Annotated in this window: 49 protein-coding genes, 2 tRNA genes and 1 other RNA gene (2 of these 52 running past the window's edge); 20 read left to right on the top strand and 32 right to left on the bottom strand. The window is 68.2% G+C overall.

The features are described from left to right. Window positions 1-1,052, bottom strand: the start of a protein-coding gene (locus LQ566_RS11325) for a DNA polymerase III subunit gamma and tau (RefSeq protein WP_231091807.1). 1,888 nt of this gene lie to the left of the window's left edge; the window shows 1,052 of its 2,940 coding nt (coding positions 1-1,052); its start codon is at window positions 1,050-1,052; its stop codon lies beyond the left edge, outside the window. A gap of 167 nt (window positions 1,053-1,219) precedes the next feature. Next, entirely contained in the window at window positions 1,220-1,861 is a 642-nt protein-coding gene (locus LQ566_RS11320) for a hypothetical protein (protein ID WP_231091806.1), read from the bottom strand. Here LQ566_RS11320 and LQ566_RS11315 point away from each other — a divergent pair. After that, window positions 1,860-2,816 (top strand): sunset domain-containing protein, encoded by a 957-nt coding sequence (locus LQ566_RS11315; RefSeq protein ID WP_231091805.1) that lies wholly within the window; start codon window positions 1,860-1,862, stop codon window positions 2,814-2,816. The two genes, LQ566_RS11320 and LQ566_RS11315, sit on opposite strands and share 2 nt — an antisense overlap. A gap of 58 nt (window positions 2,817-2,874) precedes the next feature. On the opposite strand, the gene LQ566_RS11310 is transcribed toward LQ566_RS11315, so the two are convergent. From LQ566_RS11310 to ffs, 5 genes are all read right to left on the bottom strand, one after another. Then, on the bottom strand, window positions 2,875-5,352 hold the full coding sequence (locus LQ566_RS11310; protein WP_231091804.1) for a glycoside hydrolase family 65 protein: 2,478 nt from the start codon (window positions 5,350-5,352) through the stop codon (window positions 2,875-2,877). Window positions 5,353-5,401: 49 nt separating this feature from the next. Beyond that, entirely contained in the window at window positions 5,402-6,142 is a 741-nt protein-coding gene (locus tag LQ566_RS11305) for an HAD family hydrolase (protein WP_231091803.1), read from the bottom strand. Between the two features lie 105 nt (window positions 6,143-6,247). Then, complete coding sequence (locus LQ566_RS11300; RefSeq protein WP_231091802.1) at window positions 6,248-7,471, bottom strand: acetate/propionate family kinase; 1,224 nt, start codon at window positions 7,469-7,471, stop codon at window positions 6,248-6,250. 1 nt (window position 7,472) lies between these two features. Next, window positions 7,473-9,596 carry a phosphate acetyltransferase gene (gene pta / locus LQ566_RS11295; protein ID WP_231091801.1) on the bottom strand — a complete coding sequence of 708 codons (2,124 nt, stop codon included), beginning with the start codon at window positions 9,594-9,596 and terminating at the stop codon, window positions 7,473-7,475. 162 nt (window positions 9,597-9,758) lie between these two features. Then, an RNA gene (gene ffs, locus LQ566_RS11290) (signal recognition particle sRNA small type) lies at window positions 9,759-9,855 on the bottom strand. 130 nt (window positions 9,856-9,985) lie between these two features. Here ffs and LQ566_RS11285 point away from each other — a divergent pair. The 4 genes from LQ566_RS11285 to LQ566_RS11270 all read left to right on the top strand — a co-directional run bounded on the left by LQ566_RS11285 (window position 9,986) and on the right by LQ566_RS11270 (window position 14,642). Further along, window positions 9,986-11,005, top strand: coding sequence for an AAA family ATPase (locus tag LQ566_RS11285; protein ID WP_231091800.1), 1,020 nt, complete (start codon window positions 9,986-9,988; stop codon window positions 11,003-11,005). Between the two features lies 1 nt (window position 11,006). Further along, window positions 11,007-12,218 carry a DUF58 domain-containing protein gene (locus LQ566_RS11280; RefSeq protein ID WP_231091799.1) on the top strand — a complete coding sequence of 404 codons (1,212 nt, stop codon included), beginning with the start codon at window positions 11,007-11,009 and terminating at the stop codon, window positions 12,216-12,218. Continuing rightward, entirely contained in the window at window positions 12,205-14,481 is a 2,277-nt protein-coding gene (locus LQ566_RS11275; RefSeq protein WP_231091798.1) for a transglutaminase TgpA family protein, read from the top strand. Before LQ566_RS11280 ends, LQ566_RS11275 begins: the two co-directional genes overlap by 14 nt. Window positions 14,482-14,555: 74 nt before the next feature. Next, window positions 14,556-14,642 (top strand) — tRNA-Ser (locus LQ566_RS11270). 78 nt (window positions 14,643-14,720) lie between these two features. Here the strand turns inward: LQ566_RS11270 and LQ566_RS11265 are convergent. From LQ566_RS11265 to LQ566_RS11245, 5 genes are all read right to left on the bottom strand, one after another. Next, the gene (locus tag LQ566_RS11265) at window positions 14,721-16,061 is read right to left on the bottom strand and encodes an LssY C-terminal domain-containing protein (protein ID WP_231091797.1); all 1,341 of its coding nucleotides are present in this window, start codon (window positions 16,059-16,061) and stop codon (window positions 14,721-14,723) included. A gap of 6 nt (window positions 16,062-16,067) precedes the next feature. Next, on the bottom strand, window positions 16,068-16,466 hold the full coding sequence (locus tag LQ566_RS11260) for a YccF domain-containing protein (RefSeq protein WP_231091796.1): 399 nt from the start codon (window positions 16,464-16,466) through the stop codon (window positions 16,068-16,070). Window positions 16,467-16,500: 34 nt separating this feature from the next. After that, window positions 16,501-18,141: an acyl-CoA dehydrogenase family protein gene (locus tag LQ566_RS11255; protein WP_231091795.1), complete on the bottom strand. Its 1,641-nt coding sequence runs from the start codon at window positions 18,139-18,141 to the stop codon at window positions 16,501-16,503. An 85-nt stretch (window positions 18,142-18,226) separates the two neighbouring features. Continuing rightward, entirely contained in the window at window positions 18,227-18,688 is a 462-nt protein-coding gene (locus LQ566_RS11250; RefSeq protein ID WP_231091794.1) for an HIT family protein, read from the bottom strand. A 106-nt stretch (window positions 18,689-18,794) separates the two neighbouring features. After that, the gene (locus tag LQ566_RS11245) at window positions 18,795-19,415 is read right to left on the bottom strand and encodes a nucleotidyltransferase domain-containing protein (protein ID WP_231091793.1); all 621 of its coding nucleotides are present in this window, start codon (window positions 19,413-19,415) and stop codon (window positions 18,795-18,797) included. 320 nt (window positions 19,416-19,735) lie between these two features. Here LQ566_RS11245 and LQ566_RS11240 point away from each other — a divergent pair, with 320 nt between their 5' ends. Further along, entirely contained in the window at window positions 19,736-21,451 is a 1,716-nt protein-coding gene (locus LQ566_RS11240; RefSeq protein ID WP_231091792.1) for an HNH endonuclease signature motif containing protein, read from the top strand. A 108-nt stretch (window positions 21,452-21,559) separates the two neighbouring features. Beyond that, complete coding sequence (locus LQ566_RS11235; RefSeq protein ID WP_231091791.1) at window positions 21,560-21,958, top strand: SdpI family protein; 399 nt, start codon at window positions 21,560-21,562, stop codon at window positions 21,956-21,958. A 336-nt stretch (window positions 21,959-22,294) separates the two neighbouring features. On the opposite strand, the gene LQ566_RS11230 is transcribed toward LQ566_RS11235, so the two are convergent. Further along, window positions 22,295-23,047 carry a phosphotransferase gene (locus tag LQ566_RS11230; protein ID WP_231091790.1) on the bottom strand — a complete coding sequence of 251 codons (753 nt, stop codon included), beginning with the start codon at window positions 23,045-23,047 and terminating at the stop codon, window positions 22,295-22,297. Further along, window positions 23,040-23,711, bottom strand: a complete 672-nt coding sequence (locus tag LQ566_RS11225; protein WP_231091789.1) for an NADPH-dependent F420 reductase — start codon at window positions 23,709-23,711, stop codon at window positions 23,040-23,042. Before LQ566_RS11225 ends, LQ566_RS11230 begins: the two co-directional genes overlap by 8 nt. 51 nt (window positions 23,712-23,762) lie before the next feature. Between LQ566_RS11225 and LQ566_RS11220 the strand changes: the two genes are divergently transcribed. The 5 genes from LQ566_RS11220 to cydC all read left to right on the top strand — a co-directional run bounded on the left by LQ566_RS11220 (window position 23,763) and on the right by cydC (window position 30,799). Continuing rightward, window positions 23,763-24,398, top strand: coding sequence for an ArsR family transcriptional regulator (locus LQ566_RS11220; protein WP_231091788.1), 636 nt, complete (start codon window positions 23,763-23,765; stop codon window positions 24,396-24,398). A gap of 176 nt (window positions 24,399-24,574) precedes the next feature. Continuing rightward, window positions 24,575-25,984 (top strand): cytochrome ubiquinol oxidase subunit I, encoded by a 1,410-nt coding sequence (locus LQ566_RS11215; RefSeq protein WP_231091787.1) that lies wholly within the window; start codon window positions 24,575-24,577, stop codon window positions 25,982-25,984. A gap of 9 nt (window positions 25,985-25,993) precedes the next feature. Continuing rightward, window positions 25,994-27,004 (top strand): cytochrome d ubiquinol oxidase subunit II, encoded by a 1,011-nt coding sequence (gene cydB / locus LQ566_RS11210; protein ID WP_231091786.1) that lies wholly within the window; start codon window positions 25,994-25,996, stop codon window positions 27,002-27,004. A 13-nt stretch (window positions 27,005-27,017) separates the two neighbouring features. Continuing rightward, the gene (gene cydD / locus LQ566_RS11205) at window positions 27,018-28,769 is read left to right on the top strand and encodes a thiol reductant ABC exporter subunit CydD (RefSeq protein WP_231091785.1); all 1,752 of its coding nucleotides are present in this window, start codon (window positions 27,018-27,020) and stop codon (window positions 28,767-28,769) included. A gap of 356 nt (window positions 28,770-29,125) precedes the next feature. Further along, entirely contained in the window at window positions 29,126-30,799 is a 1,674-nt protein-coding gene (cydC, locus tag LQ566_RS11200) for a thiol reductant ABC exporter subunit CydC (RefSeq protein ID WP_231091784.1), read from the top strand. An 85-nt stretch (window positions 30,800-30,884) separates the two neighbouring features. On the opposite strand, the gene LQ566_RS11195 is transcribed toward cydC, so the two are convergent. After that, window positions 30,885-31,490 carry a GNAT family N-acetyltransferase gene (locus LQ566_RS11195; protein ID WP_231091783.1) on the bottom strand — a complete coding sequence of 202 codons (606 nt, stop codon included), beginning with the start codon at window positions 31,488-31,490 and terminating at the stop codon, window positions 30,885-30,887. Between the two features lie 107 nt (window positions 31,491-31,597). Next, window positions 31,598-32,827 (bottom strand): multidrug effflux MFS transporter, encoded by a 1,230-nt coding sequence (locus tag LQ566_RS11190; protein WP_231091886.1) that lies wholly within the window; start codon window positions 32,825-32,827, stop codon window positions 31,598-31,600. 462 nt (window positions 32,828-33,289) lie between these two features. On the opposite strand from LQ566_RS11190, the gene LQ566_RS11185 reads away from it, so the two are divergent. Next, on the top strand, window positions 33,290-33,874 hold the full coding sequence (locus LQ566_RS11185; protein WP_231091885.1) for a nitroreductase family protein: 585 nt from the start codon (window positions 33,290-33,292) through the stop codon (window positions 33,872-33,874). An 89-nt stretch (window positions 33,875-33,963) separates the two neighbouring features. On the opposite strand, the gene LQ566_RS11180 is transcribed toward LQ566_RS11185, so the two are convergent. The 3 genes from LQ566_RS11180 to LQ566_RS11170 form a co-directional block, all read right to left on the bottom strand. After that, window positions 33,964-34,935 (bottom strand): carbohydrate ABC transporter permease, encoded by a 972-nt coding sequence (locus tag LQ566_RS11180; protein WP_231091782.1) that lies wholly within the window; start codon window positions 34,933-34,935, stop codon window positions 33,964-33,966. Next, a complete protein-coding gene (locus LQ566_RS11175) occupies window positions 34,935-36,257 on the bottom strand; it encodes a carbohydrate ABC transporter permease (RefSeq protein ID WP_231091781.1) in 1,323 nt (440 codons plus the stop codon). Before LQ566_RS11175 ends, LQ566_RS11180 begins: the two co-directional genes overlap by 1 nt. 105 nt (window positions 36,258-36,362) lie before the next feature. Further along, on the bottom strand, window positions 36,363-37,709 hold the full coding sequence (locus tag LQ566_RS11170; protein WP_231091780.1) for an ABC transporter substrate-binding protein: 1,347 nt from the start codon (window positions 37,707-37,709) through the stop codon (window positions 36,363-36,365). A gap of 288 nt (window positions 37,710-37,997) precedes the next feature. Here LQ566_RS11170 and LQ566_RS11165 point away from each other — a divergent pair, with 288 nt between their 5' ends. After that, window positions 37,998-39,008, top strand: coding sequence for a LacI family DNA-binding transcriptional regulator (locus LQ566_RS11165; protein WP_231091779.1), 1,011 nt, complete (start codon window positions 37,998-38,000; stop codon window positions 39,006-39,008). Window positions 39,009-39,142: 134 nt separating this feature from the next. On the opposite strand, the gene rplL is transcribed toward LQ566_RS11165, so the two are convergent. The 6 genes from rplL to LQ566_RS11135 form a co-directional block, all read right to left on the bottom strand. Then, the gene (gene rplL, locus LQ566_RS11160; RefSeq protein WP_231091778.1) at window positions 39,143-39,526 is read right to left on the bottom strand and encodes a 50S ribosomal protein L7/L12; all 384 of its coding nucleotides are present in this window, start codon (window positions 39,524-39,526) and stop codon (window positions 39,143-39,145) included. 51 nt (window positions 39,527-39,577) lie between these two features. After that, window positions 39,578-40,066 carry a 50S ribosomal protein L10 gene (gene rplJ / locus LQ566_RS11155; RefSeq protein WP_231091777.1) on the bottom strand — a complete coding sequence of 163 codons (489 nt, stop codon included), beginning with the start codon at window positions 40,064-40,066 and terminating at the stop codon, window positions 39,578-39,580. Window positions 40,067-40,364: 298 nt separating this feature from the next. Continuing rightward, complete coding sequence (locus LQ566_RS11150; protein WP_231091776.1) at window positions 40,365-41,372, bottom strand: sugar phosphate isomerase/epimerase family protein; 1,008 nt, start codon at window positions 41,370-41,372, stop codon at window positions 40,365-40,367. Continuing rightward, entirely contained in the window at window positions 41,365-42,483 is a 1,119-nt protein-coding gene (locus LQ566_RS11145) for a Gfo/Idh/MocA family protein (protein ID WP_231091775.1), read from the bottom strand. Before LQ566_RS11145 ends, LQ566_RS11150 begins: the two co-directional genes overlap by 8 nt. Before the next feature lie 9 nt (window positions 42,484-42,492). Further along, window positions 42,493-43,614 carry a Gfo/Idh/MocA family protein gene (locus tag LQ566_RS11140; RefSeq protein ID WP_231091774.1) on the bottom strand — a complete coding sequence of 374 codons (1,122 nt, stop codon included), beginning with the start codon at window positions 43,612-43,614 and terminating at the stop codon, window positions 42,493-42,495. Continuing rightward, a complete protein-coding gene (locus tag LQ566_RS11135) occupies window positions 43,611-44,423 on the bottom strand; it encodes a sugar phosphate isomerase/epimerase family protein (RefSeq protein ID WP_231091773.1) in 813 nt (270 codons plus the stop codon). Before LQ566_RS11135 ends, LQ566_RS11140 begins: the two co-directional genes overlap by 4 nt. 102 nt (window positions 44,424-44,525) lie before the next feature. On the opposite strand from LQ566_RS11135, the gene LQ566_RS11130 reads away from it, so the two are divergent. The 4 genes from LQ566_RS11130 (at window position 44,526) to LQ566_RS11115 (ending at window position 48,297) form a co-directional block, all read left to right on the top strand. After that, complete coding sequence (locus LQ566_RS11130; RefSeq protein WP_231091772.1) at window positions 44,526-45,119, top strand: TetR family transcriptional regulator; 594 nt, start codon at window positions 44,526-44,528, stop codon at window positions 45,117-45,119. Window positions 45,120-45,193: 74 nt separating this feature from the next. Beyond that, window positions 45,194-45,871: a YqaJ viral recombinase family protein gene (locus LQ566_RS11125; RefSeq protein ID WP_231091771.1), complete on the top strand. Its 678-nt coding sequence runs from the start codon at window positions 45,194-45,196 to the stop codon at window positions 45,869-45,871. Between the two features lie 200 nt (window positions 45,872-46,071). Further along, window positions 46,072-47,799 (top strand): MDR family MFS transporter, encoded by a 1,728-nt coding sequence (locus LQ566_RS11120; RefSeq protein ID WP_231091770.1) that lies wholly within the window; start codon window positions 46,072-46,074, stop codon window positions 47,797-47,799. A 9-nt stretch (window positions 47,800-47,808) separates the two neighbouring features. Next, entirely contained in the window at window positions 47,809-48,297 is a 489-nt protein-coding gene (locus LQ566_RS11115; RefSeq protein ID WP_231091769.1) for a MarR family winged helix-turn-helix transcriptional regulator, read from the top strand. 62 nt (window positions 48,298-48,359) lie between these two features. Here the strand turns inward: LQ566_RS11115 and LQ566_RS11110 are convergent, their stop codons facing one another. Further along, a complete protein-coding gene (locus tag LQ566_RS11110; RefSeq protein WP_231091768.1) occupies window positions 48,360-50,069 on the bottom strand; it encodes an AMP-binding protein in 1,710 nt (569 codons plus the stop codon). Window positions 50,070-50,128: 59 nt separating this feature from the next. Beyond that, entirely contained in the window at window positions 50,129-51,052 is a 924-nt protein-coding gene (locus LQ566_RS11105; protein WP_231091767.1) for a LysR family transcriptional regulator ArgP, read from the bottom strand. Window positions 51,053-51,122: 70 nt separating this feature from the next. Here LQ566_RS11105 and LQ566_RS11100 point away from each other — a divergent pair, with 70 nt between their 5' ends. After that, the gene (locus LQ566_RS11100; RefSeq protein ID WP_231091766.1) at window positions 51,123-51,791 is read left to right on the top strand and encodes a LysE/ArgO family amino acid transporter; all 669 of its coding nucleotides are present in this window, start codon (window positions 51,123-51,125) and stop codon (window positions 51,789-51,791) included. Between the two features lie 500 nt (window positions 51,792-52,291). On the opposite strand, the gene rplA is transcribed toward LQ566_RS11100, so the two are convergent. From rplA to LQ566_RS11075, 5 genes are all read right to left on the bottom strand, one after another. Beyond that, window positions 52,292-52,978, bottom strand: coding sequence for a 50S ribosomal protein L1 (gene rplA / locus LQ566_RS11095; RefSeq protein ID WP_231091765.1), 687 nt, complete (start codon window positions 52,976-52,978; stop codon window positions 52,292-52,294). A gap of 13 nt (window positions 52,979-52,991) precedes the next feature. Continuing rightward, window positions 52,992-53,423: a 50S ribosomal protein L11 gene (gene rplK, locus LQ566_RS11090; RefSeq protein WP_231091764.1), complete on the bottom strand. Its 432-nt coding sequence runs from the start codon at window positions 53,421-53,423 to the stop codon at window positions 52,992-52,994. Window positions 53,424-53,772: 349 nt separating this feature from the next. Next, window positions 53,773-54,837, bottom strand: coding sequence for a transcription termination/antitermination protein NusG (gene nusG / locus LQ566_RS11085; protein ID WP_231091763.1), 1,065 nt, complete (start codon window positions 54,835-54,837; stop codon window positions 53,773-53,775). A gap of 64 nt (window positions 54,838-54,901) precedes the next feature. Then, on the bottom strand, window positions 54,902-55,165 hold the full coding sequence (secE, locus tag LQ566_RS11080) for a preprotein translocase subunit SecE (RefSeq protein WP_231091762.1): 264 nt from the start codon (window positions 55,163-55,165) through the stop codon (window positions 54,902-54,904). A gap of 37 nt (window positions 55,166-55,202) precedes the next feature. Continuing rightward, window positions 55,203-55,275: transfer RNA gene (locus LQ566_RS11075), tRNA-Trp, on the bottom strand. Window positions 55,276-55,570: 295 nt separating this feature from the next. On the opposite strand from LQ566_RS11075, the gene LQ566_RS11070 reads away from it, so the two are divergent. Further along, window positions 55,571-57,333, top strand: partial view of an HSP90 family protein gene (locus tag LQ566_RS11070; RefSeq protein WP_231091761.1) — the 5' portion only. It continues 37 nt past the right edge of the window; 1,763 of the gene's 1,800 nt are visible here — the first part of the coding sequence; it begins with the start codon at window positions 55,571-55,573; its stop codon lies beyond the right edge, outside the window.

Here is a 57,333-nt window from a genome sequence, read left to right as displayed (position 1 = left end):
GGCGAGGTGGCGCCGGTCATGTCATCCAGCGCTGCGGAGACGAGGTCTGCCGTTCGCGACAGGCGGGCTCCGCCGGTGGCGGCCGCCTGCCGGGCCATGTGCTCCAGTTCGTCCGCGGGCACCCCGCGAAGCACGGCGGTGGCTCCGGCACCCGCCGCCGCGATGATGATGAGGTCGCGGAGTCGCTCCAGGAGATCATCCACGAAACGGCGCGGGTCCTGGCCGGTCTGGACCACGCGGTCCACCGCGGCGAAGGCTGCTGCGGCGTCGTCTGCGGCGAAGGCGTCAACCACGGCATCTAGCAGCTCGCTGTGCGTGTATCCGAGAAGGGCGACGGCCCGCTCATAGGACACGTTGTCGTTCTCGGATCCTGCGATGAGCTGGTCGAGCAACGACAGGGTGTCCCGTGGTGATCCGCCGCCGGCACGGACCACCAGCGGCAGCACACCGGGCTCCACGGACACGCCCTCTTGCGCGCACAGGGTGCCGACGTAGTCGAGCATCGCCGCCGGGGGCACCAGGCGGAACGGATAGTGGTGCGTGCGGGAGCGGATGGTGCCGAGCACCTTCTCCGGTTCCGTGGTGGCGAAGATGAACTTCACATGGGGCGGAGGCTCCTCCACCAGCTTCAGCATGGCGTTGAAGCCCTGCTGCGTGACCATGTGCGCCTCATCGAGGATGAAGATCTTGAAGCGGTCGCGGGCGGGAGCGAACACGGCACGCTCGCGCAGGTCACGCGCGTCGTCGACGCCGTTGTGGCTGGCCGCGTCGATCTCGACCACGTCGAGGGATCCGCCGCCGCTCCGGGACAGTTCCACGCAGCTGTCGCACGTTCCGCACGGGGTGTCCGTGGGACCGGCCGCACAGTTGAGGCAGCGCGCAAGAATGCGCGCTGACGTGGTCTTTCCGCACCCACGCGGGCCCGAGAACAGGTAGGCGTGCCCGATACGATCGGCGCGCAGTGCAGTCATCAGCGGATCGGTGACCTGCGACTGCCCGATCATCTCGGCGAACGTCTCCGGACGGTAGCGGCGGTAGAGGGCTGTGGTCACCCCTCCAGCCTACGGGAGGGCACCGACATTGAGTTCGGCGGGCCGACCTGCACCGCTCGCCTGCATGACGCACATTATGAGAGGCTTCTCACAAAATGAGCGGCACCCCGGAGCGCCGCCACCCCACCGGCGATCGAAAGCAGCCCGACAACCGTGCGTCGTCCTTCTCACCTCCCCCAGGCCTCCGTGGTCGCCGCCCTCGTGGTGGCTGCCCTCTTGTCCCCCGCTCCCGCCGCGTTGGCCGCCCCAGTGCCGGACTCGGCTCCGTCGTCCGCCCCGGGCCCGCAGCCCACGGACGAACCGCGCTCGCTCGTGAGCGCGACGTCTGCGCCGTCGATTCCGGAAAGCGTGCCGCCGGCACCTCCGCGCGCCGGGTCGCCGATTCCGGTGCCCACCCCCACACCCACACCTGAGACAGCCACAACGACCGCCACATCCACACCATCGCCGACCCTCACAGCCTCGCCGACCCCGACAGCCTCGCCGACCCCCACACCCGGTAGGCTCTCCCCCGCCATCGAGCCGACCGCCGCCGCGGCTCCGGCACCGATACCCACCACCACGACCCCGCGCATCACGGGATCGGCCGTCGCCGGCACGACGCTGACGGCGAGCGCGACCGGGTGGAGCACCGGCACCCGCTTCGCGTTCCAGTGGCTGGCGGATGGCGCCGAGCTGACGGGAGCGACATCCGCCACCCTCCCGCTGACCGCCACCCACAGCGGGAAGGCGATATCCGTGCGGGTGACGGGGTCGCTCGCCGGGCACACCCCGGTCACCCGGGTGTCCGCCTCGACGCTGCGGGTCATGTCTGCGGCCGTTCCCACGATCGGCGGCACGGCCGCCGTCGGATCCGCCGTCACAGCCCGGGTCGGCGGATGGACCGGCGGCACCTCCTTCAGCTATCAGTGGAAGGCGGATGGCAGGCCCATCGCCGGGGCGACATCGGCGAAGTTCACCGCCACCAGCTCCGAAGCGGGCAAGCGACTGACCGTCACGGTGACCGGCACCAAGCCCGGGCACGCGACGGCGTCTCTGTCGTCATCAGCCACCGCGAAGCTGCCCACGACCGCGAGCGCGAAGGTCGCGGGCACGGCCGTGGTCGGTGCGGCCCTGACCGCAAGCACGGGAGCGTGGACGAAGGGGACCTCCCTGCGGTATCAGTGGCAGGCCGATGGCACCGCGATCCCGGGAGCGACGGGGACGACGCTCACACTGGCGGCGGGACATACGGGCAAACGGATCACGGTCGCCATCACCGGCGCACTGACCGGCTACACGACGGTGACCACGGTCTCCGCCGCGACCCTCCGGGTGGCCGCTGCACCGGCGCCGACCATCAGCGGCCGCGCCACCGTCGCACAGACTCTGACGGCGCGTACCGGTGGGTGGGCCGGCGGAACGACGTTCACCTATCAGTGGTACGCCAACGGCTCGAAGATCGCCGGGGCCACCGGCTCCACGTATCGCATTCCCGAGAGCGCCTACGGCAAGAAGATCACCGTCTCCGTGACCGGCTCGCAGGCGGGCTTTCCCACGCTCACCCGGTCTTCCACACCCACCGCCGCGGTGAACTACCCCGGCCGCTTCACGCCGCCGAAGGGCGCGACCTCATGCCCTTCATGGGCCCCGATCAAGGGCAACGCTGACTCCGGGATCTACCACATGCCCGGCGGACGCTACTACAACGCCACCAAGCCAGAGGACTGCTTCCGCACCGAGGCCGATGCCGTACGAGCGGGCTATCGCAAGTCGCGGGCCTGAGCGCGATACGGCCAGGGGCGGACCGGGTCTCCCCGTCCGCCCCTGGCCGTATCTCCGCTTACTCCGCGGCGACGTCGATGGTTCCGGTCGGGGGGATGCTCGCCGTGATGTAGCTGCCGTCCTCGCGGCGCCCGCGCGCGACGTCGCTCACCGTCGGACGGCCCTCCAACACCGGCCCCTGGTCGGCCAGCGCCACGACGGCGTCGGCCCCCGGCGCTGCGGAGTGCGCAGCCCCGCGGACGGTGAAGTCCACCGCGTCGCCGGATTCGACGCTCACTCGCAGTTCGGTCGCCGTGACCGACACGCGAAGCTGTGATCCGTGCCACTCCAGCGGGAAGGCCAGCTCGGGCCACGCCGCCGGCAGGCGCGGATCGAACGACAGCTTCCCGTCGTAGTCGCGCATGCCGCCGAAGCCCGATACCAGGGCGGTCCACACGCCACCGGCCGACGCGATGTGGGCGCCGTCCGCCGTGTTGTGGTGCAGGTCGGCGAGGTCCACGTTGAGGGCGTGCAGGAAATACTCCATCGCCAGGTCGCGATAGCCGACCTCCGCCGCGAGGATCGACTGCACCACGGCGGAGAGAGTGGAGTCCCCCGTCGTCAGCGGGTCGTAGTAGTCGAAGTCCGCGAGCTTCTGCGTCGCCGAGAACTGGTCCCCCTGCAGGAACAGCGCCAGCACGACGTCGGCCTGCTTCAGCACCTGGAAGCGGTAGATCACCAGCGGGTGGAAGTGCAGCAGCAGCGGGCGCTGCGAAGCGGGCGTGTTGTCGAGGTCCCACACCTCGCGATCCAGGAACAGCGCGTCCTGCGGGTGGATGCCCAGGTGCTCGTTGAACGGGATGTGCATGGCGTCCGCGGCGGACTGCCAGGCATCGGCCTCGCCGGATTCGAGTCCGACGCGATCAGCGAGCGCGCGATACGCCTCCGGCGCGTGCTCCGCCATGTCCCGCACGACGCTGGCCGCGTAGGCGAGGTTGAAGCGGGCCATCACGTTCGTGAACAGGTTGTCGTTGACGACCGTGGTGTACTCGTCCGGCCCGGTCACACCGTGGATGTGGAAGGTGTGATCACCGTTCTCGCGCCAGAACCCGAGCGTCGACCACATGCGCGCCGTCTCCACGACGATGTCGGATCCCTCGCGGTGGAGGAAGTCGACGTCGCCGGTCGCGCGCACGTACTTGGCCACGGCGAAGGCGATGTCGGCGTTGATGTGGTACTGCGCGGTGCCGGCGGCGTAGTAGGCCGAGGCCTCCTCGCCGTTGATGGTGCGCCACGGGAACAGGGCGCCGGCCTCGTTCAGTGCCGCGGCGCGACGGCGCGCGGCGGGGAGCATCATCGCGCGCATGCGCAGAGCGTTGCGAGCCCAGTCCGGTGACGTGTAGGTGAGGAACGGAAGGACGTAGACCTCGGTGTCCCAGAAGTAGTGCCCGCTGTATCCGGAGCCGGTGAGCCCCTTCGCGGGAACGCCCTGAGCGTCGGCGCGCGCAGATGCCTGCGCCAGCTGGAAGAGATCCCAGCGCACAGCCTGCTGGACGGCGTCATCGCCCGAGATCAGAACATCGGAGCGCTTCCAGAACGCGTCGAGGAACTCGTGCTGTGCGGCGAAGACGGCGTCCGCCCCGGCAGCGCGCACCCGGTCCAGGGTCCGCCGGCCGCGATCCACCAGCTCGCGAGCCGGGGCCACCTCCGAGGAGTGGTATGCAACGGTCTTCGTCACCGTGATGGGCACACCGGCGCGCGCCTGCACCCGGTACACCGTCTTGGCGATGTCACCCTCGATGAGGCTGCGAGTGTTGTAGTCGTTGGCTGTGGCGATCTCGTGATCGGCAACGACAGCGAGCGTCATCCCGGAGTTGGTGACCCGGTACGACAGCGCGGAGCGGTCGCCGTCTTCCCAGAACTCCTGCGGCTGCAGCACGCGGTTGCTGATGCGCTCGGTCTTGCGCGGGTCGAACTTGGCGGTGCCGTGGCCGCGAGCCGGAGCTGCACCACCGAAGACGTCCTCGCCGTCCTGGCGGTTGACGATCTGACTGCTGATGGCGACAGGCGCGTCGGTGTCGACGCTCACGGACAGCCGCTGCAGCGTGAGGTGGCGGTCGGTGAAGGAGACCAGGCGCTCCAGGTTGACGCGCACCTTCTTTCCCGACGGCGTGCGCCAGAGCAGGTGCCGACGCAGTACGCCGGCCTGCATGTCGAGCTCGCGGCGGTATTCCAGCAGTTCCGAGGTCTCCAGCACCAGCGGTTCGTCGTCGACGTAGACGCGCATGATCTTCGCGTCAGGGGCGTTGACGATGGTCTGGCCGACCTCGGCGAAGCCATACGCCTGCTCGGCGTGACGGATGGGCCAGGTCTCGTGGAAGCCGTTGACGAACGTGCCGTGCTCATGCGCGTCACGTCCTTCCGGGTGGTTTCCGCGCAGGCCGAGGTAGCCGTTGCCGACGGAGAAGAGGGTCTCGGTGAGGCCCTTGTCGTCCGCACTCACACGGCTCTCAACGAGACGCCAGGGGTCGACGGGGAAGCGATCGCGATCGAGCATGTCTGCTTTCAGGAACGAGAGGGATCGGGTGGGCAGGAAAGGATGAGGTTCAGGGGAGGAGGTCGGCCAGGTCGCCGACCACGACGTGCGCACCCGCGGCGCGCAGCGCGTCCGCTCCCACGCCGCGGTCGACGCCGATCACGAGCGCGAAACCGCCCGCTGCAGCGGACTCGACGCCGCTGATGGCGTCCTCCACCGCGACGGCGCGAGAGGGAGCCACTCCGAGGTCGGCGGCACCGCGCAGGAAGACGTCGGGTGCCGGCTTGGAGGGCAGCCCGTCGCGCTCGGCGACCACACCGTCCACCACGGCGGTGAAACGATCGGCGATGCCGGCCGCGTCGAGGACCTCGACGGCGTTCTTGGAGCTGGAGACCACCGCGAGCGGGACTCCACGAGCGACCAGGGCGTCGATGAGGGCGAGCGACCCGGCGTACGGCGTGATGCCCTCCTCGCGCAGAACGCGCGTGAAGACCACGTTCTTGCGGTTCCCGATGCCGCACACGGTGTCGGCGGTCACCGGGTCGGACGGATCGCCCCACGGGACTTCGACGTCACGGGAACGCAGCAGCGAGGCGACGCCGTCGTACCGCTTCTTGCCGTCGACGTACTGGAAGTAGTCCTCGGACGTGTACGGCGGCGTGATGTCCCACTCCTCGAAGAGGGTGTCGAACATGCTCTGCCACGCGTGCATGTGCACCTCGGCCGTGGGTGTGAGCACCCCGTCGAGGTCGAACAGCACAGCGTCATAGGCGGTCAGATCAACAGCTGCACCAGTGGGCAGTTCGGCCACTGCTCCTCCGAATCGGACGGGTTCACGCGCACCCTGCGCGCACTCGGCCCAGAGTATGGTGTGGAACCGTTCCATGGCACACGCGACGAGGCAGTCGTGTGCGCCTCAGACCGCGATGGCCTGCAGCGTCTGGCGCGCGATCTCCAGCTCCTCATTCGTGGGCACCACGAGCACCGTCACGCGGGACGTGTCGGTGGAGATCACGCGGGGTCCGCCCGAGCGGGTGGCGTTGCGTTGCGCATCCAGTTCGATGCCCGCCCACTCCGCTCCGGCGAGGGCCGCGGCGCGCACCGCCGCCGCGTTCTCCCCCACGCCCGCGGTGAAGGAGATCACGTCCACTCCCCCAAGCACCGCGAGATAGGCGCCGAGGTAGTGCTTGAGGCGATGGATGTAGACGTCGAAGGCGAGTGCGGCGCGCTCGTCGCCGCGTTCCCGCCCCTCGAGCACGTCACGCATGTCGGAGACCCCCGCGAGGCCGAGCAGTCCCGATTGCTTGTTCAGCAGGCGATCCAGCTCGTCCGTGCTCATCTCGGCCCGTCGTGCCAGCTGGAAGAGCACGGCCGGGTCGAGGTCGCCCGAGCGCGTTCCCATCACCAGGCCCTCCAGCGGGGTGAAGCCCATCGATGTGTCGACGCTGCGCCCGCCGTCGATCGCCGTGACCGAGGCCCCGTTTCCCAGGTGGAAGACGATCTGCTTGAGCTCGGCGTTGTCACGGCCGAGGAAGGCCGCGGCCGTTTCGCTCACGTACTTGTGGCTGGTGCCGTGGAATCCGTAGCGGCGGATGCGGTGGCGGTGCGCCACATCCGCGTCGATGGCGTACGTGAAGGCCGCCGGCTCCAGCGTCTGGTGGAAGGCGGTGTCGAACACCGCGACGTGCGGCACATCGGCGAAAGCCTTCTTCGCGGCGATGATGCCCTCCACCGCGCCCGGGTTATGCAGGGGTGCGAGCGTGGACAGATCGTCGATGTTGATCTCGACCAGGGGCGTGATGAGCGTGGGCTCGAAGAATCGCGCCCCACCATGGACCACCCTGTGTCCCACGGCGATCGGCGGGGAGTCCGTCAGCTGCGGGCCGTGCTCGTCGAAGGCCTCCAGCATGAGGGCGAACCCGGTGGTGTGGTCGGGTATGCGGACATCGCGGTCGTACGTGGCCTTGTGCATCGCCACCTGGACGCCACCGGCGGGCGCATGCACGGTGTGATGGATCGCACCACTCGACTCGCCGATGCGCTCGACGAGACCGCTCGCCAGAACGCGCTCACCCTCCATCTCCAGCAACTCGTACTTGAACGAGCTGGATCCGCTGTTGATCACCAGCACTGCGCTCACGTCAGACCCCCTGCGCCTGGATGGCCGTGATGGCCACCGTGTTGATGATGTCCTCGACGAGGGCGCCCCGGGACAGGTCGTTGATCGGGCGGTTGAGGCCCTGGAGCACGGGTCCCATCGCCACCGCCCCCGCGGAGCGCTGCACCGCCTTGTAGGTGTTGTTGCCGGTATTGAGGTCTGGGAAGATGAACACCGTGGCGCGTCCGGCCACCTCGGATCCGGGCATCTTCGCGGCCGCGACGGCAGCGTCCGCCGCCGCGTCGTACTGGATCGGACCCTCGACCAGCAGTTCGGGTGCGCGTTCGCGAACCAGGGCGGTCGCCGCGCGCACCTTGTCGACGTCTGCGCCGGATCCGGACTCCCCCGTGGAGTAGGAGAGCATCGCCACACGTGGCGAGATGCCGAACTGGGTGGCGGTGGCGGCCGAGGAGATCGCGATGTCCGCGAGCTGCTCACTCGTGGGATCCGGGATCACGGCGCAGTCGCCGTAGACCAGGACGCGGTCCGCGAGAGCCATGAGGAACACGCTGGAGACCACGGACGTCCCCGGACGGGTCTTGATGATCTCGAAGGCCGGACGGATCGTGTGTGCGGTGGTGTGCGCGGCGCCGGAGACCATGCCGTCCGCGAGCCCCAGGTGCACCATCATCGTGCCGAAGTAGGACACGTCTGTCACGGTGTCGGCGGCTCGTTCGAGCGTCATGCCCTTGTGCGCTCGCAGACGCGTGTACTCAGCGGCGAAGGTCTTCACGAGCTCGGGATCGAAGGGGCTGAGGATGTGGGCGCCGCCGAGGTCCACGCCGAGTTCCACCGCGCGCGCACGCACCGCCTGCTCGTCGCCGAGGATCGTCAGCTCCGCGACGCCTCGTGCCTCAAGGGTGGCTGCAGCGCGCAGGATGCGATCATCGTCGCCCTCCGGGAGGACGATGTGCCGTCGGTCGGCGCGCGCCCGCTCCACGAGCGCGTACTGGAACATCAGCGGGGTGACCACATCGGTGCTCGCCACGCCGAGGGCCTGGGCGAGTACGTCGGTGTTGACGCTCGTGTCGAACAGGGTCAGCGCCGTGTCGATGCGTCGGCGCGAGTCGGAGGCGAGTCGTCCTCGGGTGCGCATGACCCGCAAGGCCGTGTCGTAGGTTCCCAGGTCCGTCGCGATCACGGGAAGCGACGAGGACAGGCCGTCCAGGAGCCGGGTGATCTCCTCCGGGAGCGGGAACGGCCCGTTGAGGAGGATGCCGGACACCGAGGGGAACGTCCCGGAGGCGTTGGCCAGCAGCGTCGCCAGCAGCACGTCGGTGCGATCCGCGGCGATCACCACCATCGCGTCCTGCTGTAGCCGTGGCAGCACGTTGACCATCGACATGCCGGCGACGACCACCGAGAGCACCTCGCGGGTCATCAGCTCGGGATCCCCCTGGATGAGCCGTCCGTCCACCGCCTGCATGATTCCGCGCACGGACGGGGCCACCAGCGAACGGTCCTCAGGGATCGCCCACACGGGCGTTCCGGGTGCGGCACCATCGGCGACGATCGCCGCAGAGACCGCGTCGATGATGGCGTCGGACTGCGTCGGATCGGCGCGGTTCACGATCGCCGCCAGCAGCTGGGCCCGGCTGTGGCGGAGCTCCGTCATCGCGATATCCGCGGTGGCGGCGATCTCCGCGGCGGTGCGCGCCGTCGTGGTGCCCAGCTGCTCCCCCTGCCCCAGCTGGGCGCGTCCGCCGAGCACGAGGAGGACCGGAGCGCCGAGGTTCGCCGCGATGCGCGCGTTGAAGCCGAGCTCGGTGGGGCTCGCGACATCCGTGTAGTCGCTGCCGATGATCACGACCGTCTCGCACTGGGACCTCACCGCGTTGAACCGCTCGACGATCTGCGACAGGGCGGCTTCCGGATCCGCGCGCACCTCGTCGTAGGTCACGCCGGTGGCCGCCGCCGCGTCCAGGTCGACGCCGTCGTGCTCGAGCAGCATCGCCAGGACGCTGTCGATCTCCTCGCGTGAGCGCGTGATCGGCCGGAACACCCCCACGCGAGCCGTCGTGCGGGTGAGAAGGTCCAGCACGCCCAGCGCGATCGCGGACTTGCCGGTGTGCCCCTCGGCTGACGTGATGTAGATGCTCTTCGCCACGCTTCCACCCTAGGCGGGCGGGTGGCGGGGCGGGCTGGAGATATTCCGCCAGCTGCGCATGGTTCGTCTTCGCTCACGCGAATCCGGCTCGCACCGGCTCACCGTAGCGGGAGAATGCGCGGGGCGTACGAAGAATGCCCGGCGACACGAGTGCCCCGGGCATGAAAAGACTCTCCGCGCACCCGGCAGAGCCTGGTTACCCTTGCTACGTTTCCGTCCTGGGGGAGTTGGCCTGGATACCGCCGCGCGGAGAGCTGAGAACAGTCTAACAAGGTCCGCACGCATCCTCTGACCATCTGGCCCGGTTAGAGTGTGCGCGGACGGTGTTGTCACACCCGAGGGCACCGCTCGGACCCGCGCGAGCGGGTATCGCGGACGAGAGGATTCCGATGGATCAGGGCACCACTCCGGCAGCGCCGTCAGCAGCCGACCACACCGGCGCTGTGATCGACCAGGATCGCTTTTCGGCGGTGGTCGGCCGGATCGTGGAGTCGGTGGAACGCGTCATCGACGGCAAGCGCTCCGCGATCGACGCCGCCCTCGTCTGCTTGTTCGCAGAGGGCCATCTGCTCATCGAGGACGTGCCCGGGGTCGGCAAGACGATGCTCGCCCGCGCTCTGGCCGCATCCGTGCACGCGGACGTGCGACGGATCCAGTTCACCCCGGATCTGCTTCCCGGCGACGTCACGGGCGTGTCGGTGTTCAATCCGGTCACCAGGGAGTTCGAGTTCAAGCCGGGCGCGATCTTCGCGAACGTCGTGATCGCCGATGAGATCAACCGTGCATCCCCGAAGACCCAGTCGGCCCTGCTGGAGGCGATGGAGGAGCGCCAGGTTACCGTTGACGGCCTCTCGCGCCCGCTCCCCGCCCCGTTCATCGTGGTAGCGACCCAGAACCCGCTGGAGATGGACGGCACCTACGCCCTTCCGGAGGCGCAGCGCGACCGGTTCCTGGTGCGCCTGTCGATGGGCTACCCGGACGCGCAGGCGGAGCAGGCGATGATCCGCCAGCGCGACGCCGGCAACCCTCTCGCGGATCTCCGTCCCGTCACCGATGCCGCCGAGATCACCGCGATGATCCGCTTCGTGCGGGGAATCCATGTCTCTCCGCTCATCGAGGAGTATGTGGTGCGCCTGGCACAGGCCACCCGCACACACCCCGATCTCCGCCTGGGCGCATCGCCGCGCGCCACCCTGCAGCTCGTGCGTGCCGCGAAGGTGTGGGCGGCGCTGGACGGCCGCGACTTCGTGCTGCCGGACGATGTCACCGACCTCCTCTCCCCCGTGTTCGCCCACCGTCTGCTTCCCACGCGCACCGCGCTCGGCCGCGCCAGCAATGACGAGATCATCGACGAGGTGCTCTCCGGGCTCACCCGCCGGGTCGCGGTGCCCATCGCGAGCCGCCGCTGACATGCGCGGTCCGCTCTGGCCACTGACCGCCCGCGGCACGGTGCTGTTCCTCGCCGGGCTGGTGATCACGGTGGTCGGTCTGCGCATCGGACTCGACGCCGTGGTCTTCGCCGGCGTGGTCCTCGCACTCCTGGTGCTGAGCTGCCTCGTGGTCGTGTGGTTCGGAGGCGCAGCCGGTGCGGTGCAGCACCGGGTCTCCCCCGACGTGTCCGCCGTCGGCGAGAAGATCGAGGTCGCGGCCACGTGGACCCCGGGTGCAGCACCGGCGGGTCTCACGCGCTGGAGCGAGCGTGTGCCCACCGGACTCGCGGGCCGCGCGAACGGCATCGTGACCCGGGCAGACCAGCGCATCGACCGCGTGACGATCCGCTACGAACTCACCGGCACGGCTCGCGGGGACCACAGTGTCGGGCCGCTGCGCGTGGGGCTCGTGGACGCACTCGGGCTCGCCCGGCGTATGCCCACGGTGGGAGAAGCCTTCTCGGTGCTGGTCGGGCCCGAGGTGCACGAGCTGCCGTCCCTGTCCGAGGCGGCGGGTGAGAGCGGCGGCGCGCACTCGGCGTTGTCGCCGCGTGCCGTGGAGGGCGCCGACAATCTGATCGCCCGCCCCTATGTTCCCGGCGACTCGCTCCGCCGCGTCCACTGGCGCGCGACGGCTCATCGTGACGAGCTCATGGTTCGCCAGGAGGAGTTCGAGAGCACGCCCCGGGCCACCGTGATCATCGATCGGGTGCGCCCGCACCAGACGGGCGGACGATCCGCGGCCGCTGACCTCGAGACCGTGCTGGCCGGGGCAATCTCCGTGGTGGTGCGGCTGGTGCGCGACGGATACGTGGTGGCACTGACCGACACGTCCGGTACGACCCTCGTCCCGGACATCGCCGACGAGGACGGCATCCGCTCGGCTCTGGCCGTGCTCGCCCGGTTGCAGAGCGTGCACGCCGCGGCGCGTGTCTCGCCGATGGCCGCCGAGCTCGGGCCGGTGGTGCTCCTCACGGCGGGCCGCGTGGATGCGGCGGTGGATTCCACGGGGAGCGTCGCTGCGCGTTCGTCCCTCCCCGTGCTCCTGGCCGTCGGTCCCGCCGTCTCGGGAATCGAGCGGGCCGCCGCCCGCGGATGGCGCACCGGCGTCGTCGCCGAGTCCGGCGCCCCAGCGCTGCGGGCGGCGTGGGCGCGTGCGATCGGAGCGGAGGTGACCCATGGCGGTTCGTGAGGCCCCTGCGCCGACTGCCGCGGCCCACACGCATGAGATGCCGACCCGCGGACGAGTCCAGTCGTCGTCGGCGCGGCGCCGCTCCCGCCCGGACGCCATCACCAGCCTGCTTCTCGCTGTGCTGCTGTGCTTGCCGTTGATGCCGTTCGGGAGGATCTTCTCCGGGGAGACCTGGCGGCTGCAGTCGGTGCTGACGATCGCCGTGCTCATTGGCGTCGGCGTCCTGATGCGGGCACTTCGCACCGGCGGCCTCGGCGCCCTGATCGGGCAGGTCATCATCGGCCTCGGGTCCGCCACTCTGCTCACCGCGCCGGCCCAGGCGTTCCTCTTCGTGATCCCGACGTTCGACGTGTTCGCCCGCTGGGACGTGCTCGCGGGCGACGCCGCAGAGCAGATCCGACAGGGCGTGGCCCCGATGCCGGAGGATCCCACGCTGTCGTTCCTGCTCGTCTCGGCGATCGCGCTGATCACGGTGCTCGCCGACCTCATCGTCATCACCTTCCGCGTCCCGGTGGCCGCGGTGCTCATCCCGCTGGCGCTGGCACTGGCCCCGTCCGCGATCCTCCCCCACGGCAGCGATGCGGTCGCGATCGCGCTCATCATCGTGGTGGGCGCCGCGCTGCTGTATCGCAGCGTGCAGCTGCGCGGGGGGCTTCGCCCCGGAGGCGTGCTCGGTGCGGGAGTGGTCTCGGTGGTGATCGCCCTCGTTGCCGCCGTCATCGTGGCGCCCCTCCTTCCCCGAGGCGGGAACGGGTCCTTGAACGGATTCGGGCTCGGAAGCGCGAACCGCATCGACGCCACCCTCGATCTCGGCGAAGACCTCCGCCGGCCGAACAACACCCGCATGCTGACCTTCACCACGGACGGGGGCGCGGTCCCGTACCTCCGGCTGACCACCATGTCGCAGTTCACCGGCAGCGTCTGGGAGCCGGATGAGGGCGAGCGGGTCGATGTGGACTGGCTCTCCCAGTTCCCGGAGGTGCGCGATCCCGCGGTGGAGACGACCACTCATCAGATCTCGGTGGAGGTCGACGGCGTGGACTCCACCATGCTGCCGCTCCCCCCGGAGCCCTTCGACCTCACCGGCCTCGGGGCCGGCTGGCGGGCGGACTCCGACAACCGGACCGTCGCGTCCGAGGGAACGGTGATCAACGGGCTGTCCTACGGCGCCTCGTACACCACGGCGGCGCCGTCCCTGGAGCAGATTCGCGCGGCGTCCGCGCAGATCGGCGCCAGCACCGGCCTCTCAGCCGAAGACACGCCTTTGCTGCACCAGTACGCCACCGAGGTGACTGCCGAAGCTGCGACCGATTACGACAAGCTCGTGGCGCTGCAGTCCTGGTTCCGCTCCAGCGAGTTCTCGTACTCGCTGGATGCGCCGGTGGAAGACGGCTATGACGGATCGAGCGCCGTGGCGATCGAGGCGTTCCTCACACAGCGCAGCGGCTACTGCGTTCACTTCGCGGCCGCGTTCACCCTGATGGCCCGCGACCTGGGTATGCAGGCGCGCATCGCGCTGGGCTTCCTGCCCGGCGAGGCCACGGGAACGAGCGTCGACGATCGCGTCCAGTACGCGGTCACGTCGGATCAGCTCCACACCTGGCCGGAGGTCTATTTCGCCGGCATCGGCTGGGTGGCGTTCGAGCCCACCGCGAGCCTGGGCGTGGCCACGCGGTTCCTGGCGGCGACACCCACCGGGAGCGATCCGGTCGAGCCGAGCGCGCCAGCGCCCACGTCCACGGCCACCGCCCAGCCGGAGCGTCCGGACATCACCGAGCCCACCGACACGAGCACGGCGGGGAGCAGTCCGAGCGTCGATCTCGGCCGGTACCTGGCCATCCTGGGCTGGATCGCCCTGGCGGTCGCGGTCGCCCTCACGCCCCTCACCGTGCGCACAGTGCTGCGGTCACGGCGGATGACGGCAGCACGTGCGGGCGACGCGGCGGCTGCCTGGGCGGAGCTGCAAGCAGATGCCGCGGATCACGGTCTCCGGGCCGACGACTCGAACACCCCGCGCGAGTTCGTGGACCGGATCGTGACGGCGACCGGCGCGCCCCGCGAGGAGCTCGATCTGCTGCGTGCCGCCATCGAGCGCGTCAGCTACGGACGTGAGGACGGTGGTGGCGCGGACGGCGAGGCGCTTGCCGGCGCCGTCGCCGATGTGCACCGGATCTGGCAGGAGACGGCCGACCCGCATGTCCGGCGCCGCGCCCGATTCCTTCCCGTCTCGCTGCTTCCCCGGCGGGATGCCCCCACCCCGTGACGCGCCCGGGTGGTCTGCCCGGTCACGAGCACACCGCAACACAGGGTAGGATCGTACGAGGCTCAGTGAGCCGAGGAGAATTCGCCTAGTGGCCTATGGCGCACGCTTGGAAAGCGTGTTGGGTGTGAAAGCCCTCGGGGGTTCGAATCCCCCATTCTCCGCCGAAGACCCCCAGAGAGATCTGGGGGTCTCTTGCGTCCGCCGGAATCCCGTTGGCCCGGCCGTCGCGCCCGCCGGGTTCAGCTCGCCGGAGCCTCGTGGGGCGCGGGCTCCAGATCGTCCGTGAGGCGACGGCGCGACCACGCCCCGGCGGAGTCCGTGGTGAGGGCGAGAAGGCCGAGGCACTGGACGGTCGCGTTCAGCAGCGCGAAGTCGAGGCCCAGCGCGATGGTTCCGTCGAGATAACTGACCGCGGCACCGACGATGGTGATCGTCAGCAACACGATGAGGGTGTTGCGGGCGCGTCTGCCGCCGCGGAGCATGCTGATGGCCAGGACGATCTGGATCACGAGCGCCAGCGCGAAGACGCCCAGCACGATCCACAGCGCGGCGATCTCGATCTCGTCGAGACCGGCTGTGTCCGCGAGGGCGTTGACGATGTCCAGACCGCTGAGCACCGCACCGACAAGCACCACGACCGCGCCGAAGATCGTGGTCATCGGCGGGCGCGCCCGCTTCTCGGCGACATAGCTCGCGGTGAGCGTGGTGTCCGTCAGCGAGGGTTCCACCTCGGACAGATCGAGGATGGGGAGGTCACCGTCGGTGATGAATCGATCTCCGCCACCGTTTCGCGAGTGATAGCCGGTTGTGAAATCGCTCAGCACACGCACCCGGACGGAGTCATCGGCCGTGGTCGCGGAGGAGACGACAAAGTCGCGCTCGACATCGGTGTCCTCATCGATGCGGTGCGTGATCTGGAGGGTGAACAGCGAGAGCCCCACGTCGGTGTCGTAGGTACCGGCTCCCAGCCAGTCCACCCGGGCACCTCCCGGCAGCGGCCAGCCTGGCGGAGTGTGCCAGAAGCGCACGTGGTGGCGCTGCTTCGGATTGCCGGCGACCTCCTGCTGATAAGCGACATCCTGTCGGCGTCCGAACAGATAGAGGTTCGACACCGGCGCCGTGGGGTACGACCTCCGCGTGAGCGTGGAGACGATGATCCCCCAGGTGGACGAGGGGGAAATCTCATCCGCGGTGTGCCAGCCGGCGCGGCGCATCACCGCGTCGAGCTGCTCGAATGACCCGTCCACGGCGAGGTTCACGGGATCGCCGAGAAGTCCGTCGGCGGTGCGGGTCCTGCCGAAGAAGTAGTCGGGCACATACAGATCCGAGAGCATCTTGTGCAGGCGCGGCAGCGCGAGATATGCGAGCAGCGCCCACACGACAAGCGCGAGGCCCAGCCCCCACCATGTCCGAAAGCCCTGCAGCACCAGGAGCGTGGCCAGCCACACAGCAGCAACCGTGCCGATGAGGAACGCGACGCGATCGAACACCGTGAAGCGATCCAGCGGCTGCTGCATGCGCAGCGCGCTGCGCCGCACCGTCGTGGAGCGCTCCTCAGCGGGATCCGATGCGTGGGGCATGGGCTCTCACAGGGTCCGGTCGAAGGATCCGCGCCGGGTGGAGACGATCTCCTTGCCCAGCGGCGCCAGCGACACCGGGATCATCTTGAAGTCTGCGATGCCCATCGGGATGCCGATGATCGTGATGCACAGCGCGATGCCGGAAACGATGTGTGCGATCGCCAGCCACCATCCGGCGAGGATCACCCACACCACGTTGCCGAGGAACGATCCGACTCCTGCCGTGGGCTTGGCCACGACCTCTCGCCCGAACGGCCACAGCGCATACCCTGCGATGCGGACGGAGGCAATCGCCCACGGAATCGTGAAGATCGGGATGCAGAGCAGGATTCCCGCGAGGACGTAGCCGAGGAAGAGCGCCCACCCCGAGAGGATCAGCCAGATGATGTTGAGGATCGTGCGCATGCCGCCATGATCCCATGGGCTGCGGACATCCGGGCTAGAAGCCGGCGTGACGTTCGACGATCTCGGCCGCGCCGGTGATCTGTCCCGCGCCGTACAGGAAGCCACGAGCACCCTCGGTCCTCGTGGCGAGGAAGGCATCGGCTACAGCGGACGGAGCATGGCGGAGCAGAAGTGAACATTGGAGGGCTACAGCGAGTGCTTCGGTGAGCGCACGCGCGGAGGACTGAGCGTGCGCGGAGGCCGGGTCGGCCGCGCACCTGCGCGCGAGTGCCACGGTGTGATCGACGAACGCATCCAGCCGCCGGTCCGCCCCCGAGGCCACACGCACTTCGTCCACATACGCGTCCAGCGACTCGGGCTCGCGTGCGAGAGCCCGCAGCGTGTCCAGTGCGATCACGTTTCCGGAGCCTTCCCACACCGCCATCACCGGCTGCTCGCGGTAGCGGCGGGCGAGCGGGAACGCCTCCGTGTATCCGTTCCCTCCCAGGCACTCCAGCGCCTCGTACGCGTGCCCCGGTCCGCGTTTGCACACCCAGTACTTGAGCACCGCCGTCGCCAGCCGGCGGAACGGCTCGTCCGTTGCCGGTGCCGTCTCGTCATATGCCGCGGCGATGCGAAGGGAGGCGAGCGTGGCGGCCTCCGTCTCGACGGCCAGGTCGGCGAGCACCTGCGTCATCGCCGGCTGGTGGACCAGCAGGGCGCCGAAGGCCGAGCGATGCTGTGCGTGCCAGATGGCTTCCGCGGTGGACTGGCGCATCCCCGCGGTCGAGCCCAGCAGACAGTCCAGCCGGGTCTGGTTGACCATCTCGATGATGGTGCGGACGCCGCGCCCCTCCTCTCCCACCAGCCAGGCGTGGGTGGCGTCGAGCTCGATCTCGCTGGAGGCGTTCGCCCGGTTACCGAGCTTGTCTTTGAGCCGCTGAATGGCGAAGGGGTTGCGGCGTCCGTCGGGCAGTATCCGCGGCAGGAGGAAGCAACTGAGGCCCCCGGGCGCCTGCGCCAGCACCAGGAAGCCGTCGGACATCGGGGCCGAACAGAACCATTTGTGACCGCGCAACAGATACTCGCCGTCTCCGAGCGGAACCGCGATCGTCGTGTTGGCGCGCACATCGGAACCGCCCTGCTTCTCCGTCATCGCCATCCCGAACAGGGCGGATCTTTTGCCGGCGCGCAACACGGGGTCGTACTCGCGTGCCAGCAATCGCGGAAGCCAGGAGTCCCGAAGCTCCGCAGTGGCGAACTGCTGAAGCGCGGGGACCACCGCATGTGTCATCGACACCGGGCAGGCATGACCGGGCTCGATCTGGGCGAAGAGCATGAACTGGGCGGCGCGCGCCACGTGGGCCCCCGGACGGGGATCCGCCCAGGCGGCGGTGTGCGCGCCGGCGGCGACGGCACTCCCGATGATCGAGTGATAGGCCGGGTGGTACTCCACCTCGTCGAGGCGGTTCCCCCATCGGTCGAAGGTGAGCAACCGCGGCTCGACGGTGTTCGCCAGCTCCGCGTCGTGCTGGAATCCGGCGGTTCCGACCAGTTCTCCCGTGGCCGTGAGCTCTGCGGTCGCCCAGCCGGCTCCGAAGGTGGTGACGCCCTCGGCCAGTGGGCGGTTGACGAGGTACTCGTTCAGTCCCTCGCGTGGAGCCGCCTGGTTGTGGACGGTGTGGGTGCTCGCCATCGTGCCGCCTCTCTTTCGGTGTTTCGCACGACCTTACGCCCGGTCCGCGTGTGGGACTCCCCCGCAAGGACGCCGATGCTGCGGTTCACGGCGACGGGGCGTCGCCGAGCGTTCCGCCCACGCCCCCATCAAGCGCGCCCTCCCGCGAGCGCCAGGCTTCCTGCATCGCCATGACCGCGGAGGCCAGTCGGCCAGCGGGAAGGTACGTCGGGCCGTCTGCGATGTTCACGTTGCGCAGGGGGTCGTCGGCCTCATGCTGAGGAATCAGGTGACAGTGCAGGTGGGGCATCCGGTGGCCCATGACGAGGTAGTCGATCTTCTTCGGCTCGAACACGCGATCGATCACGCGGGCGGCCCGTTGCACGTCGACCCAGAACTGCGCGAGCTGCGTGACGGGCAGCTCTGCCATGTCCACGATGTGCTCGCGGAGGATCACGAGGGAGTATCCCGCGTGATGCTGGTTGCGGGCGAACCGCACGAAGCTGGTGCCGGTCGCCGCGACGAGCACGCTGTGCTCATTGCTCTCCATATGTGCGTCAGCGCACATTCCGCAACGTTCGGGCGATGTCAGGGCCTGCCATTCGCGTTCGGACCACCACATGGCTCCCACCGTAGGCGCTGGGCTCCGGATGTGATGAGAGCAGCGGGCTGGATCAACGGGATGGAGCGAGTTCTCCGATCCAGGGGTGATCCGGGTGCGCCGTCTGTAGTGCTCGTCGCAACCACACCGAAGCTTCCTCGCTCAGAACCGGACGAGCGGTTTCGAAGTCCGCCTGGTCCTGCGGGCGAAGTCCCGGAGCCTTGTGGAGCAGCTGGATCTCGGGACGCAGGTAGTTCACGCCGTTCTGAGACCAGAGGATCTCGTTGAACGCGAGCGCGACCCGCGGGTCGCGCTTGTAGGTCCATCGGGTGGGGGTCGTGTCCATGAGGATGATGTCGTACTCCCACGGGCTGGCACCGTCTGCCCTCAGCCACAGGTTGCTGCAGGTATCCGGAACCATCCGGGCCGGGTTCGTCAGAGGGAGCAGATCGCCGCGATGCGCCGCCCAGACATCCAGGCGGTCGCGCAGGTGCGCGCGCAGCAGATGCGCGTCGGAGCGAGGGATGCTCACGTCGATGTCGCCGTGAGGGCGCGAGATCCCCGTGAATGCCTCGATCGCCCATCCACCGGCGATCCACCAGGGGCCGGCATACCCCGCGAAGAGCTCGACGACATCGTCGACCGTGCGCGAGCGCCACGGCCCGTAGAGCCGTACGATCTCGCTGTGGTCCACGGTGCCAGGGTACGGATCTTCCCCCGCTAAGCGGCCGGTTGCCGCGCGCAGGTTGACGAATCGTGACCGACGGGTGTCTCTGAAATGGCCCGGCCCCCTTTCCTTCACCGGGTGCGAGGCTCTCGCCGCGGTCTCACGGTGCGGGCTCTCGCGGCGGTCTCACGGTGCGGGCTCTCGCGGCGGACTCACGATGCGGGGCTCTCGCCGGGGTGCTCTCACGGTGCGCGGCGGAGGAGGCCGAGCTCTCTATGGCGGAGCGGGTTATCCACATCCTCGCCACTTTCGTACTTTTGTTCCCATTCAGTCGCCAGAATGAGGACATGACATTCGAATCTTCTCTGAGCACCGATCCCGGCGTGGTGCGCGCGTATGTCGATGCGCTGGCCGCGGTATCGCGCTCACGGGCCGCCACGGATGCACTCGAAGCAGCGCTGCTGGCAGACCTGGTGGAACTGTCCGGTGCGTCCGGGCGGTCATCGGATGCGGAGCTGGGCCTGCGGTCGATCGCGGCGGAGGTGGGCGCCGCTGTCCGGGTGAGCGACCGCACCGTGCAGCATCAGATGTCGGACGCCTACCAGCTGGTGCACGGGTTCACCGCCGTGCATGCCGCGCTGTCATCCGGGGAGATCACCGGCGCTCATGTGCGGGTCATCCTGGAGCATGGGACACCCGTGGAGAGCGGTCCCGCGCGGGACACGTATGTGGAGCGTGCCCTCCCGCTCGCGCGTGCGGAGTCACCGAACCGGCTGCGCGCGATGCTCGCCCGCGTGGCCGAAGAGGTACGCGAGATCGGGATCACCGAACGCCATGAGGAAGCCCGTCGTGCCCGTGCGGTCTGGGTCACCGATGCTGCCGACGGCATGGCGACGCTGCACGCCCTCCTCCCCTCGGTGCTGGCGTATGGCGTGAAGGATCGACTGGATCAGATGGCACACACGCTCCGTGCGGCGAACAAGGCGAACACCCGCAACGGAGCGGACGCCGATGCGGCGACCAGTTCACCCGCGCCAGCGACAGCCCGCGCATCCGCCCGGACACGAGAGATGGCGCAGACAGTGAGCGCGAGCGCTGGTACGCGTGCGAGCGCTGGTACGCGCGCGGACACTGGTCCTGACACGAGCGCTAGGAGGCGCGGGGACACTGGTGGTGGCACGAACGCCGGCACTGATACCGGGCTCGGCACGGGCACTGGACTTGATACCCGCACTCGACTCGGCGCGGGTACGGACACTGGTCTTCCCACAGGCGCAGGTCTTCGTACACGTGCAGGAACGGACCCGGACGCCAACACGGGCATGGACACGGGCACGGGCACGGGCACGGGCACGGACACGACCTCCGGCACGGGCACGGGCACGGGCACGGGCACAGGCACGGACACGGACACGACCTCCGGCACGGGCACGGGCACGGGCACGGACGCGAGTGAGCGACATGACACGCGGACGGTAGATCAGCTGCGCGCCGATCTGCTCGCCGACCTCCTCCTCACCAGCATCCCGAACAGCGTGAACACCGCGATCGGGTCCATCCGGGCCACCGTCGCCGTCACCATCCCGGTCCTCACGCTCCTCGGGCGGGAGAGCACCGGGGCCGAGCTCGATGGCATCACCCCCATTGACGCCGACACCGCCCGACTCCTCGCTGGCGCACAACCCGGATGGGACCGAATCCTTACCCACCCGATCAGCGGTGGGGTCCTTGCCACGGACCGATACCGGCCGACCGCGGATATGCGACGCTTCCTGACCCACCGAGACCAGCACTGCCGGCACCCCGGGTGCCGCGTCCCCATCCGCTACACCGACATCGATCACAACCACGACTGGGCCCATGGCGGCTCGACCACAATCACCAACCTCGCACCCCTCTGCCGCCGCCACCACACCCTCAAGACCCACGCCGGCTGGAAGATCACACACCACTCCGACGGCACCGTGGAATTCATCACCCCTGCAGGACGCCATTGCCCCCAGCACACTCACCACGCTGTTGCCTTCACCCCGAGCCTCGCTCACGACCGAAGCCCTGGCTGAATCGCCAGTGCCCCCCATCGCCCCAGCTTCTCGCATCCGTCAGCCCCAAGCCCGCCATGTCCGAGCCCTCACCCGACGCCCTGTTTGCACCGTGCATAGGATCGAGTGATGGGTGCGGAACTGAGCGTGAGAGTCGTGTTGTGCGTTGTCCTGGTCGGGTCGGGCCTTCTCATCGCCTGGATGGCGCACGCAGCAGCTTCCGGAAAGCTCAAGCGCAACCCGGTCGCCGGCATCCGTATCCCCAGCACGATGGCGAGCGAAGAAGCCTGGCTCGCAGCCCATGTGCGGGCCAAGCGCGCGACGCAGCTCTCGGCGTTGGTCGCCATCGCCGCGGGGCTGATCGTGCTCCTCCCTCTGCCGACGCCAGCGCTGGCGTCTGTCGCACTCGTGGGCGCGGGTGCAATGGTGGGGTTCGTGCTCTACGGCGCGCGGGTGGGCAGCCGAGCCGCCGAAGCCGTCACTCGCGAGGCTGCACCCGGAAGCACCGGCACCGCCAGTCAGCGGTGATCAGCACCACAGCGCGACCGCCGCAAGATCCGCTCGGCGCCACGGCACGACGCGGGCCCCCGCAACCAACACCCCCCTCACGCCCAGCCGTGATCACCACCGCAACACCACTCACGCCCCACCGTGACCAGCACCACATCCCCGGCTCACACCCCACCGTGACCACCACCACATCCCCGGCTCACACCCCACCGTGACCAGCACCACATCCCCGGCTCACACCCCACCGTGACCACCACCACAGCACCACTCACACCCCACCGTGACCACCACCACATCCCCGGCTCACACCCCACCGTGACCACCACCACATCCCCGGCTCACACCCCACCGTGATCAGCGGCAGAGCGCGTCGCGCCAGACGTCCTCACGCTGACGGATCCACTCCGCCGCCGCGGCCCAGAACGCGCCGTGGCCCTCCTCGTACACGCGAGCCCAGGGCATTCGGTCGTGTCGATACGCATCGGCCAACATGTCGTGCATCGCCTGAGCGCGGACCGCGAGCAGCGCGGGCAGCTCGCGACGGAGCCCGTCATCTGGGTCGTAACCGTCGACGATCGCCGAGAGACGCCGAGCGCCGATGGCCTCGTCCGCGTCCGCATGCAACCCAGCGAACGCCTGCGCCGAATATGCGAGATCCCACGCGCGCGTGCTCGGCCCCGCACCGTCCCAGTCGATGAAGACCATCCGCTCGCCGAGCACCAGGTTCCATGGCGTCAGGTCGTTGTGGCAGATGAGCTCCGGCTCCCCCGGCGGGGGGATGACCGCCTCCCAGACGGCCCCAGGTTCGGGTACGTACGTGAGCGCCGCATCGTGGATCCTGCGGATGAGCCCGCCGATGGCCTCCAGCTGATCGAGGTCGGGTTCGTGGTCCTCGGCCATCGCCCCGGGGACGAATTCCAGCATCAGCCGGCCGGACTCGTCGGTGCCAAGAGGACGCGGGATATCGATCCCGGCCGCGAGCATCGCGGACATGAAGTCCGTGACCGCGGCGCTCGAGTGGGTCACGGGCTTGCGCACCGTGTCGCCGACCCTGACGACCTCAGCGGTGGCGTTTCCTCCCGCGAGCGGAATCTCAAGCTCAGCCATCCCCCGATGCTATGCGCCCCTGCGCAGCATCGATGCGCGCCCGCAGCTGCTCCGCCGGAACCGCAGCCCCGAAGACAGGACCGCGCGGTTCGAGCACCCCGCTCTCCGCCAGCGAGCCCACCGGAACCGGATCGAAGCCCAGGCACCGCACGACAACGGCCACCCTCTCGAGCGCCTCGCCGCTGCCCGCGATGCCGATTCCGATCCGGTAGGGCGAGCCGACCGGCTTCGCACCGGCCTCGAGATCGCGAAACGCCACGTGGTTCAGCGCCTTCACCACCTGAGCCCCGGCGAGCCGCGCGGCGACCAGGGTGCTCGTCGGACGCGTCGGATCGTCGAACTCGGGCCGCATACCGTCCGTCTCGGGCCAGTAGTTCATGGCATCGATCACCACCGACCCCTCCAGCATCCCCGGATCGAGGTCGTCGATCGCGCTCAGCGGCATCGCCAGCACGACCGTGCCGACGTCGACCAGGTCTTCGGCAGCCACGGTCTCCGCGCCGGGTGCGAACATCGCAACCACCTGACGCGTCCGCACCGGAGCGCCGGAGCCTGCAACGCGTACCGTCATGCCGGCCCCGAGCGCGAGTCGCGCCACCGCGAGCCCGAGCCGCCCAGCACCGATCACGCCGAGGGCCATGCCGGAGCATGCGGGTTCGCTCATGGAATCGAGATTATCGGCCTGTTTCTCATCTTCGTCTGTCATGCTGGGGTCATGGCCACACCCCATGGCTACAGCCCGATCTCCAGCGAATCGCGCGTTCGCATCCTGGCGATGCTCCTCGAAGGCGCCGATCGCACCATCGACGATCTCACCAGCGCCACCGGGCTGCATCCCAACACGGTGCGCGAGCATCTGCAGCGCCTCATGGAGAGCGGCTTCGTCCTGGCCGAGGCCGAGCACCGCACCACGCGCGGTCGCCCCCGCACCCTCTACCGCGCGGCGACCGGACAGCGCGGCGCTTCCAGCCCCATCATCCGGGAGAAGGCACGTCAGGCTGCAGAGCACGGCGACCTGATGCGCCGCGTCATGCCCGAGACCATTCCCGAGGGCCTGAGCACGCAGGAACTGCACCAGCTCGATGCCATCACGGAGCACCTGGAGGACAGCGGGTTCGATCCGATCGTCGATGAAGCCCACCTCACCGTCGACCTCACCCCGTGTCTGCACGCGTCCGATGCTCTCTCCGCCGCCCGCTGCGGAGTGCACATGTCACTGATCCAGAGCGTCCTGGCAGAAGCCGGGGGCCCGCTCGCCGTCGAGGGCATGCACCCGGCCTGCAACCCCGGCGACTGTGTGATCCAGCTACTGCGCGCCCCCGCGGACGTCGCAGCACCCACCGATTCCTGAGAATCGAATAGACAACCCGATCAGGGGTTTTCCTGATCCTTGGAATCGTTTATCCCGAAATCCGGCCCGCTTCGGTTATTCACGGCCCCAAGCTGAGAATCCCGTTTGAAAGACTGCCTATCGTGGTCGAAGAGCGTGGGTAAGACACGCCCGCGCACGACACGGAGGTCGTTCCCATGGAACTGCTCGATCCGCTGGCGCTGGCGCGCTGGCAATTCGGTCTCACGACCGTCTACCACTACCTCTTCGTGCCTTTCACGATCGGAATGGTGGTCGTCGTCTCGATCTTCCAGACCATCTGGGTGCGCACGGCGGATGTGAAGTGGCTTCACCTGACGCGTCTGTTCGGCAAGATCTTCCTCATCAACTTCGCGATGGGCGTGGTCACCGGCATCGTGCAGGAGTTCCAGTTCGGTATGAACTGGTCGGATTACTCGCGCTTCGTAGGCGATGTCTTCGGCGCACCGCTCGCATTCGAGGGGCTGCTGGCGTTCTTCTTCGAAGCGACCTTCATCGGCCTCTGGATCTTCGGCTGGAACAAGCTGCCCGCGAAGATCCATCTGCTCACGATCTGGGCGACCGCCGTCGGATCGATCCTCTCGGCGTACTTCATCATCGCGGCCAACGCGTTCATGCAGAACCCGGTGGGATACGAGCTCAATGAGACGACGGGCCGCGCAGAGCTGGTCGACTTTGGCGCGCTGCTCACCAACCCGGTCGCCCTCACCGCGTTCCCGCACACGATCTTTGCCGCCTTCATGTTCGCGGCCGGCATCGTCATCGCGGTATCCGCCTATCACCTGAAGCACGGAAACCACACCGCAGCCTTCCGTTCCAGTCTCAAGTTCGGGCTGTGGGGCATGCTCGTCGCGGTGGCCGGAACGGTCCTCACGGGCGACCAGCTGGGCCTGGTGATGGTGGAGACGCAGCCGATGAAGATGGCCGCGGCTGAGGCGCTGTTCAACAGTGCCTGCGGCGCCAACGCCTCCTTCTCGATCTTCACGCTCGGCACGCCTGATGGCTCCAGCGAACTGTTCTCCGTGCGAGTCCCGTACCTGCTGAGTTTCCTGTCCACGCACACCTTCGACGGCTGCGTGGAGGGTATCCGCGACCTCAACGCCGAGTACGGCGTGCGCTTCGCCGACACCGGCCTCACCGACTTCAGCCCGATCCTCTGGGTCACCTACTGGGCCTTCCGCTGGATGATCGGCCTCGGCCTGGCACACGCACTGGTCGCCGTCGTGGGTCTCTGGATCACCCGCAAGAAGGCAGGACCGGTCAAGAAGTGGATGTGGAACGTCGCGATCTTCGCCGCTCCCCTGTCGCTGCTGGCCTCGTTGGTCGGATGGGTGTTCACGGAGATGGGACGCCAGCCGTGGCTGGTCTTCGGCCTCATGACAACGCAGGACGGCGTGTCCCCGAACGTCACCGGCGTGGAGGTGCTGATCTCGCTGATCGCCTTCACCGCCATCTACGCCGCACTCGCGGTGGTCGAATTCGGACTCATCATCAAGGCCGCAAAGGCGGGCATCGACGACTCGGAGCAACCGGTCGACGACAAGCCCCTCGCGTCGGTCGTCTACTAAGGGGTCATCATGGATCTTCAGACTCTGTGGTTCTGGATCGTCGCCGCGCTGTTCGTGGGCTACTTCGTCCTCGACGGGTTCGACTTCGGCGTGGGCATGTCCCTCCCGTTCCTCGGCAAGGACGACGTCTCGCGCCGCCAGGTGATCAACACGATCGGCCCGGTGTGGGACCTCAATGAGACCTGGGTGATCGTGGCGGGCGCGTGCCTGTTCGCGTCTTTCCCGGAGTGGTACGCGTCCCTGTTCAGCGGGTTCTATCTCGCGCTGCTGCTCATCCTGCTCGCGCTCATCCTGCGCGGCGTCTCGTTCGAGTACCGTCACCAGCGCGACAGCGCGAAGTGGAAGCGCGGCTTCGACACGATGATCGTGGTCGGCTCGGCGGTCCCCGCGCTCCTCTGGGGCGTCGCATTCGCCAACATCGTGCAGGGCGTGCCGCTGGATGCGGATCACAACTTCACCGGCACGCTGTTCACCCTGCTGAACCCGTACGCTCTGCTCGGCGGCCTCACCACGCTGCTGCTGTTCTTCACCCACGGGGTCACCTTCGTGGCGCTGAAGACGGACGGGCAGCTGCGCACCAGCGCCCAGAAGCTGGCCACGCGGGCCGGGCTCATCTCGATCGTCGTCGCGGCAGCATTCCTGGTGTGGACGGTCATCGCCCACTTCTCGATCGCCGGGCTCGTGCTGTCTGCGGCCGCCGCCGTTTCGCTCATCGCCTCCGTGGTGATGAACCTGCGCGGCCGCGAAGGCTGGGCCTTCGCGTTCGGCGCCGCCACCATCGCGCTCGCGGTGATCGCCCTGTTCGCGTCCCTGTTCCCGAACGTGCTCCCCTCCACGGTCGATCCGCTGACGAACAGCCTCACGATCCAGAACGCGTCGTCCTCGCCGTACACGCTGCAGATCATGAGCTGGGCTGCGCTGATCTTCCTGCCTCTCGTGCTGCTGTACCAGGGCTGGACCTACTGGGTGTTCCGCAAGCGCGTGACCCGCGCGTCCATCGAAGCGGCGGCAGCGCACTGATGCCGGTGCGCCGATGACGGACTCACCCCGCCGGGGACCCGTGGACCCGCGACTGCTGCGCTACGCGCGCAGCAGTCGCGGGTTCCTCGCGCTCGCCGGCGTCATCTCCTTCGCCCAGGCCCTGTGCACCCTCGGCTTCGCCTGGTTTCTCACCTCGGCCATCACCGGCGTCGTCGACCATGGGGTGACTCCGGCTCTCTGGCAGAACCTCGCGCTGCTCGGCGCCGTCGTTCTCGTGCGGGCCCTGCTCGTCTGGGCAGCCGAGCGGACGGCGGCCGGGGCCAGCTCCCGCATCGGCTCCGAGCTGCGCACGGCCATGCTGTCGGCCATCCGGCGGCTCGGGCCCGCGTGGCTCGCACGGCAGAACACGGCGCGTCTGACCGTCACCGCCGGCCACGGCCTCGAAGCCCTCGACGTTTACGTGGGCCGCTTCCTCCCCCAGCTCATCGCCACGGCGATCGTCACGCCGATTCTGCTGGCGGTCATCTGGTGGCAGGACTGGGTGAGCGGGCTCACCGCCACCCTCTGCCTGCCCCTCATCCCGATCTTCATGATCCTGATCGGCTGGGCCACCCAGGCGGTGCAACGCAAGCAGTGGGACACCCTGCAGCACCTCGCGGCCCGTTTCGCCGACACGGTCGAGGGTCTGGGAACCCTCCGGCTCTTCGGTCGCGAGCGCAAAGCCGTCGCGTCCATGGGTGCCATCTCCGACGGGTACCGCCGCGAGACGATGAAGGTGCTGCGGATCACGTTCCTCAGCGGCTTCATGCTCGAGTTCATCGCATCGATCTCGGTGGCCATCATCGCGGTCTCGATCGGGTTGCGCCTCCTCGGCGGCGAGATGACCCTCGCGGTCGGACTGTTCGTGCTGCTGCTCGCGCCCGACACGTTCCTCCCGCTGCGCCAGGTGGGCGTGCAGTTCCATGCCGCAACCGAGGGCGTGGCAGCAGCGAACGACGTGTTCGCCGTGCTGGATCAGGCAGCACGATCCGATGCACACGACATGCCCGCCACGTCCGAACCGCAGAGCGCCCCCGCCATGCCCGGCGCCACCGCCGGTTCCGGGGTGAAACCCCACGACGGTCCTGCCAGACGCGACGCAACCGCAGGCGCCCGGCTCGAGCTCCACGACGTCCGTGTCGACCGGGACGGGCTCCTCCCGCCGGTATCGTTCACGGCGGACCCCGGCACGCTCACCCTCCTGCATGGCCCGTCCGGGGCCGGCAAGTCGAGTCTGCTGGCCGCACTGCGCACCGCCGCCCCTTACGAGGGATCCATCACCGTCGACGGCACGGACATCGTGGACCTGCACCCCACCGCGTGGCTCGCCTGGGCGGGCCAGCGTCCGGGGCTCGTCGCCGGCACGATCGCAGAGAACATCACGCTGGGCGACGACCGGGACGACGAGACGATGGCATGGGCTCTGCGGACCGCCTGCGCGGACGAACTCGACCCCGATCTGCCCCTCGGCGTGCAGGGTGCCGGTCTCTCCGGCGGACAGGCGCAACGCGTCGCCGTGGCCCGTGCCCTCTACCGATTCGGCCGCGGCCACGCCCGCGTCGTGGCCCTGGATGAACCCTCCTCGGCGCTGGATGCCGACACCGAGGCCCGCCTGTGGCACGGACTGCGCGCCGTGGCAGATGCCGGTGCGACGATCCTGCTCGTCTCCCACCGCGCCTCCGCGGAGGCCATCGCGGATCAGTCCATCGAGCTCGATGGCTCGCGACGTGCGGAGATGGACGCGGATGCCGAGGTGTCGCGATGAACGGGGACACGAGCGGAGCCCACGTGCACGCGGAGGGACCGCGATGAACGCGAATGTCAGCGGGCACGCCCGTGAATGCGGAGATATCACGATGAACGCGAGCACCAGCCGAGCCCAGCCCGCGAAGGCGGAGGTGCCACGATGACCCGGAGCACCAGCAGAACCACCCGTGAATCCCGAGATATCACGATGAACGCGAACACCAGCCGAGCCCGCGAAGGCGGAAGCGGATGTGGAGGCGGGGGCGGAGGTGCCACGATGACCCGGAGCACCGGCAGACTCACCCGTCAATCCCGAGATATCACGACGAGCGCGAGCACCAGCCGAGCCCGGCCCGCGAAGGCGGAGGTCCCACGATGACCACGACACGTGATGTGCTCCGCGTCGCCCAGCCACCGCTCCGCCGCTTCCTGCCGGGTGTGCTGTGGGGGCTGGCATCGGCTGCGGCAGCGGTGGCGCTGCTCGCATGCAGCGGATGGCTGATCGTCAGCGCCTCTGTGACAGACACCCTGGTCACCCTCAACGTGGCTATCGTGGGTGTGCGGTTCTTCGCCGTGTCCCGTGCCGTGTTCCGCTACCTGGAACGTCTGACCGGGCACGACGGTGCCCTCCGGCAACTGGCGGCCACGCGCTCGGACCTGATGCGCCGGCTCGTCCCGCTCGCACCGGACGGCATCTCGCGTACCGACCGCGGCTCGGTGCTGTCGACGCTGGTCGACGACGTCGAGGAGCTGCAGAACCTGCCGCTGCGCGTCGTCCAGCCCGTGGTGATCGGATCGCTCACTGCGATCGGCTCGGTGGTCGCGATCTCGATCATCCGTCCCGCAGCGGGCCTCACGTTGGCGCTCTGCCTGATCGCGGCCGCCGTCGCCGCCGTGGGCTGGGGATGGCTCGCCGGCTCGCGGGCGGAACGCCAGATCGCGCCTGCCCGTGCCCGCCTCACCAGCGCGCTCACCGACTACATCGGCAGCTTCGACGTGCTGATCGCATTCGGCGCGGAGGAGAGGGCGCGCGCGGAGGTTCTCGCCGCCGACCGATCGCTGCGACGGCTGGTCACGCGCACGACCAGCGCGCAGGGCGCCTCCTCCGCCGTCCTGTCCGCGCTGGCGGGAATCGCCTCGCTGGCTGCCGTCGCCGTGACGGCCCCGACCATCACCGACCCCGCGTCGGGTGCATGGCTAGCGGTGGTGGCGCTGGTTCCGATGGTGGTCTTCGAGACCTTCGCCACGGTGCCCCTGGCGGCGTCGTCCTGGCGCCGCGTGCACTCGGCAGCCGGGCGCATCGCCTCATTGCTGCCCGCCGAGCTGCCGGCAGAACTCGCTCCGGACCTGCCGGAAGATCCCGAGGCACGCGTCACGATCGGCGCCGGCGTACGGCTTCGTGATGTACGGGCCGGGTGGCCCGACGGCACCGGTCGCGACGTGCTGCGCGGTGTCGATCTGGATGTCGCCCCAGGCGAGCGCGTGCTGGTCACCGGGCCGAGCGGCGCGGGAAAGTCGACGCTCGCCCACGTCCTGGTGCGCTTCCTGGAGGCCCGCGGCGACTTCACCCTGAACGGCCAGGACGTGCACCACATCGCCGGTGCGACGATTCGCCGCACCATCGGCATGAGCGAGCAGCAGCCGCACCTCTTCGACGAGGACATCCGTCAGAACCTGCTCTTCGCGCGCCCCGACGCGACCGACGCGGAACTCGAAGCGGTGCTCAAGCGCGTGGGCCTGGACGAGTGGCTGCGCCAGCGCGGTGGGCTGGATGCGCGGGTCGGTGAGCGCGGCGCCCTCGTCTCCGGCGGCCAGGCACAGCGACTCGCCCTGGCCCGCGCGCTGCTTCACGACGTGGACGTGCTGGTCCTGGATGAGCCGACCGCCGGAGTGGACCCCGCCATGTCCGATGCCCTGCTGAGGGACCTCCTCGGCGCGACGAACGTCGAACGTGAGCGAGCCGTCGTGCTCATCTCCCATGTCACGGTCCCCGACGAGCTCATCGACCGCACGCTGCGACTGGAAGACGGCCGGCTGATTCCGGCGTGATCGGATGCCGCCCGGGCGCTGCGCGAGCAGCGCAAACGCACCCGAGCCGGCCCTCCGTATCGGGCCGCGCCGCGGGCTCTCGATCTCAGTCGAATCGGCGGCCGAAGGCCTGGGAGCCCGGCGCAGACGGCAGGCGGGTGAAGCCCAGGCGGTCGTAGAAGCCGAGGGCGTTCTCATTGCGCGAGGACGCGACGAAATGGAGCCCACGGACACCGCGGCGCCGCAGCTCCGCCTCCATCGCCTCGATCAGACCGCGCCCGAGGCCGCCGCCCTGTCCCTCGGGAAGGATGTCGATGTGCAGGTGGGCCGGATACTCCGCGGCGTACTCGATCGGCACCGTTCCCACGCGCTCGGCGCCGGCCAGCATCGCGGCATCGCGCTCCGCCGCCTCATCACCCGCATAGGTGTCGCGCACCGACGGCCACCACTCATCGTGGAACCAGCGGTTGAACGCCTCGGTATCGTCGGTCGCGATCACGTAGCCGATCGCCCGCCCCGCGCCGTCGTCGATGACGAACGCGAGATCCGGGTGACGCTCGACATAGGGAACGGCGTAGATGTCACCGAGCAGGGAATCGTGGCGGAACAGCCCTTCCGCATTGGCCCCCGAGTCGCCCGTCTTCACGCAGATGTCCGACACCGCGGAGCGGTCCGAAGCGCGATACGGGCGAATGGTGCGAGGAGCAGTCATGTTCTCATCCTTCCAGGACAGGCCGGGTCAGCGTGATCTGCCGGTGGCGCGATTCCTGGACGGCGTGATCGCCGGCGGATTCCCGGGCGAGGGCAGGGCGGTCGGCGTCACGGCGTCAGCATGGCCACCGTACGGGGGCGCACGACGAACCACAGCGCGAGGATCCCGATCACGGCACATCCCACCATCACCGCCGCCATCGTGGTCGGCGTGATTCCGGCGTCGGCGGAGATCAGACCGACCAGCGGCGACACCAGCGCAGCGACGACGTTGTTCGACATTCCCAGAACGCTCGCCGCCGTACCGGCCGCCTTGCCGTGACGATCGAGCGCGAGCACCTGCACGCACGGAAACGTGAAGCCGCACGCGGACATGAAGAAGAACAGCGGAACGATCGTCCCCCACATGCCGAGGTTCAGCATGTCGCATACGACGATGCCGAACCCGCCGAGCAGCATCGCGATGGTGGAGCCGGCCAGCACCCACTGCGGACCGATGCGGGCAGCCAGTCGTGCCGCGATCTGGTTTCCGATCACGAGCCCGACCGAGTTGGCGGCGAACAGCATGCCGTACTGGAGAGGCTCGAAGCCGTAGGTCTGCTGGAAGAGGAAGCTGGACGCGGACAGGTAGGAGAACAGTCCGCTGAACGTCATCGCCCCGATGATCAGGACTCCGACGAACACCCGGTCGCTGAACACGCTCGCGTAGCGCTGCCAGAGCGTGCTGGAGCCCTTCCCCTGTCGACGGGCCGGGGGCAGAGTCTCGGGCAGGAAGAAGATGGAGCAGAGGAACATCAGCACGCCATAGGCTGCGAGGAACACGAAGATCCCCCGCCACGGCATCACCGTGAGCAACGCCGACCCGATCAGCGGTGCAATCACGGGAGCGACTCCGGAGACCAGAGCAAGGCGGGACAGCATGATGACGAGGCGACGGCCACCGAAGAGATCACGCACCATCGCCATGGCCACGACACCACCGGCCGCGGCACCCATGCCCATCACCACGCGGGAGATGCCCAGCGCCACCAGCGACGGTGCGAACACCGCAAACACCGACGCCGCCACATGCAGGGCGGTGACCACGAGCAGCGGAACCCGTCGCCCCACCTTGTCGCTCAGCGGCCCCACGATCAGCTGACCGACTCCGAAGCCGAGCATCGTGCCCGTCAGGGTGAGCTGGATCGCCGTGGCCGGGGCGCTGAACTCGCGCTCCAGCTGCACGAACGCGGGAAGGTAGAGGTCCACCGTGAACGGCCCGAGCGCGGTGAGGGCTCCGAGGAGGATCACGTACAGCACACGGCGTCGAGCGGAGATGGCATCGCCCGGGTGCAGCATGATCGGGGCGGTAGCCGGATTCGAACCCAGCGTGCGGATGGCCGCCGTCGGCGAGGACGGCAGGCGGATCGAGCCGGTCAGCGTGCGAATGGAGCCGGTGGGCGTGCGGGTCTCACCCTCGCGCAGCTCGGAGTCGGAGGGGCCGGGGACAGGGGCGGTGTCAGGTGTCACGGGGGCTTTCGTCGGCAGAATACGGAACGCGGATCACGAGGTGATCCGCGGAGGGACGCCGGACGAATCGAGAGAATCGAATCGATTCAGGAGCGGCCCCTCCACTCTACCCCGCGGGGGCGTCCAACACGAGAGCGCCGGCCGACCGCCCGTCTCCCACGGCCCGCCACCTCAGTGCGGAATGAACAGCGACGATCCGGGAATACATTTGAGGGCATGGATCGTTGGTACCTCGCAGACGGACGATGAGGTCCGATGACAGAAACCATCGATCCGAAAGGCCTCATCTTCATGAGCACCCCCGCCCTCGGCCGCACCGCGGTCACCGACGCCCCGATCCTCGACGTCCTCGCCGAGCGCTGGAGCACGCGCATCTTCGACGCCACCTCGACGATCGACGAGGAGGCCCTCGCCAGCGCACTCGAAGCCGCACGCTGGGCACCCACGGCCGCCAACACGCAGCCGTGGCGGGTGATCGTGGCCCGTCGCGGGTCCGAAGCCCACGCGAAGGTGCTCGGTACCCTCGCCGGCTTCAACAGCGCCTGGGCCGGCGATGCCGCCCTGCTCGTCGTGTTCGTCGCGGAGACCACCCGCGACGGCCAGCCCATGACGTGGGCCCTGTACGACACCGGCCAGGCCGCCGCGCACTTCACCGTGCAGGCGCACGCCAACGGCCTGTCCACCCACCAAATGGGCGGATTCGACCGCGCGGCCATCTCCGCCGCGTTCGATCTGAGCGACGATTTCACGCCGATCTCCGTTATGGCCGTCGGCGAGCTCGGCGACATCCGCCAGGCTTCCGAAGAGCTGCAGCAGCGCGAGAACGCCCCGCGCGAGCGGCGCCCGATCGCTGACACCCTGGTCGTCAACGACTGAGTTCCGGTCGTGCACGACTGAGGTCATGCGCCGCAACGACGATGCCCGCCGAGCCGAGGCTCAGCGGGCATCGTCGTACCAGAGGGCGGTCAGCCCTTCGTCGCACCGGCCAGGAGGCCGCGGACGAAGAAGCGCTGCAGCGCGAAGAACACGATCAGCGGAACGATGATCGAGATGAACGTTCCCGCGGACTGCAGGAACCACCGGTTGCCCCAGGTCCCCGACAGCGAGTTCAGCGCCTGGGTGATCGGCAGAGCACCCGGCGATGCGAAGATCGTCGCGACCAGCAGATCGTTCCAGACCCAGAGGAACTGGAAGATGCCGAACGAGGCGATCGCCGGCATGGCCAGCGGCAGGATGATCCGGAAGAACACCTGACCGTGACCGGCGCCGTCGACCCGCGCCGCCTCGACCACTTCACCCGGAATCTCCGAAATGAAGTTGTGGAGCATGAACGTCGCCAGCGGCAGCGCGAAGATCGCGTGCGCGATCCAGACGCGGGCGAAGGAGTAGTTCACGTCGTTGAGGCCGAAGCCGGGGAAGATCTGCACGCCGTTGAGCGTGAGGCCCTCCGAGAACAGGCTCAAGAGCGGAACCAGGGCCATCTGGAGCGGGACGATCTGCAGCGCGAACACGAACACGAACAGCAGGTTGCGGCCCTTGAAATCGATCCACGCGAACGCATACGCCGCCAGTGACGCGATGACGATCGGGAACACGGTCGCGGGGATCGTGATCGCCAGCGAGTTGACGAAGGCGGAGGCGAGGGTGGTGGACGTTCCACCGGCGGTCAGCGCTTCGACGTAGTTCTGCAGCGTGAACTCCGGGTTCGTGAACACGGTCCACCAACCCGTGGACTGCGTGTCCGCACCGGGGCGGAACGAGGTGACGAACAGACCGAAGGTCGGGATCGTCCAGAAGATCGCGATGATGATCGCCGCGATGGTGGCGCCCTTGGACGTCAGCTTCTTCTGGGCGATCGCCTCGTTGCGGCGAGTGTCGCGAGCGACCTGACGCTTGGTCCGGTTGTCTGCCGTGGTGACGGCCTGCGTGGCACTCATCAGCGGATCTCCCTCTGCTTGCGCATGGATCGGGCGTTGTAGATGATCAACGGCAGCACGAACAGGAACAGCACCACGGCCAGCGCCGACGAGTGTCCGTAGCTCTGGAAGCGCTGCTGCTGGTTGACCATCTCGAAGCCCAGCACGGTGGTGTCGTCTCGTCCGCCGGTCATCACGGCCACGATGTCGTACACCTTCAGCGAGGCGATCGTCACTGTGGTGAGCACCACGATCAGCGACGAGCGGATACCGGGGACGGTCACGTTGGTGAAACGCTGCCATGCGTTCGTGCCGTCCAGCTGAGCGGCCTCCAGCTGCTCGGTCGGAACGGCCTTGATGGCGGCGGACAGGATGACCATCGCGAAGCCGGTCTGCGTCCAGATGAAGACGATGAGCAGCATCAGGGTATTGACCAGAGGCTTGACCGCCAGCCAGTTCACCGGGTCCCCGCCGAACATCGTCACGATCGCGTTGAGCAGACCGAGCTGGTCGCCCTGGCGGTAGTCGTACATGAACTTCCAGATGATGCCCGCACCCACGAAGGAGATGGCGACGGGCATGAACACCAGGACCTTCAGCACCTTCTCGCCGCGGGCACGGTCGATGAAGACGGCGTAGGCCAGTCCGATGACCACCGAGATGGTGGGAGCGAGCACGGCCCAGATCAGGGTGTTGACCACCGAGACCCACCCGGCCGAGTTCGTGAAGACCCAGACGTAGTTGTCGAACCCGACGAAGGAGTCGCCCTTCTTGTCGAAGAACGACTTGAAGAACGTCGAGATGGCCGGGTAGATGAGGCCGAGCACCAGCATCAGCGCGGCCGGCGTCATGAAGAGGATCAGCTGGAACAGGTAGCCGGCGCCCTGACGCGAGCGGTAGTCGGCGAAGAACAGCAGCGCCCCGGCGAGCAGGGCGATCGCGACGACGTAGAGCACCGCGTTCGAGTACGGGCGCAGGAGCATGAAGCCGAGCACGGGGATCGCGAGGCAGGCGATCAGACGCATGACCAGGTAGCCCCGCCCGGGACGAGGGGCGAACTCGATCAGCACGAGCACGATCGCGACCACCACGCCGAAGATCACGAGGATGATCGGGATCTGCAGGAGCGGGTGGAGCCCGCCCATCCAGACGAACAGCTGGTTGAGCGAGAAGCCGAGGGAGATCCGCTGGGGATCCTCCACGGGTGCGCTGAAGATCAGCAGCAGGAAGAGCGCAACGATGACGGCGAAACCGATGACGACGAGGGTGCGGGTGAGCGCGCGCCCCTTCGCGTCGGTCCCGTGCGTCGTCGTCGGCGGACTGACGGCGGTCTGCTGGGACATGGAGACCCCTTCTGAGTGCTGCGGTGCACTCGGTCGGTGCCGATAGATGCGGGGCCGGTTCCCGAAGGACCCGACCCCGCATCCGATCAGCGGGTTGCGATCAGATTAGTTCTCGTAACCGGCCTGGATGTCACTCAGCACCGTCTTGGTGTCCTTGCCGTCGATCCAGTCGACCATTCCCTTCCAGAACGAGCCGGAGCCCACGGTGGAGGGCATCAGGTCGGAGGCGTCGAAACGGAAGACCGTGCTGTCGTCCTGCATGATCTTCATCGCGTCCTGCAGGAACTCGCTGGAGGCCAGCGACGGATCGGCGTTCTTGTTCGCGGAGATCACACCACCGAGCTTGACGCGGGCGTCGGCGAACTCGGGCGATGCCATGAACTCGAGCACCTTCTGGGTGGACTCGTCGTCGGAGAAGCCGGCGACGAACTCGCCGCCACCCTCAACCTGGAGCGCACCGTCGGTCATGCCCGGCATGATGAACGCGTAGACGTCACCATCGGGGGCGACGGTCGGGGTCTCGCCCGCGGCGTTCTTCACGTCGAGGAAGTTGGCCGACAGGAACGACGCCTGGTGCGTCAGAGCGCACGAGCCGTCGGCCACCTTCGCGGCAACATCGGCGAATGCGGTGGAGTTGATGCTCTTGACGTCGCCGAAGCCGGCGTTGACGTAGTTCGGGTCCTTGAGGATGGTGCCCACCGCGTCGAACGCCTTCTCGATCTCCGGATCGGTGAACTTCACGTCACCGGCGACCCACTTGTCGTAGACGTCAGGACCGGCCTGGCGAAGCACGAGGTCCTCGATCCAGTCGGTGCCCGGCCATCCCGATGCGTCGCCCGAGGCGAAGCCGGCGCACCACGGTGCGGTGCTGGTCTTCTCCTGGATGGTCTTGGTGAGCGTCATCATCTCGTCCCACGTCTTCGGGACCTCGACACCCCACTCCTTGAACTTCGCCGGCGAGTACCAGACGTAGCCCTTCAGGTTCGCGAGCATCGGCGCCGCGTAGAACGTGTCGTCGAACGTGCCGTAGTTCTTCCAGTCCTTCGACCAGTTCTCATCGACGGCCTTCGAGACGGCCTCGGGAGCCGGCTGGACCTTGCCCGTCTCGACGAGGGTCTTCAGCAGACCGGGCTGCGGGACGATGGCGATGTCGGGTGCATCGCCACCGGTCACCTTCGTGACGATGTTGCCCTCGAAGCTCTTGTCACCGGTGTACTCCACCGTGATGCCGGTGTCCTTGGTGAACTGCTCGAAAGATGCGTTGAGGTCGTCGGCTTCCGTGCCGGTGATGCCGCCTGAGATGCGGACGGTCTTGGTCGAGCCGCCGTCTCCGCTGCCACCGGTGCTGCCACCGGTGCCGCCGTCGCTCTCGGCACAGCCCGCGAGTGCGAGACCGAGGATGCCTGCGAAGGCCAGGGGTGCAAGCACCCGACGTCGCTGAGACATGCCCATTCGTTCCTCCTTTGGATCGCGCGGGGAGCCCTTCCTCGCGCTCGGGTTCAATCAGGAACCGCTTCCAGGCGAACGTAGTCGGTTGCGGCTCGGATCACAACATTTGGGAAGTCACAACTCGATAACCCCACGATCCGCGCCGCGGGAGCGCTCCCAAACCCGAATCGACACACCCGAGACACGAAACCGCACTCACAACCGGTTCCACATCCGTGGGGGTATGAATTACAGTTGACCGACACGGGGCCAGGACGACGGTCGGCAAGCGCAGAACACGGAGGGCGTTCGATGAGTGGAATCGCCGAGGTGGCACGCCGCGCTGGTGTGTCGAAATCGACGGCCAGTCGCGCACTGAGCGGTCGTGGTTACGTGTCCCCCGCCACCCAGGAGCGCGTGCAGGAGGCCGCGAACGCGCTCGGATACGTACCGTCCACGAACGCGGTCAGCCTCGCCACCGGACGCACCCAGACGATCGGCGTGATCGTGCCGCACGCGAATCACTGGTTCTTCGGCGAGGTGCTGGAGGGAATCCAGCGGGCGCTCATGGAGCGCGGGTTCGATCTCGCCCTCTACTCCGCGCAGCCCGGAAGCCTGGAACGCTCCCATGTGTTCGAGACATACCTCGGACGGAGCCGCTTCGACGGATTGATCACCGTGGGCATCGAACCCGATCAGCAGGAGCTGGAGCGCATCGCCGCGCTCGGCAAGCCCTTCGTCTCGATCGGCAGCTACGACATCGGAAACAGCGCGGTCTCCATCGACGATGCCGCCTCCGCCCGTATCGCCACCGAGCATCTGCTGGCCCTCGGCCACACGGACATCGTCTTCCTGGGTGGCGAGGCGAACATGGCCTGGCCGAGTTTCGGTGACGCCCACCGCGTCACCGGGTACGCCTCGGCCATGCGCGAAGCGGGCCTGGAGAGCGCCATCAGGCTGGCGCCATGCGGGGTGTCCATGCCCGCAGGCTACGACGCGGCCGTGGATCTGCTGAGCAATGCGCGCACCCGGCCGACGGCCATCGTCGCCGTGGCCGACGAGGTGGCCATCGGAGCCATCATCGCGGCGCGCCGCATGGGCATCTCGGTGCCGGCTCAGCTCAGCGTGGTGGGCATCGACGACCACGAGAACGCCGAGATGTTCGCCCTCACCACCCTGCGCCAGAACCCCCGCGAGCAGGCGGCACTGGCGGTCGAACTGCTCGAGGAGCACATCGACAGTCCCGACGCTCCCCCGCGGCGCATCTGGGCCCCCACCCGTTTCGTGATCCGCAACTCCACCGCCGCCCCCACCGAGCGCTGACCCACCGACCGAGTCACGCCCGGTCGATACTCCACGCGCCCGAGTCACGCGCGTGAGCACGACGAAGGCCCCCGGGGCGAACCCGGGGGCCTTCGGAGAACGGTATGCCGGCGAGCCGGCGAGCGTTCGGGAAATTACTTGACGGTGACCGTCGCGCCAGCCTCTTCGAGGGCAGCCTTGGCCTTCTCAGCGGCCTCCTTGTTGGCGCCCTCAAGGACAGCCTTCGGAGCGCCGTCGACGACAGCCTTGGCCTCACCCAGGCCGAGCGAGGTGAGCTCGCGGACGACCTTGATGACCTGGATCTTCTTGTCGCCAGCAGCCTCGAGGATGACGTCGAAGGAGTCCTTCTCCTCTTCCTCGGCGGCAGCAGCGCCTGCACCCGCGGCGCCGGCAACGGCGACCGGAGCAGCAGCGGTGACGTCGAACTTCTCCTCGAACGCCTTCACGAACTCGCTGAGCTCGATGAGCGTGAGGCCCTCGAACTGCTCGAGCAGCTCTTCGGTGGTGAGCTTCGCCATGATGTATCTCCTACTGAGTGTTTGTGGTTTGTGAAAGAGAGCGAGGACCGCTTACGCGGCCTGAGCGCCCTCGAGCTTCTCGCGAAGAGCGTCGATGGTGGCGGCAGCCTTGCCCATCGTCGCCTTCATCATTCCCGCTGCCTTCGCCAGCAGAACCTCACGGCTCTCCAGCGACGCGTACTTCTCGACCTCGGCAGCGCTGAGGGTGTTGCCCTCGAAGACGCCGCCCTTGATCACGAGAAGCGGGTTGGCCTTGGCGAAGTCACGCAGAGCCTTCGCGGTGGCGACGAAGTCGCCGTGCACGAATGCCACGGCCGACGGACCCTTGAGGTCGTCGTCCAGAGCGGTGATCCCTGCGTTGTTGGCAGCGATCTTGGTCAGCGTGTTCTTCACCACGGCGTACTGCGCGTCCTGACGGATGCTGTTGCGCAGCTGCTTGAGCTGGGCAACCGTCAGACCGCGGTACTCGGTCAGCAGGACGGCGTTCGAGTTCTCGAAGTTCTTCGTGAGCTCGGCGACCGATGCATCCTTCTGCGCCATGGTCACTCCTTGATGTGCTTGTGACATCACGCGGGTGCGTGGTGTCCGCCTCGACCGCCCGCAGTGCAAACAAAAACGCTCCGGCGCAAGCGCACGGAGCGTGATCCCAGAGGGAGAGTCTCTATGACACCTGCGCGGGCCCCTGCTTTCGCAGTGCTTCGATCCTCGAGAGGACGACCGGCGGTCTTCGGCTCCGACAACTCTAACAGCGCACGAGACAGTCGCCAAATCCGCGAGCGGCGAGGGGCACGGCATCGCTGCCGCGCCCCTCGCCGCTGTCGCCCTCGTTCAGGACGATCTACTGGTTGCTGAACGCGGCGTCGAAGGATGCCGTCGGCTGCGGCCACAGCAGGGAGCGGACGAACCCGACCGCTTCGGCGGCGCCGTGCAGGCGGTCCATTCCGGCGTCCTCCCACTCGATGGAGATCGGTCCGGTGTACCCGATCGCGTCGAGAGCACGGAAGGAGTCCTCCCACGGCACATCGCCGTGACCCGTCGAGACGAAGTCCCACCCGCGGCGCGGGTCGCCCCATGGCAGGTGCGAGCCGAGGACGCCGGCGCGGCCGTTGTGCGGGCGAAGACGCGTGTCCTTGCAGTCGACGTGATAGATGCGGTCCTGGAAGTCCCAGATGAACCCGACGGGGTCGATGTTCTGCCACATCATGTGACTCGGGTCCCAGTTGAAACCGAACGCCGCGCGGCGGTCGATCGCCTCCAGCGCACGCACGCTGCTCCAGTAGTCATACGCGATCTCACTCGGATGGACCTCGTGGGCGAAGCGCACCCCCTCGGAGTCGAACACGTCGAGGATCGGGTTCCATCTCTTCGCGAAGTCCTCGAATCCCGCATCGATCACGTCCTGGCCCACAGGCGGGAACATTGCGACGTACGGCCAGATGGACGACCCGGTGAAGCCCACCACGGTGTCCACGCCGAGCTTGCGCGCGACGCGAGCCGAGCGCTTCATGTCCTCGGCGGCCCGCTGGCGCACGCCTTCGGCATCGCCGTCGCCCCAGACGTAGTCACGCAGGATCGCCTGATGGCGGAAGTCGATGGGCGCATCGCAGACGGCCTGCCCCGCCAGGTGGTTCGAGATCGCGAAGACCTGCAGTCCGTGGCGGTCGAGGATCTCCTTTCGGCTCGCGACGTAGTCGTCGTCCTCATCGGCACGCTTCAGGTCGAGGTGATCGCCGGATGCGGCGATCTCCAGCCCGTCATAGCCCCAGGACGCAGCCAGCCGCGCCACCTCTTCGAAGGGCAGGTCCGCCCACTGGCCGGTGAACAGGGTTACGGGATGCTCAGCCATGCTGTGTCTCCTTCTCGTCGACGTCGGGGATGCTCACCCAGGCGCGGGTGAGCGCGGATTCCAGGACCGCAGCGGTGACACGCGCGGCGCGTAGACCATCGCGGAATGTGGGCAATGCATCAGAGGCCGCACCGCGCACGCCCGCGTAGGCATCGGCCACGAAGGCGGTGAACGCGTCCTGATAGCCCATCGGATGTCCGGCCGGCACGAGGGAGAGCCCGTCATCGCCCGGCCCCTCCGGGTCCCGCAGCACCAGCCGCGAGCCCGTGAGCGCGCCGATCCACAGCTCCTCCGGGCGTTCCTGGGCGAAGCGCACCGACCGCTCGGTCCCGTGCACCTCCAGGGTGAGGCCGTTCTTGCGCCCCGGCGCCATCTGCGACACGAGGAGCGTGGCCAGGGCACCGTTGTCGAGTTCGGCCACCACGGCCACCAGATCCTCGGTGGTCACCGGCTGGCCGCCGCGCTCAGGGAACACCGTGCGGGTCCGGGCGGACACGGCCCGAATGCGCCGGCCGGTCACGAACTCCAGCAGATCGCACAGATGGGAACCGATGTCCGCGAATGCACGCGAGGCGCCGCCGGCCGCGGAGTCCACCCGCCAGTTGGAGTCGGTCTCCCGCAGCAGCCAGTCCTGCAAGTACGCGCCCTCGATGCTCAGTACTGTGCCGACCACCCCGGAGCGCACCAGCTCCCGGGCATGACGCACCTGCGGGTGGTAGCGGTAGACGAACGGAACCGCACCGGCGACTCCTGCGGCATCCGCCGCGTCCACCACCGCGAGCGCGTCGGAGACGGTGGTGGCCAGCGGCTTCTCGCAGATGACATGGCGGCCTGCGGCGAGCAGCGCGATGGTCTGCGCGGCGTGGTCGCGGTTCGGGGTGCACACGTGCACGATGTCGCTCAGTTCGGCGACCTCCGTCACGTCGGCCACCCCTCTCTCGATGCCCAGCTCGGCCGCGGCCGCCACCCCGCGTTCCGGAGTGGAGCTGGCCAGAGCCACCAGCCGCGCGCGAGCGGCTCGAGCGGCACGGGAGTGCACGGCGGCCATGAAGCCACCGCCGAGGAATCCGGCGCGCAGCGCGGCCGGCGCCTGATCGGTTGTCTCGCTCATGAGCACGTCCTACAGGGTCGCCGCGAACGGGTCGCGATCTTCCGGCACGAAGGGGATGTCCCCCACGGTGCTCTCCACCGTGACGAACTCACCCGATGCGACCGACTCCTCGATCGCGGTGAGGGTGTCGAAGACGTGGTAGCCGATCTCCCCGGTGGCGATGTGGGCCGTGCCACCACGGATCGCCCGCGCCATGTCCAGCACCCCCAGTCCGCGCCCGGACTCGATGCCCACCGGCGCGAGCGTCTCGTACTGGGGCCCGTCGCCCATCCGGTCGATCGATGGTGCGCGCGTGATCTGCACGTCGCCACCGAACGTGTTCGGGTCGGGAATGATGAGGGTGCCCTCCGTGCCGGTGATCTCCACCACACCGGTGCGTGCGAGGGGCGAGTCGAAGCTGAACACGCTCTGGGACTGCTGCCCCGACTCGAACCGCGCGATGGCCTGCACGAGGGTGGGAACCTCGACCGGGAACTCCTCACCGGAGCGGGGACCGACCTGGACAGTGCGACTCTCGCGACCTCGCAGCCCCACCGCGGCAACGGCGTCGACCGATCCGAACAGGTGCACCAGCGCCGTGATGTAATACGGCCCCATGTCGATGAGGGGCCCGGCGCCGCGGGCGAACAGGAAGTCCGGGTTCGGGTGGAAGATGTCCGGGCCGATGTACTGCATCGCGGTCTGCGCGGCCAGCGGGACACCGATGTCACCGCGGGCGATGGCGCGGCGAGCGGTCTGCAGGCCGGGGCCGAGCACGGTGTCCGGAGCGATGCCCACACGCACACCAGCGGCTTCGGCCGCGGCGAGCATCGCCTTCGCCTCGTCACGGTTCACGCCGATCGGCTTCTCGCTCCAGACGTGCTTGCCCGCGGCGATGGCCGCCAGCGACACCGGGACATGCGCCTGCGGAATGGTCAGGTTCAGGACGAGGTCGACGTCCGGATGCGCGAGCACCGCATCCGGGTCCCCGCTCTCGGCGACGCCGTACTTCTCCGCCTGCGCGGCGGCCCGCTCCGTGTCCAGATCGCCGATGATGACGACACGCACGTCGGGGAACTGCGTCAGGTTGGTGAGGTACTGATCGCTGATCATGCCGGCCCCGATGAAGCCGATGCCGAAGGGAGCGGTCATCGCACGCCCGCCTCACGCAGGAAGGCGGCGCTGTCGTCGATCGCGCCGAACAGGTCGCCGTCGTAGGTGTCGAATTCCACCACCGCGAACTCCGCGGCCGGCGCAGCGGCGAGCACCTCGCGCAGCGGCACCTCGCCCGTTCCCGCGATGCGCTGCTGGAGCGTGACCGACGACGGGTCAGCGGCGCGGAACGGGTCCTCACCGAGGATGCCGTCCTTCATGTGGAGCAGGCGCACGCGGTCGCCGAGACGACGCAGCAGCGCGGGAACGTCCTGACCGCCGATGGCGGCCCAGTACACGTCGATCTCGAGCACGATGCGCGGGTCCAGCAGCGCGGCGAAGGCCTCCAGCGCGCTCACGCCGTCGAAGGAGGCGATGAACTCCTGCGAGTGGTTGTGATAGCCCAGCCGAATGCCCCGCGCCTCGGCGGCGTCGACGTAGCTGTTGAGCCGGTCGGCTGTGGCACGGATCTCCTCGATTCCCTGCCAGCGGTCCGGAGCAACCATCGGGTCGATCAGAGTGGTCACCCCGAGTGTCTCGGCCTCATCCAGCACCTGGGCGAACGGCGGGTTCACGATCACCGTCTCCCCATAGCGGACCTCGTCCGTGAGGAAGCCGGCGTGGGCGCTGGGAGACACCACGCCGGCGGCGTCGAAGGCTGCTCGCAGTTCGGCGGCACGGCCCACGAAACCGAAGGCCTCCACGTTGCGGAATCCGGACTCGGCCAGCCGCGCCAGCGTTCCGGGGGTGTCTTCAGCGAGCGCGTCGCGCACCGTATAGAGCTGGACCGAGAGTTCCGGTGTGGACATGAGGGCCTTCCTCGTCGTCGAGAAGCGGTCGTCGAATTCGACCTGCGGTTGGATTTGGGATCATCGTAGTCTCAAAACTCGACCAGCGGTAGAGTTTCCGTCATGGCTGGCACCGCACGCGGACCTTACGCGAAGACCGAGCAGTTCCGACTCGACGTCCTCGACGCCGCGCTGCGCATCCTGGCCGAGCGCGGCTTCGATGCCACCACGCTGCAACTGATCGCCGACGAGGTCGGTCGATCGAAGGCGGGGCTGCTGCACCACTTCGGCTCCCGCGAGGCCCTGATGCTGGCGATCGTGCGACACCGAGACGCCGTCAACCGTCGCGCCTTCCCCGCCGGGGCCGGCGACGACTTCACGGCGACGCTCGAACTCGTGACGCACAACACCACCGTGCCGGGGCTGGTGGCTCTGTTCAGCATCACGGCGGCGCTCGCCGCCGGGGATCCCGACGACACCGATCGGCGGGCCTACTTCCGCGAGCGCTACGAACGAAACCGCGGTGGCTTCACCCGGCGCCTCACCGAGGCACAGGCGGCCGGCACGGTGCGCGACGACATCCCCGCCGCCGACATCGCGAGTCTCCTGCTCGCCGCGATGGACGGGCTCCAGATCCAGTGGCTCCTGGACGATCGCATCGACATGGCCGCACACCTGTCCTCCTTCATCCGCCTCCTCCAACCCGCCGGCGCCTGAGTCCCCGTCCGCGCGGTCCTGACGCGCCGAGGCGGCTGGTCGGCAGAGTCCGTGGCGGGGCGTAGCCTCGAAGGGTGACTCCGGAACTTCAGGCGCGCATCATCGCGGACTCCCGCGACCGCGTCGGCTGGCTCCGCGCGCGCTCGCGAGGCATCACGGCCACGGATGTCGCCACGCTCACCAGCGAACGATCGATCGCACGCGCCGCGGATGCGAAGCTCGGCGGATCGCGCTTCGGCGGCAACGCGTACACCGACCACGGCCGGCGTCGCGAGCCGGAGATCGCAGCCTGGGTCGCGGCGACGCACGGCATCTCCCCCTCCAGCGCGCTGTTCTGCGCAGAGGTGGAGAAGCGTCATCTGGCCACGCCCGACGGGATCGGACTGGACGAGTCCGGGGCCGTGGTGCTGGCGGAGATCAAGACGACCAACAAGTCGTGGAACTCCATCCCCCGCAACTACCTCCGGCAGGTGTGGTGGCAGCAACACGTGCTGGGCGCCGAGCGCACGCTCTTCTGCTGGGAAGAGCACGAAGGGTTCGTGCCACTGCACGACGAGCCTCGCGCCGTGTGGATCGATCGCGACGACCGCGAGATCGCCAAACTCGTCCGCCTCGCCACGGGACTGATCGACGAGCTGCATCGCCGGACCCACCCCGACACCACCCTGCTTCCCCCGCGGCCGACCGCCGCCACGCCGCGTCAGACGCCGCGCGAGCGCGACATCTTCCGCGCCCTCGCGCTCACGGACTGACGCGGGAAAACCCCGCGTCCGAGAAGCCCAGCGAACGCGGGGCTTCTCGGACGCGCTCGGGTGTTCCCGGTGCCGCTACGGACGTAGCTGGGCGTTTCATATGAACGGTCCCGAATCGGCGGGAATAGTTGGCGTCCGTCAACCATTTCACTTATCGTTGACTCTTCTCAACTACTTGAGCGAATTACACGAAAGCCGCAATGTCAGCCACCACCGCACCGCCCGCCGCCCCGGCGAAGATGACGCACCGCCAGGTTCTGGAGGCCCTCTCGGGCCTGCTCCTCGGCATGTTCGTCTCCATGCTCGCCAGCACCGTCGTCTCCTCGTCGATGCCCGTCATCGTCTCCGATCTCGACGGTGATCAGACCGACTACACCTGGGTGATCACCTCCACGATGCTCACCACCGCGATCTTCACCCCGATCTGGGGCAAGCTCGCCGACCTCACCAACCGCAAGCTGCTGATCCAGATCGCGCTCGTGATCTTCGTGGTCTCCTCCGCCACCGCAGGCTTCGCCCAGAACCCCGAGATGCTGATCGCGTCCCGCTTCGTGCAGGGCGTCGGCGCCGGTGGCCTTGCCGCGCTGAGCCAGGTGATCATGGCCGACATCATCAGCCCGCGTGAGCGCGGTCGCTACATGGGCCTGTTCGGCGCCGTGATGGCGGTCGCCACCGTGGGCGGCCCGCTGCTGGGCGGCTTCATCACCGACGTCGCCAACTGGCGCTGGAACTTCTTCATCGCGGTTCCGTTCGCCGTTCTGGCCCTCATCCTGCTGCAGACCACGCTGCACCTGCCGAAGCAGCCCCGACGCAAGGTCAGCATCGACTACCTCGGCATCGTCTTCCTCGCGGTGTCCGTATCGCTGCTGCTGATCTGGGTGACCGAGGCCGGCACGCAGTTCGAGTGGGCCAGCGCCGAGACCGCCTGGATGACCTCCATCGCCGGTGCCGCCGCCATCGCCTTCGTCGTGACCGAGCTGCTCGTCAAGGAACCGCTCATCCCGCTGTCGCTGTTCAGGAACCGCACCTTCACCCTCTCGGTGATCGCATCGATCTCCATCGGTGTCGCCATGTTCGGCACGTCCGTGTACCTCAGCCAGTACATGCAGATGTCTCGCGGCGCGACGCCCACCGAGGCGGGCCTGATGAGCATCCCCATGATGGCCGGAGTCCTGGTGAGCTCGATGGTGATCGGTCAGATCATCACCCGCACCGGCAAGTGGAAGCGCTGGGTGGTGCTCGGCTCGATCATGCTGCTGGCGGGCATCACGATGCTCGCCACCATCCGCTACGACACCAACTACTGGCTGCTGTCGGTCTACATGTTCCTCACCGGTGCCGGAGTCGGCATGGCGATGCAGAACCTCGTACTGGTGGTGCAGAACACCGCTCGTCCACAGGAGATGGGCGCGGCGTCCTCGGGAGTGGCCTTCTTCCGCTCGCTCGGCGGCACCGTCGGAGTATCCGTGATGGGTGCCATCGTCGCATCGAGTGTGACCACGCTGTTCACCGACAACAAGCAGCGCCTCACCGATGCCATCACCGAGGTCGCGAAGAGCGCGGGCCCGGAGGCGGCGAAGAAGATCAGCGACATCATGACCAGCGGCAAGCTGCCGGTCGTGCATGAGCTGCCCAACCCCTTCCGGGGCGTACTGGAGGACCTGTACGCACAGGCCATCTCGCACTCCTTCATCATCGGCATCCCGCTCGCAGCGATCGCCGTGCTGGCCATCGTGTTCCTGCCGAACATCTCGCTGACACGTCAGACCACCACCGAACGTCTGGCCGAGGACGAGGCCGGCATGGTGGCAGTCGCCACCGGCATGGCCACCACCGGCCCGATCCCGGTCATCACCGGTGCCACCCCGACCGCGGCAAGCGCCAGCGAGGCCAGCCGCTCGTCGCGGTCGGATTCGCCCCGCGAGTAGGCAGACGCGATGATGGAGGACGTGACCAGCGAGATGGACCAGTCCGCAGCGACCGACGCACGAACGGCGGCGATGCGCGCGCTGGAGTCGGAGTTCAGCGGGCTCATCGCCCGCATGCGACACCTGTACATCGAATACGCGAACCGGGTCTCGCCGGGAATGCTGCCCGGCACCTACAAGGTGTTCTCCATCATCGCGCGGCGGGGCCCGATCACGGCCTCGACGGTCGGCGAGACGCTGATGATGGACAAGGCACAGATCAGCCGCATCACCCGCGAGCTGTCCGAACTGGGGCTGGTCGAGCGCACGCCGGATCCGAAGGACGGCCGGGCGAGCCTCCTGTCGGCGTCCGAGGAGGGCCACCGCCGGATCCGCGCGGCGATGGATTCCGGCGACAACCACCTCGTGCGGGCACTGGAAGATTGGGACGTGGCCGACATCAGTCGCCTGACCGTCCTGCTCCACGCTCTCGGGGAGGGGAAACCTCCCGCACCCTGACCGTTGATCGTGCGCACATGGCTCCAATTCCCTCGGGATTGGAGCCATGTGCGCACGATGGACTACTGACGAAGTCCGGGGAAGTCCGTGTCGCGGAACTCGGGACCGCGCTCTCCGGCGGCGGCGCGCTCTCGCTCCCGGGCGCGGAGCTCAGCGCGACGGATCTTGCCGGAGATGGTCTTGGGCAGCTCGTCGACGAACTCCACCCGGCGCACGCGCGTCCACGGGGCGAGGTGCTCGCGCGCGTACCGCAGCACCTGCTCGGCCGCGGCCGGATCGGGCACCGCTGCGCCAGCGAGCGTCACGTACGCCTTCGGAACGGCCTGACGCTCGGCGTCGGGTGCGGGGACGACGGCCGACTCCGCCACGATCGGGCACTCCAGCAGCACCGACTCCACCTCGAACGGTGAGATCTTGTAGTCCGATGCCTTGAAGACGTCATCCGTGCGCCCCACATAGGTGACGTACCCGTCGGCATCCCGCGCGGCGATGTCACCACTGTGGAAGAAGCCGCCGGCGAACGCCTGGGCGGTGCGCTCCGCATCCCCCACGTACCCGGTCATCAGGGCGAGCGGGTGGCGGGAGAGGTCGAGACAGATCTCCCCCTCGCCGACTCCCTCCACCACGAGCCCGGTCTCGGGGTCCACCAGCACCGACGGAACGCCCGGCAGCGGCATGCCCATCGACCCCGCACGCACCGGAGTCCCGGGCGGGTTGCCGAGCTGCGCGGTGGTCTCCGTCATCCCATAGCCGTCGCGGATCTCCAGACCCCAGGCGTTCTTGACCTGGGCGATGACCTCCGGGTTCAGGGGTTCGCCCGCTCCCACCAGCTCTCGCAGCGAGGAGGGGCGCGCACCGAGATCAGCTTTGATCAGCATCCGCCAGACCGTGGGCGGCGCGCACAGCGTGGTCACGTGCCGCTCCCGGAGCTGGGCCAGGAACGCGGCAGCGTCGAATCGGGCGTAGTTGTACACGAGCACGGTCGCCTCGGCGATCCACGGCGCGAAGAAGCTCGACCACGCGTGCTTTCCCCAGCCGGGCGACGACACATTCAGATGCACATCCCCGGGCTCGAGACCGAGCCAGTACATCGTCGACATCATGCCCACCGGGTAGGAGACCTGGGTGTGCTCCACCAGCTTGGGCCGCGACGTGGTGCCGGAGGTGAAGTAGAGCAGCAGGCGATCATCGGGCGCCGTGCCGGGGTGCTGCGCCGGTTCCGCCGGTGTCTGGAACGCCGTCGCGAACGGGACCCAGCCGTCACGAGCTGTGGTGCAGATGCGGACGTAGTCGCCGGCAATGGTGTCGAACTTGCCGGCGTCCGCGTCGTTGCAGATCACCGCCCGCGCCTCGCCGCGTTCGATCCGATCGGCGAGGTCCGCCGGTCCCGCCGCCGTGGCCGTCGGCATGAGCACGGCGCCGAGCTTGATCACCGCGAGCATCGCCACCCATAGCTCCACCTGGTTGTTGAGCATCAGCAGCACCGAGTCGCCGCGCCCGATGCCCTGGGAACGCAGGAAGGCCGCTACCTGGTCGGAGTGTGCGGCGAGCGCGTCGAAGGTGTAGGACGTTTCACTCCCGTCGGCCTCGACGATCACCAGTCCCGGCCGCTCGTTCCCCCGCGCGAACGCATCGAACCAGTCGATCGCCCAGTTCCACCTCTCCCCCACATCGGGGAAGCGGAACTCGGCGATCGCCCGTGCACGATCGGTGCGAAGAGCCAGGAGCTGATCCCGGGCGGTCCGGTACTCGTCGGTGGGCGATGCGGCCATGCAACTCTCCTTCTGGTTTCTGACGATCGTACGCTCCGTTCATAGCGCGCGATGTGCTCCTATTCGCCAGGAATTCGGGCGATTCGCGCGCTGTGAACGGGGATCAGCACAGCTCGGGCCCGCCGGACCACGGCTTCGCCCACCTCGTCCAGCAGCGCGGAGCGCAGGTGCCACTGCTGCCAGTACAGCGGGACGTCGATCCCCACCGGCGACAGTGGGCGGATGCGCCCGCTGGCATGCGGCTCATCGGACTGGAACGGCAGCAGCTGTCCCCAGCCCATGCCCATCAGGACGGCGTCGGCGAAGTCGGCCGACGCGGGAACCCGCTGGCGCGGCGGCAGCGCCGGATCCACCCCCTGACGAATCAGCCACCGCGTCTGCAGGTCGTCGCGCCGGTCGTAGTCCACCAGCGGGGCGCGCTCCAGCGCTGCGGTGGTGACGCCCTCTGGGAACCAGCGATCGTGGAAAGCGATGGTGGCGAACGGAACGTAGCGCATCGCGCCGAGCGGCGTCACACGACATCCGGCGATGGGCTCGGCGCGCGAGGTCACCGCGGCGATGACGGTTCCCTCTTCGAGCAGTCTCACCGTGAAGTCCTGATCGTCGCGATGCAGGTCGAACACCACCGGGAGCCGGGCGCTGAGCTCGGCGATGGCGGGGAGAAACCACGTGGACAGGGAATCCGAGTTCACCGCGATCGGCAGACTGGTGAGGCTTCCCTCCTCACGGATACCGATGGCCGACATCGCATCGGCCTCCAGATGCGACAGCTGGCGAGCGTATCGGATGACCGCCTCGCCGGCCTGGGTGGGACGTACGGGGCGGGAGCGGACGAGCAGCACCTGCCCGAGCAGAGATTCCAGCGTGCGCAGTCGCTGACTCACCGCGGGCTGCGTGATGCCGAGCGCCGCCGCCGCCGGCTCGAACCCGCCCTCCGACACCACCGCGGCCAGCGTGAGCGCGAGATCGGGCGGGATCCTCATATAAGCAATGCTAATGCGACCCAACATCTCATGCCTGGTGTTTGTGCAGCGACGTTCCTAGCCTGGATCCATGCCCTTCCTCACCGGACTCGGAGTCGGCCTCTCCCTCATCATCGCCATCGGCGCGCAGAACGCCTTCGTGTTGCGGCAGGGAATCCGACGACAGCACGTCTTCATCGTCGCCCTCATCTGCGCTGCCTCCGACGCGGTGCTGATCTCCGCCGGCGTCGTCGGCGTGGGCCTCGCCCTGGAGACCGTGCCGTGGCTGGTGACCGTGGTGCGGTGGGTCGGCGTCGCCTTCCTGGTCACTTACGCGTTCCTGGCGCTGCGTCGCGCGTACAAGCCCTCGGGCGAGGCGCTGCACGCGGCAGCCGACGCCCCGACGGGGGACGCATCGGCACCGGGCACCCCGACGGGCGGAACCGCGCTCGCCACCCGGGCTGCGACGTCCTCACTCCTCGCCGTGGTCGGCGCGACGCTCGCCATCACCTGGCTGAACCCCCACGTCTACCTGGACACCGTGATCTTCCTCGGCTCCGTCGCGCAGGCCCAGGGGCCGGCCCGCTGGATCTTCGCCGCCGGCTGCATCACCGGCAGCTTCCTGTGGTTCTTCGCGCTCGCCTACGGTGCGCGCCTGCTCGGTCGCTGGCTCAGCAGCCCGCGTGCCTGGCGCATCCTCGATGTCATCGTGGCTGTGTTCATGTTGATCATCGCGGGCGTGCTCGCCTTCGGACACTGAGGCAGCGCGCAGGGTGACGTGCTGCAGGATCGGCGCGCACCGACGCCGAGTGCCGCGACGGCGGGCGGTAACGCAGCGCGGCACGGCGGTCACAGTGCGGCAATGCAGTGACAGTGCAGTGACCCGGCGCTGTCACAGTGCAGCAACACAGTGACCCAGCGCAGCAAGGCAGTGACCCAGCGCAGCAAGGCAGTGACCCAGCGCAGCCATGCAGCAATACAGTGACCCAGCGCAGCCACAGTGCGGCAAGGAGTCACAGTGCAGCAACGCAGTGAGCCAGCGCCGCCACGGCGCAGCATGATCGTGACGCAACGCCGCGCAGGAGTATTGCGTGGCAACATCGTGGCGCTGCACAGGAGTACCGCGCAGCTACGCAGCAACGCGGCGCCGTGAAGCAGCACGATGCAGCGAGAGCGAAGGTCGTGCAGCCGCGACACACGCTCCGCACGAACGACGAAGGCCCCCACCTCGCGGTGGGGGCCTTCGTGCGATTCAGCGCATCAGATGGCGTTGACATCCAGCGGGATGCCGGGGCCGAACGTGGTCGACACCGAACCCTTCTGGATGTAACGGCCCTTCGAGCTGGACGGCTTCAGACGAACGATCTCGTCGAGCGCGGCACGCAGGTTCTCGTTCAGGGCGTCAGCCGAGAACGACGCCTTGCCCACAACGAAGTGGATGTTGGCGTGCTTGTCGACGCGGAACTCGATCTTTCCGCCCTTGATCTCCTCGACGGCCTTGGCCGGGTTCGGGGTGACCGTGCCGGTCTTCGGGTTCGGCATGAGACCACGCGGACCGAGGACCTTACCGAGGCGTCCGACCTGACCCATGAGCTCCGGGGTGGAGACGGCGGAGTCGAAGTCGGTCCAGCCTGCGGCGACCTTCTCGATGAGCTCGGTGCCACCGACCTCGTCGGCGCCAGCGGCGATGGCGGCCTCAGCAGCCGGGCCGTTGGCGAAGACGATGACGCGAGCGGTCTTGCCCGTGCCGTGCGGCAGCATGACGGTGCCACGGACCATCTGGTCCGCCTTGCGCGGGTCGACCGAAAGCTTGAGCGCGACCTCGACGGTCGAGTTCATCTTCGACGAACCGGTCTCCTTCGCGAGCTCAACGGCCTCGCTCGGGGTGTAGAACTTGCCAGCCTCGATCTTCTCGGCGGCGGCGATGTAAGCCTTGGACTTAGCCATGTTGGTCTTCCCCTCAGCCCTCAACCGTGATGCCCATGGAACGGGCGGTGCCGGCGATGATCTTCGAGGCGGCCTCGATGTCGTTCGCGTTCAGGTCGGGCTGCTTGGTCTCGGCGATCTGACGAACCTGCTCCTGCGTGAGCTTGCCCACCTTGGTGGTGTGCGGGGTCGACGAGCCCTTGGCGACGCCAGCGGCCTTCTTGATCAGCTCAGCCGCCGGCGGCGTCTTGAGGATGAACGTGAAGGAGCGGTCCTCGTAGACGGTGATCTCCACGGGGATGACGTTGCCGCGCTGCGACTCGGTCGCGGCGTTGTACGCCTTGCAGAACTCCATGATGTTGACGCCATGCTGACCGAGCGCGGGGCCGATCGGCGGCGCCGGGTTGGCTGCACCGGCGTTGATCTGAAGCTTGATCAGGCCGGTCACCTTCTTCTTCGGTGCCATTTCCTCTTCCTTTCTCCGAACGAGCCAGACGGCCCGCTCTCCCGCGGTTCCGGCGGATCCGGAGCGCGGTGCAGGTCTGCACGCGATCGAAGAACGCGCACAAACCATGAAAGTCTACCGCATCCCGCGGCGAGGATTTGACCGCGTTCGGTCTCAGATCGCGTCGTTGGCCTCCATCGATCCGCACTTCTGAGACCGTGGGCCCCGCCGCTCACAGAAAGTGCGGGATCGGGAGCCGGGGACAGCGGTATGTGGGACCAATCCCCGGCCGTCGGGTGCTCCGCGTCACCGGTGGGTACAGACAACGAACCCCCACGGCGGTGCCGTGGGGGTTCGTTGACGACGTGTGTCAGATCATCTTGGTGACCTGATCGAACGACAGCTCCACGGGAGTCTCGCGCTCGAACAGGGAGACCAGCACCGTGAGCTTGCCGCTCTCGGGCTTGATCTCGGAGATCGTGCCGGGAAGGCCGGCGAACGAGCCCTCCTTGATGGTGATGGTCTCGCCGATCTCGAAGTCGACCTCGGCCGTGACGCTGCGCACCGGGGCGGAGCCGCCGGCGGCACCGGTCTTGGCCGATGCGGACTCGCGCACCTCGACGAGCGACTTCAGCATGTTGAAGGCCTCTTCGAACCGCAGCGGGGTCGGGTTGTGGGCGTTGCCCACGAAGCCGGTGACACCCGGGGTGTGACGGACGACCGACCAGGTGTCCTCGTTCAGCTCCATGCGCACCAGCACGTAGCCGGGGATACGGACGCGCGTGACCATCTTGCGCTGACCGTTCTTGATCTCGACGACGTCCTCCATCGGGACCTCGATCTGGTAGATGTCGTCCTCGACCTCGAGCGTCGCCTTGCGCTGCTCGATGTTCTGCTTCACCTTGCGCTCGAAGCCCGCGTAGGAGTGGATGACGTACCACTTGCCGGGGAGCGTGCGAAGCTCCAGCTTGAAGGCCTCGTAGGGGTCCTCGGCCGACGTTTCCGCGTCATCCGCGTCGGACTCGGCCTCGGCGACCGCGGTGCTGTCCTCGGCGATGGCGTCCACCTCTGCCGATGCGTCGCGCACCGACTCCGTGAACTCCGGGTCGAGCACGGGCTCATCCGGCTCGCCGTTGATGTCGGGACCGTCGTACGGGGTCACGTCCTCGTCCTCCTCCATAGCAGGGTGCGCATCCAGGAATGCGTCGGCTTCCGCCTCCAGCGCCTGCTCGTTGTCATTGTCGAAATCATCGTCCGAGGCATCCGCCTCGTCATCGCCGTCCTCATCCTCGATCACGTGGATCGCAGAGGTCTCGGCGGCATCGCTCGCGCGGTCTTCGACCAGATCGATGTCACCGGTCTGGTGCTCGTCGACCTCGCTCGACTGCTCGGCCGTGGGGCCCCAGTCGGCGTCGTCGTGGAATCGTTCGGACACGGACTCTCCTTCGGTCACATCAGCCGGTGATCCGCAGTGGCACCGTGCGGGATTGCTCGGAATCTTACTCCGGCGAGCCGAACACGTACTGGGTGAGCAGCGTGAAGACCGTGTCGAGGCCGTAGACGAGGGCCATCATCACCACAACGAAGCCGAGCACCACGAGGGTGTACTTGACCAGCTCCTGGCGCGTCGGGGTGACGACCTTGCGAAGTTCGCCGAAGACCTGGCGGATGAAGAGCGCGATGCGAGCGAAGACATTCATCTTCTTCTCACGGGTGGCGCCGCTGGTCGTCGCGACATCGTCGCGCGAAGCGTCCTGATCCATCCTGCATGCACCTTTCATTGCCAGCGAGCGCTGAGCGCAGGGCGGACAGGAATCGAACCTGCAACCTGCGGTTTTGGAGACCGCTGCTCTGCCAATTGAGCTACCGCCCTAGAGATCCGGGGATCTCACGGGAGATGTCTGCATCTGCTGTGCTAGGCACAGCGAAACAATGCAGACATCGACTGCGTATCCCAGCATAGGGCATGTGCCCGGCCCTGGCGAACCACGACAGCCTCGCCTGCGTCCCGCGCGTGTCGTCGTCTCCCGCACACCGTTGGGCACGATCTGTCCGCGGAGCGCGAAACAGCCCGTGCGGGCCCGGGCGGACGACTCCCCCGCTGATAGGCTCGCCGTTCCGGCGGGGCGCCGTCCCCGCCGCCTGATCGTGACGAATCCGAGGGTGGCGTGAGCGCAGACGAGCAGCATTTCCAAGTCGACCTGCGCGGTGTGGTCGATCTGCTGAGTCGGCACATCTACTCCGGTCCGCGCGTGTATCTGCGAGAGCTCCTGCAGAACGCCCGTGACGCCATCACGGCGCGCAGCGAGATCGACGGCGCCGGCGGACGCATCCGCATCACACCGCTCAGCGAGCGCTCCGACGAGTTCGTGCTGCGCGACGACGGCGTGGGTCTCACCGCGGACGAGGTGGGCGAGTTGCTCGCCACCGTGGGACGCAGCTCCAAGCGCGACATCTTCGATCTGCCCCGTCACGAGTTCCTGGGACAGTTCGGCATCGGCCTGCTCAGCTGCTTCATGGTGGCCGATGAGATCGTGATCCGCTCACGCAGCGCGCGGGGCGGGGACCCCGTCGAGTGGTCCGGCCGCACCGACGGCACCTTCACCGTCTCGCCGGGTCCGGCGGACACGCCCATCGGCACGAGCGTGCACCTGCGCCCCCGGTTCGGGTCGGAGGACCTGCTGCGTACCGCTTCCGTGATGCAGCTCGCCCAGACGTTCGCAGAGTTCCTCGGCGTGCGCATCGACGTGGACCTCCCCGGGGGCGGCGAGAGCCGCATCGACCGCGCAGCACCCTTCCTCGATGCACGCAGCACCCCCGACGCCGCGGTCGAGTACGGGGCGGAACTGCTGGGCACCGCACCCTTCGCCGTGGTGCCGATCGATGCCGCCGGCACCGGGACGCGCGGTCTCGCCTACGTCCTCCCCTACGCTCCGCCGCCCGGATCGCACCAGGCCGCCCGGGTCTACCTCAACCGCATGCTGCTCAGCGAGCGGGTGGACGATCTCCTGCCGGAATGGGCGTTCTTCGTCCGCGCGGTCGTGGATTCCACCGCGCTCTCCCCCACCGCCAGCCGTGAGTCCCTCGTGGAGGACGACGCGCTGGAGAACACCCGCGCCGACCTCGGTCAGGCGATCCGGCGATGGATCCTCGACCTCGGCCTCTCCGCCCCCGAGCGGCTGGCCCAGTTCGTCTCCATCCACGAGGTGTCGCTGAAGGCACTGGTTCGCCACGACGACGAGCTGGCGCGGTTCATCACCCGCTGGCTGAGCGTGGAGACCACGATCGGCCGGATGACGATCGGGGATCTGGTCACCCGCTACCCCTCCGTCCGCTACGCGGCAACGGTAGACGAGTACCGCCAGGTGGCGGGCCTGGAGAGCGGCGCCGGCCCGCTGGTGAACGGCGGGTACCTGTACGACTCGGAGATCATCGAGCTCCTTCCGGAGCTGTTCCCCGCCGTCACCGTAGAGCGCGTGGACGTGCTCACCGAGTTCGAGCGGCTGGACCCGCCGCCCTTCGATGACCGCCCCTCGGCGATCTCGCTGGAGGATCGCGCCACTGCAGCGCTGTCCGAGGTGGACTGCACCGTGATCGTCCGCTCCCTCGAGCTCGAAGACGTACCGGCCGTCTACGTCGCCGACCCCGCGGTGCTCCGGCGCATCGACCGAGGACGCGCGCGCGGTGCCACCGGCGGCCTCTGGTCATCGGTACTGAACACGATCGACGATCAGACCGCGGCCGTGCATGAGGACTCCGCGACGAGCGCGCGGCTGTGCCTGAACTGGGCGAACCCGGTCGTACAGGGCCTCGTGCGAACCACGGGCGAGCCGTTCGACCGGACCGTCCAGCTGCTCTACGTACAGGCGCTGCTGGCCGGACATCGCCCGCTCGCCCCGCGCGATCGCGCCCTCATGACGCGCGCCCTCGG

The organism is Microbacterium nymphoidis (assembly GCF_021044885.1).
Taxonomy (GTDB): domain Bacteria; phylum Actinomycetota; class Actinomycetes; order Actinomycetales; family Microbacteriaceae; genus Microbacterium; species Microbacterium nymphoidis.
The sequence above is the reverse complement of the archived record's forward strand: the minus strand, read 5'-3'. Positions and strand labels throughout refer to the sequence as shown.

Excerpts from the sequence above, each read along its gene's own strand:
- LQ566_RS11315 (WP_231091805.1), top strand. The coding sequence starts at position 1,860 with ATGTCTGCGGCCGTTCCCACGATCGGCGGCACGGCCGCCGTCGGATCC.
- LQ566_RS11320 (WP_231091806.1), bottom strand. The coding sequence starts at position 1,861 with ATGACCCGCAGCGTCGAGGCGGACACCCGGGTGACCGGGGTGTGCCCG.
- LQ566_RS11310 (WP_231091804.1), bottom strand. The coding sequence starts at position 5,352 with ATGCTCGATCGCGATCGCTTCCCCGTCGACCCCTGGCGTCTCGTTGAG.
- LQ566_RS11285 (WP_231091800.1), top strand. The coding sequence starts at position 9,986 with ATGGATCAGGGCACCACTCCGGCAGCGCCGTCAGCAGCCGACCACACC.
- LQ566_RS11280 (WP_231091799.1), top strand. The coding sequence starts at position 11,007 with ATGCGCGGTCCGCTCTGGCCACTGACCGCCCGCGGCACGGTGCTGTTC.
- LQ566_RS11275 (WP_231091798.1), top strand. The coding sequence starts at position 12,205 with ATGGCGGTTCGTGAGGCCCCTGCGCCGACTGCCGCGGCCCACACGCAT.
- LQ566_RS11265 (WP_231091797.1), bottom strand. The coding sequence starts at position 16,061 with ATGCCCCACGCATCGGATCCCGCTGAGGAGCGCTCCACGACGGTGCGG.
- LQ566_RS11260 (WP_231091796.1), bottom strand. The coding sequence starts at position 16,466 with ATGCGCACGATCCTCAACATCATCTGGCTGATCCTCTCGGGGTGGGCG.
- LQ566_RS11255 (WP_231091795.1), bottom strand. The coding sequence starts at position 18,141 with ATGGCGAGCACCCACACCGTCCACAACCAGGCGGCTCCACGCGAGGGA.
- LQ566_RS11250 (WP_231091794.1), bottom strand. The coding sequence starts at position 18,688 with ATGTGCGCTGACGCACATATGGAGAGCAATGAGCACAGCGTGCTCGTC.
- LQ566_RS11240 (WP_231091792.1), top strand. The coding sequence starts at position 19,736 with ATGACATTCGAATCTTCTCTGAGCACCGATCCCGGCGTGGTGCGCGCG.
- LQ566_RS11235 (WP_231091791.1), top strand. The coding sequence starts at position 21,560 with ATGGGTGCGGAACTGAGCGTGAGAGTCGTGTTGTGCGTTGTCCTGGTC.
- LQ566_RS11230 (WP_231091790.1), bottom strand. The coding sequence starts at position 23,047 with ATGGCTGAGCTTGAGATTCCGCTCGCGGGAGGAAACGCCACCGCTGAG.
- LQ566_RS11225 (WP_231091789.1), bottom strand. The coding sequence starts at position 23,711 with ATGAGCGAACCCGCATGCTCCGGCATGGCCCTCGGCGTGATCGGTGCT.
- LQ566_RS11220 (WP_231091788.1), top strand. The coding sequence starts at position 23,763 with ATGGCCACACCCCATGGCTACAGCCCGATCTCCAGCGAATCGCGCGTT.
- LQ566_RS11215 (WP_231091787.1), top strand. The coding sequence starts at position 24,575 with ATGGAACTGCTCGATCCGCTGGCGCTGGCGCGCTGGCAATTCGGTCTC.
- cydB (WP_231091786.1), top strand. The coding sequence starts at position 25,994 with ATGGATCTTCAGACTCTGTGGTTCTGGATCGTCGCCGCGCTGTTCGTG.
- cydD (WP_231091785.1), top strand. The coding sequence starts at position 27,018 with ATGACGGACTCACCCCGCCGGGGACCCGTGGACCCGCGACTGCTGCGC.
- cydC (WP_231091784.1), top strand. The coding sequence starts at position 29,126 with ATGACCACGACACGTGATGTGCTCCGCGTCGCCCAGCCACCGCTCCGC.
- LQ566_RS11195 (WP_231091783.1), bottom strand. The coding sequence starts at position 31,490 with ATGACTGCTCCTCGCACCATTCGCCCGTATCGCGCTTCGGACCGCTCC.
- LQ566_RS11190 (WP_231091886.1), bottom strand. The coding sequence starts at position 32,827 with ATGCTGCACCCGGGCGATGCCATCTCCGCTCGACGCCGTGTGCTGTAC.
- LQ566_RS11185 (WP_231091885.1), top strand. The coding sequence starts at position 33,290 with ATGAGCACCCCCGCCCTCGGCCGCACCGCGGTCACCGACGCCCCGATC.
- LQ566_RS11180 (WP_231091782.1), bottom strand. The coding sequence starts at position 34,935 with ATGAGTGCCACGCAGGCCGTCACCACGGCAGACAACCGGACCAAGCGT.
- LQ566_RS11175 (WP_231091781.1), bottom strand. The coding sequence starts at position 36,257 with ATGTCCCAGCAGACCGCCGTCAGTCCGCCGACGACGACGCACGGGACC.
- LQ566_RS11170 (WP_231091780.1), bottom strand. The coding sequence starts at position 37,709 with ATGGGCATGTCTCAGCGACGTCGGGTGCTTGCACCCCTGGCCTTCGCA.
- LQ566_RS11165 (WP_231091779.1), top strand. The coding sequence starts at position 37,998 with ATGAGTGGAATCGCCGAGGTGGCACGCCGCGCTGGTGTGTCGAAATCG.
- rplL (WP_231091778.1), bottom strand. The coding sequence starts at position 39,526 with ATGGCGAAGCTCACCACCGAAGAGCTGCTCGAGCAGTTCGAGGGCCTC.
- rplJ (WP_231091777.1), bottom strand. The coding sequence starts at position 40,066 with ATGGCGCAGAAGGATGCATCGGTCGCCGAGCTCACGAAGAACTTCGAG.
- LQ566_RS11150 (WP_231091776.1), bottom strand. The coding sequence starts at position 41,372 with ATGGCTGAGCATCCCGTAACCCTGTTCACCGGCCAGTGGGCGGACCTG.
- LQ566_RS11145 (WP_231091775.1), bottom strand. The coding sequence starts at position 42,483 with ATGAGCGAGACAACCGATCAGGCGCCGGCCGCGCTGCGCGCCGGATTC.
- LQ566_RS11140 (WP_231091774.1), bottom strand. The coding sequence starts at position 43,614 with ATGACCGCTCCCTTCGGCATCGGCTTCATCGGGGCCGGCATGATCAGC.
- LQ566_RS11135 (WP_231091773.1), bottom strand. The coding sequence starts at position 44,423 with ATGTCCACACCGGAACTCTCGGTCCAGCTCTATACGGTGCGCGACGCG.
- LQ566_RS11130 (WP_231091772.1), top strand. The coding sequence starts at position 44,526 with ATGGCTGGCACCGCACGCGGACCTTACGCGAAGACCGAGCAGTTCCGA.
- LQ566_RS11120 (WP_231091770.1), top strand. The coding sequence starts at position 46,072 with ATGTCAGCCACCACCGCACCGCCCGCCGCCCCGGCGAAGATGACGCAC.
- LQ566_RS11115 (WP_231091769.1), top strand. The coding sequence starts at position 47,809 with ATGATGGAGGACGTGACCAGCGAGATGGACCAGTCCGCAGCGACCGAC.
- LQ566_RS11110 (WP_231091768.1), bottom strand. The coding sequence starts at position 50,069 with ATGGCCGCATCGCCCACCGACGAGTACCGGACCGCCCGGGATCAGCTC.
- LQ566_RS11105 (WP_231091767.1), bottom strand. The coding sequence starts at position 51,052 with ATGAGGATCCCGCCCGATCTCGCGCTCACGCTGGCCGCGGTGGTGTCG.
- LQ566_RS11100 (WP_231091766.1), top strand. The coding sequence starts at position 51,123 with ATGCCCTTCCTCACCGGACTCGGAGTCGGCCTCTCCCTCATCATCGCC.
- rplA (WP_231091765.1), bottom strand. The coding sequence starts at position 52,978 with ATGGCTAAGTCCAAGGCTTACATCGCCGCCGCCGAGAAGATCGAGGCT.
- rplK (WP_231091764.1), bottom strand. The coding sequence starts at position 53,423 with ATGGCACCGAAGAAGAAGGTGACCGGCCTGATCAAGCTTCAGATCAAC.
- secE (WP_231091762.1), bottom strand. The coding sequence starts at position 55,165 with ATGGATCAGGACGCTTCGCGCGACGATGTCGCGACGACCAGCGGCGCC.